44 protein-coding genes are annotated in these 57,543 nt (G+C 43.4%); 19 read left to right on the forward strand and 25 right to left on the reverse strand.

What is annotated here, in order from left to right:
• Positions 1 to 39: 39 nt before the first annotated feature.
• Positions 40 to 603: an SPOR domain-containing protein gene (locus AB6C75_RS01960; RefSeq protein ID WP_009845372.1), complete on the reverse strand. Its 564-nt coding sequence runs from the start codon at positions 601 to 603 to the stop codon at positions 40 to 42.
• A 216-nt stretch (positions 604 to 819) separates the two neighbouring features.
• Between AB6C75_RS01960 and AB6C75_RS01965 the strand changes: the two genes are divergently transcribed.
• Entirely contained in the window at positions 820 to 3,501 is a 2,682-nt protein-coding gene (locus AB6C75_RS01965) for a GNAT family N-acetyltransferase (protein ID WP_372106631.1), read from the forward strand.
• Here AB6C75_RS01965 and AB6C75_RS01970 read toward each other — a convergent pair.
• A complete protein-coding gene (locus tag AB6C75_RS01970; protein WP_372106633.1) occupies positions 3,493 to 4,380 on the reverse strand; it encodes a LysR family transcriptional regulator in 888 nt (295 codons plus the stop codon). The genes AB6C75_RS01965 and AB6C75_RS01970 overlap by 9 nt on opposite strands.
• 224 nt (positions 4,381 to 4,604) lie before the next feature.
• On the opposite strand from AB6C75_RS01970, the gene AB6C75_RS01975 reads away from it, so the two are divergent.
• The gene (locus tag AB6C75_RS01975) at positions 4,605 to 6,743 is read left to right on the forward strand and encodes a TonB-dependent hemoglobin/transferrin/lactoferrin family receptor (protein WP_372106635.1); all 2,139 of its coding nucleotides are present in this window, start codon (positions 4,605 to 4,607) and stop codon (positions 6,741 to 6,743) included.
• Between the two features lie 425 nt (positions 6,744 to 7,168).
• On the opposite strand, the gene galE is transcribed toward AB6C75_RS01975, so the two are convergent.
• Complete coding sequence (gene galE, locus AB6C75_RS01980; RefSeq protein WP_372106636.1) at positions 7,169 to 8,182, reverse strand: UDP-glucose 4-epimerase GalE; 1,014 nt, start codon at positions 8,180 to 8,182, stop codon at positions 7,169 to 7,171.
• 459 nt (positions 8,183 to 8,641) lie between these two features.
• On the opposite strand from galE, the gene AB6C75_RS01985 reads away from it, so the two are divergent.
• The 3 genes from AB6C75_RS01985 to AB6C75_RS01995 all read left to right on the forward strand — a co-directional run bounded on the left by AB6C75_RS01985 (position 8,642) and on the right by AB6C75_RS01995 (position 11,258).
• Complete coding sequence (locus tag AB6C75_RS01985; RefSeq protein ID WP_372106638.1) at positions 8,642 to 9,385, forward strand: 5-oxoprolinase subunit PxpA; 744 nt, start codon at positions 8,642 to 8,644, stop codon at positions 9,383 to 9,385.
• Positions 9,386 to 9,547: 162 nt separating this feature from the next.
• Positions 9,548 to 10,315 carry an allophanate hydrolase subunit 1 gene (locus AB6C75_RS01990; protein ID WP_372106639.1) on the forward strand — a complete coding sequence of 256 codons (768 nt, stop codon included), beginning with the start codon at positions 9,548 to 9,550 and terminating at the stop codon, positions 10,313 to 10,315.
• Positions 10,308 to 11,258 (forward strand): biotin-dependent carboxyltransferase family protein, encoded by a 951-nt coding sequence (locus tag AB6C75_RS01995; protein WP_372106641.1) that lies wholly within the window; start codon positions 10,308 to 10,310, stop codon positions 11,256 to 11,258. The genes AB6C75_RS01990 and AB6C75_RS01995 overlap by 8 nt, the downstream gene beginning before the upstream one ends.
• A gap of 168 nt (positions 11,259 to 11,426) precedes the next feature.
• Here the strand turns inward: AB6C75_RS01995 and AB6C75_RS02000 are convergent, their stop codons facing one another.
• The 3 genes from AB6C75_RS02000 to AB6C75_RS02010 all read right to left on the reverse strand — a co-directional run bounded on the left by AB6C75_RS02000 (position 11,427) and on the right by AB6C75_RS02010 (position 16,526).
• Positions 11,427 to 12,881 (reverse strand): FAD-dependent oxidoreductase, encoded by a 1,455-nt coding sequence (locus AB6C75_RS02000; RefSeq protein WP_372106643.1) that lies wholly within the window; start codon positions 12,879 to 12,881, stop codon positions 11,427 to 11,429.
• A gap of 530 nt (positions 12,882 to 13,411) precedes the next feature.
• The gene (locus AB6C75_RS02005; RefSeq protein ID WP_372106645.1) at positions 13,412 to 15,850 is read right to left on the reverse strand and encodes an ABC transporter permease; all 2,439 of its coding nucleotides are present in this window, start codon (positions 15,848 to 15,850) and stop codon (positions 13,412 to 13,414) included.
• Position 15,851: 1 nt separating this feature from the next.
• Complete coding sequence (locus AB6C75_RS02010; protein ID WP_009845334.1) at positions 15,852 to 16,526, reverse strand: ABC transporter ATP-binding protein; 675 nt, start codon at positions 16,524 to 16,526, stop codon at positions 15,852 to 15,854.
• Between AB6C75_RS02010 and AB6C75_RS02015 the strand changes: the two genes are divergently transcribed.
• The 5 genes from AB6C75_RS02015 to mrdA all read left to right on the forward strand — a co-directional run bounded on the left by AB6C75_RS02015 (position 16,525) and on the right by mrdA (position 24,443).
• Positions 16,525 to 17,142 (forward strand): arylesterase, encoded by a 618-nt coding sequence (locus AB6C75_RS02015; protein ID WP_372106648.1) that lies wholly within the window; start codon positions 16,525 to 16,527, stop codon positions 17,140 to 17,142. The two genes, AB6C75_RS02010 and AB6C75_RS02015, sit on opposite strands and share 2 nt — an antisense overlap.
• A gap of 81 nt (positions 17,143 to 17,223) precedes the next feature.
• On the forward strand, positions 17,224 to 18,423 hold the full coding sequence (fabV, locus tag AB6C75_RS02020) for an enoyl-ACP reductase FabV (protein WP_372106650.1): 1,200 nt from the start codon (positions 17,224 to 17,226) through the stop codon (positions 18,421 to 18,423).
• Between the two features lie 178 nt (positions 18,424 to 18,601).
• Complete coding sequence (locus AB6C75_RS02025; protein WP_372106652.1) at positions 18,602 to 20,509, forward strand: EAL domain-containing protein; 1,908 nt, start codon at positions 18,602 to 18,604, stop codon at positions 20,507 to 20,509.
• A 118-nt stretch (positions 20,510 to 20,627) separates the two neighbouring features.
• The gene (locus tag AB6C75_RS02030; RefSeq protein WP_372106654.1) at positions 20,628 to 22,301 is read left to right on the forward strand and encodes a P-loop domain-containing protein; all 1,674 of its coding nucleotides are present in this window, start codon (positions 20,628 to 20,630) and stop codon (positions 22,299 to 22,301) included.
• 243 nt (positions 22,302 to 22,544) lie between these two features.
• The gene (gene mrdA / locus AB6C75_RS02035; RefSeq protein WP_102250461.1) at positions 22,545 to 24,443 is read left to right on the forward strand and encodes a penicillin-binding protein 2; all 1,899 of its coding nucleotides are present in this window, start codon (positions 22,545 to 22,547) and stop codon (positions 24,441 to 24,443) included.
• A 183-nt stretch (positions 24,444 to 24,626) separates the two neighbouring features.
• On the opposite strand, the gene AB6C75_RS02040 is transcribed toward mrdA, so the two are convergent.
• Together AB6C75_RS02040 and AB6C75_RS02045 are read right to left on the reverse strand one after the other, a co-directional pair.
• Positions 24,627 to 25,247: a DNA-J related domain-containing protein gene (locus AB6C75_RS02040; protein WP_372106656.1), complete on the reverse strand. Its 621-nt coding sequence runs from the start codon at positions 25,245 to 25,247 to the stop codon at positions 24,627 to 24,629.
• A 289-nt stretch (positions 25,248 to 25,536) separates the two neighbouring features.
• Positions 25,537 to 26,376 (reverse strand): isopenicillin N synthase family oxygenase, encoded by an 840-nt coding sequence (locus AB6C75_RS02045; protein ID WP_009845327.1) that lies wholly within the window; start codon positions 26,374 to 26,376, stop codon positions 25,537 to 25,539.
• Positions 26,377 to 26,576: 200 nt separating this feature from the next.
• On the opposite strand from AB6C75_RS02045, the gene AB6C75_RS02050 reads away from it, so the two are divergent.
• Complete coding sequence (locus tag AB6C75_RS02050; protein ID WP_009845326.1) at positions 26,577 to 27,185, forward strand: DUF2238 domain-containing protein; 609 nt, start codon at positions 26,577 to 26,579, stop codon at positions 27,183 to 27,185.
• A gap of 79 nt (positions 27,186 to 27,264) precedes the next feature.
• On the opposite strand, the gene AB6C75_RS02055 is transcribed toward AB6C75_RS02050, so the two are convergent.
• The 5 genes from AB6C75_RS02055 to AB6C75_RS02075 form a co-directional block, all read right to left on the reverse strand.
• Complete coding sequence (locus AB6C75_RS02055; protein ID WP_009845325.1) at positions 27,265 to 27,516, reverse strand: hypothetical protein; 252 nt, start codon at positions 27,514 to 27,516, stop codon at positions 27,265 to 27,267.
• A 21-nt stretch (positions 27,517 to 27,537) separates the two neighbouring features.
• Positions 27,538 to 28,446: a DMT family transporter gene (locus AB6C75_RS02060; protein ID WP_372106659.1), complete on the reverse strand. Its 909-nt coding sequence runs from the start codon at positions 28,444 to 28,446 to the stop codon at positions 27,538 to 27,540.
• Between the two features lie 30 nt (positions 28,447 to 28,476).
• Positions 28,477 to 30,168 carry an SgrR family transcriptional regulator gene (locus AB6C75_RS02065; RefSeq protein WP_372106661.1) on the reverse strand — a complete coding sequence of 564 codons (1,692 nt, stop codon included), beginning with the start codon at positions 30,166 to 30,168 and terminating at the stop codon, positions 28,477 to 28,479.
• Between the two features lie 154 nt (positions 30,169 to 30,322).
• A complete protein-coding gene (locus AB6C75_RS02070; RefSeq protein WP_372106663.1) occupies positions 30,323 to 30,556 on the reverse strand; it encodes a DUF3389 domain-containing protein in 234 nt (77 codons plus the stop codon).
• A gap of 73 nt (positions 30,557 to 30,629) precedes the next feature.
• On the reverse strand, positions 30,630 to 31,055 hold the full coding sequence (locus tag AB6C75_RS02075) for a hotdog fold thioesterase (protein WP_009845321.1): 426 nt from the start codon (positions 31,053 to 31,055) through the stop codon (positions 30,630 to 30,632).
• A gap of 183 nt (positions 31,056 to 31,238) precedes the next feature.
• Here AB6C75_RS02075 and AB6C75_RS02080 point away from each other — a divergent pair, with 183 nt between their 5' ends.
• A complete protein-coding gene (locus tag AB6C75_RS02080; protein WP_012600658.1) occupies positions 31,239 to 32,027 on the forward strand; it encodes a M48 family metallopeptidase in 789 nt (262 codons plus the stop codon).
• Between the two features lie 83 nt (positions 32,028 to 32,110).
• Here AB6C75_RS02080 and AB6C75_RS02085 read toward each other — a convergent pair whose 3' ends face one another.
• A complete protein-coding gene (locus AB6C75_RS02085) occupies positions 32,111 to 33,193 on the reverse strand; it encodes a site-2 protease family protein (protein ID WP_065679001.1) in 1,083 nt (360 codons plus the stop codon).
• 357 nt (positions 33,194 to 33,550) lie between these two features.
• Between AB6C75_RS02085 and AB6C75_RS02090 the strand changes: the two genes are divergently transcribed.
• The 3 genes from AB6C75_RS02090 to AB6C75_RS02100 all read left to right on the forward strand — a co-directional run bounded on the left by AB6C75_RS02090 (position 33,551) and on the right by AB6C75_RS02100 (position 38,040).
• Complete coding sequence (locus AB6C75_RS02090; protein ID WP_017100538.1) at positions 33,551 to 34,810, forward strand: outer membrane protein transport protein; 1,260 nt, start codon at positions 33,551 to 33,553, stop codon at positions 34,808 to 34,810.
• 13 nt (positions 34,811 to 34,823) lie between these two features.
• On the forward strand, positions 34,824 to 37,262 hold the full coding sequence (locus tag AB6C75_RS02095) for a VolA/Pla-1 family phospholipase (protein ID WP_372106666.1): 2,439 nt from the start codon (positions 34,824 to 34,826) through the stop codon (positions 37,260 to 37,262).
• Between the two features lie 220 nt (positions 37,263 to 37,482).
• Positions 37,483 to 38,040, forward strand: coding sequence for a PhnA domain-containing protein (locus AB6C75_RS02100; protein WP_009845316.1), 558 nt, complete (start codon positions 37,483 to 37,485; stop codon positions 38,038 to 38,040).
• A gap of 77 nt (positions 38,041 to 38,117) precedes the next feature.
• Here AB6C75_RS02100 and AB6C75_RS02105 read toward each other — a convergent pair whose 3' ends face one another.
• From AB6C75_RS02105 to AB6C75_RS02125, 5 genes are all read right to left on the reverse strand, one after another.
• The gene (locus AB6C75_RS02105) at positions 38,118 to 39,404 is read right to left on the reverse strand and encodes a DEAD/DEAH box helicase (protein WP_372106668.1); all 1,287 of its coding nucleotides are present in this window, start codon (positions 39,402 to 39,404) and stop codon (positions 38,118 to 38,120) included.
• 142 nt (positions 39,405 to 39,546) lie between these two features.
• Positions 39,547 to 40,287 (reverse strand): DUF1223 domain-containing protein, encoded by a 741-nt coding sequence (locus AB6C75_RS02110; RefSeq protein WP_372106670.1) that lies wholly within the window; start codon positions 40,285 to 40,287, stop codon positions 39,547 to 39,549.
• Positions 40,288 to 40,498: 211 nt separating this feature from the next.
• Positions 40,499 to 40,687 carry a hypothetical protein gene (locus tag AB6C75_RS02115; protein WP_009845310.1) on the reverse strand — a complete coding sequence of 63 codons (189 nt, stop codon included), beginning with the start codon at positions 40,685 to 40,687 and terminating at the stop codon, positions 40,499 to 40,501.
• Positions 40,688 to 41,000: 313 nt separating this feature from the next.
• Positions 41,001 to 42,002 (reverse strand): TerC/Alx family metal homeostasis membrane protein, encoded by a 1,002-nt coding sequence (locus AB6C75_RS02120; protein ID WP_372106672.1) that lies wholly within the window; start codon positions 42,000 to 42,002, stop codon positions 41,001 to 41,003.
• Positions 42,003 to 42,611: 609 nt separating this feature from the next.
• Positions 42,612 to 44,351: a bifunctional UDP-sugar hydrolase/5'-nucleotidase gene (locus AB6C75_RS02125; protein WP_372047159.1), complete on the reverse strand. Its 1,740-nt coding sequence runs from the start codon at positions 44,349 to 44,351 to the stop codon at positions 42,612 to 42,614.
• A gap of 238 nt (positions 44,352 to 44,589) precedes the next feature.
• On the opposite strand from AB6C75_RS02125, the gene AB6C75_RS02130 reads away from it, so the two are divergent.
• The gene (locus AB6C75_RS02130) at positions 44,590 to 46,362 is read left to right on the forward strand and encodes a DUF2813 domain-containing protein (RefSeq protein ID WP_372106674.1); all 1,773 of its coding nucleotides are present in this window, start codon (positions 44,590 to 44,592) and stop codon (positions 46,360 to 46,362) included.
• A 191-nt stretch (positions 46,363 to 46,553) separates the two neighbouring features.
• Here the strand turns inward: AB6C75_RS02130 and AB6C75_RS02135 are convergent, their stop codons facing one another.
• Positions 46,554 to 47,048, reverse strand: coding sequence for a DUF1097 domain-containing protein (locus AB6C75_RS02135; RefSeq protein ID WP_372106676.1), 495 nt, complete (start codon positions 47,046 to 47,048; stop codon positions 46,554 to 46,556).
• A gap of 467 nt (positions 47,049 to 47,515) precedes the next feature.
• Entirely contained in the window at positions 47,516 to 48,421 is a 906-nt protein-coding gene (locus tag AB6C75_RS02140; protein WP_009845304.1) for a LysR substrate-binding domain-containing protein, read from the reverse strand.
• Positions 48,422 to 48,694: 273 nt separating this feature from the next.
• Here AB6C75_RS02140 and focA point away from each other — a divergent pair, with 273 nt between their 5' ends.
• The gene (focA, locus tag AB6C75_RS02145) at positions 48,695 to 50,146 is read left to right on the forward strand and encodes a formate transporter FocA (protein ID WP_009845303.1); all 1,452 of its coding nucleotides are present in this window, start codon (positions 48,695 to 48,697) and stop codon (positions 50,144 to 50,146) included.
• A gap of 351 nt (positions 50,147 to 50,497) precedes the next feature.
• Here the strand turns inward: focA and AB6C75_RS02150 are convergent, their stop codons facing one another.
• From AB6C75_RS02150 to AB6C75_RS02160, 3 genes are all read right to left on the reverse strand, one after another.
• Positions 50,498 to 51,067 carry a YceI family protein gene (locus tag AB6C75_RS02150; RefSeq protein ID WP_029222775.1) on the reverse strand — a complete coding sequence of 190 codons (570 nt, stop codon included), beginning with the start codon at positions 51,065 to 51,067 and terminating at the stop codon, positions 50,498 to 50,500.
• Positions 51,064 to 51,603 carry a cytochrome b gene (locus AB6C75_RS02155; protein ID WP_102250471.1) on the reverse strand — a complete coding sequence of 180 codons (540 nt, stop codon included), beginning with the start codon at positions 51,601 to 51,603 and terminating at the stop codon, positions 51,064 to 51,066. The genes AB6C75_RS02150 and AB6C75_RS02155 overlap by 4 nt, the downstream gene beginning before the upstream one ends.
• Positions 51,604 to 51,787: 184 nt before the next feature.
• Positions 51,788 to 52,033 carry a DUF2164 domain-containing protein gene (locus AB6C75_RS02160; RefSeq protein WP_017059821.1) on the reverse strand — a complete coding sequence of 82 codons (246 nt, stop codon included), beginning with the start codon at positions 52,031 to 52,033 and terminating at the stop codon, positions 51,788 to 51,790.
• Positions 52,034 to 52,322: 289 nt separating this feature from the next.
• On the opposite strand from AB6C75_RS02160, the gene AB6C75_RS02165 reads away from it, so the two are divergent.
• Together AB6C75_RS02165 and AB6C75_RS02170 are read left to right on the forward strand one after the other, a co-directional pair.
• The gene (locus AB6C75_RS02165) at positions 52,323 to 52,958 is read left to right on the forward strand and encodes a hypothetical protein (protein ID WP_009845296.1); all 636 of its coding nucleotides are present in this window, start codon (positions 52,323 to 52,325) and stop codon (positions 52,956 to 52,958) included.
• 570 nt (positions 52,959 to 53,528) lie between these two features.
• Positions 53,529 to 54,266, forward strand: coding sequence for an EAL domain-containing protein (locus AB6C75_RS02170; protein ID WP_372106679.1), 738 nt, complete (start codon positions 53,529 to 53,531; stop codon positions 54,264 to 54,266).
• A gap of 223 nt (positions 54,267 to 54,489) precedes the next feature.
• On the opposite strand, the gene AB6C75_RS02175 is transcribed toward AB6C75_RS02170, so the two are convergent.
• Entirely contained in the window at positions 54,490 to 57,519 is a 3,030-nt protein-coding gene (locus tag AB6C75_RS02175) for an efflux RND transporter permease subunit (RefSeq protein ID WP_372106688.1), read from the reverse strand.
• Between the last annotated feature and the right edge of the window lie 24 nt (positions 57,520 to 57,543).

Below are 57,543 nucleotides of genomic sequence, written 5' to 3' on the forward strand. Positions count from 1 at the left end.
AAAAGAAGGAGCATTTGCTCCTTCTTTATGATTTAAAACTTAGTTTAACTTGTTAAGCGTTGGGTATTCAGAGTTCTTGATATCATCAATGCTCTTAACGAATGGCTTTAAGTTTTGAAAACTGCTCGGCAAAGATGAAATCGCCTTTTTAGCGTCTAAGCGTGTCGCGTAGTCACCGTAAAGTACAGTGAACCACTTCGTGCCGTTAACCATTTTGTAGTTTTCCCAAATTGGCTGGGAAGTTGTTGGTAACATTTTTACAAAAGAATCGACTTTGGCTTGGCTGCCAACAGCAACAACTTGAACTGTGTAACCAAAGCGTTGGTTCATGTCTTGTTGCTTCTTGGTTGGAGCTGTAATTGTTGCAACCGGCTTAGCTCTAGTCGTGTGAGTGATTTTTTGTTCTACAGGTGTGGTTCTGACAACGTTGACCACGTTCTCTTCAACAACGGCAGTCTGCTCAGATTGAGATACAACTGGAGCTTCAACTTTAGCCGTTTTGAACTCTTCTTGATAGCTATCTGACGTTACATTGGTAACGTAGTTGTCAGATACACATGCAGCCAAGAGCAGTGGCAAAGTCACAATTGCAAGTTTTTTCATGGAAAGCTCTATATCCTTAATAATAATTACTATAAATCATGCCGATACGTCGGTTTAGAATCAAGTTAACTTTGAGATTATACACCATTACTGGGTGACCTATTTCACAAACTTTATGCAGTGTCTGCTTATTCATCTTAATTCGGTGAATTTGCCATCAACCCGTGAATGAAAAGTAAGTTACGATGAACTTACGTGCATTGCTAGGATATGTCTATGAATCATCTTGATCCCCTACTTAAACCCCGTTCAATCGCTGTTGTTGGTGCATCTCAACGAGAAACGCGTGCAGGATATATCGTCATGAACAATTTGTTGCACGGGGATTTTAAAGGTGCGGTGATGCCAGTAACACCAAAATACGATTCTGTCGCAGGCGTCCTCTCTTACAAAAACATCTTGTCGCTACCTATCGTGCCTGACCTTGCTATTTTGTGCACTAATGCGACACGCAATGTGGCTATTTTTGAAGAGTTGGCCGAGAAAGGCATCGCTTCCGTCATTGTGCTCTCCTCCGACATGCAACAGCAAAGTGATAGCGGTGAAACGTTTGATGAGAGATGTATTGCAATAGCCAAAGCAAACAATATTCGGGTACTTGGTTCCAATAGCTTGGGAGTTATTGTCCCGTGGTTAAATTTGAATGCCTCTTTCTCTCCGGTGACGGCACTGCCAGGTAAAATCGCCTTTGTTTCTCAATCCGCAGCAGTGTGTACAACGATTCTAGATTGGGCGAACGATAAAGAGATCGGCTTCTCGGCGTTTATCTCGATAGGTAATGGCAATGACATAGAATTCTCGGAGCTATTGGATTATCTGAGTACCGACTCTCACACCGAAGCAATATTGCTTTATGTCGATAGTATTAAAGATGCGAGGCGCTTTATCTCTGCTGCGCGTGCCGCGTCACGTAATAGACGAATTCTAGTGTTAAAAGGCGGACGAACCGCTAAAGGCCGGGCGGCGGCAATGCTACATACTGGCGGTGCCGATACGTTAGATATTATCTATGACTCAGCGATCCGACGCAGCGGCATGTTACGAGTTAAGAACTTACATGAACTGTTTGCAGCGGTAGAGACTCTGACTCATTCAGTGCCATTACGTGGAGAGCGCTTGGCTATTGTGACCAACGGCGGCGGCCCTGCGATCATGGCGGTGGATACCCTTTTTGACCGTGGTGGTAAGCTTGCCGAGTTTTCTGAAGATACGCTAGAGAAGCTCAATAAGGTTTTACCATTGAGTTGGTCTCAGAGTAATCCAATCGATATTGTTGGTGACGCCGGTGAGCAACGTTATATCGATACGATAAACATCTTGTTAGATGGTGATGAAGCGGATGCGATTCTTATCATGCACAGCCCTTCTGCGATCGCACATTCAGCTAAAACAGCTGAGCGAATTATTGAAGCCATTAAAAAGCATCCTCGCCACAAGCGATTTAACATCCTAACGAATTGGTCTGGCGAGCTAACAGCAAAGCCAGCACGAAAGTTGTTTACCGAAGCAGGGTTCCCAACCTATCGAACACCTGAAAGTTCAGTGGTCGCATTTATGCACTTGGTCGAATACAGACGTAACCAGCGTCAGTTAATGGAAACGCCAACCACAGCAGAAAAAGTCCATATTGAAGATCTAGCAGATGCAAAAAATTGGATAGAACGTCAACTACTGGATAAAGACACAGTCAGCCTTGATACGCATCAAAATAGCCAATTTTTCAAGCACTTCAACCTAGATGTATTACCAACTTGGATAGCTTCTGACCCAAGTGAAGCGGTACATATTGCCGAAACGATTGGTTACCCAGTCGCAGTTAAACTACGTTCGCCAGACATTGCACATAAGTCGGACGTGCAAGGTGTCATGCTTAATTTAAGAAACAGCAATGAAGTCGCCAATGCGGCTCAGGCGATTCTCGATCGCTCTCAACTGTCGTTCCCTACTGCGCATATTCATGGCTTGTTAATTCAAGGAATGGCCAAACTCGCCGGCGGGCAGGAGCTACGTGTAAAAGTGACAACGGACGAAACCTTTGGTCCTATCATTTTACTTGGTCAAGGAGGTTCTGAATGGGATGAATCCATTGACGCTGCTGCAGCCTTTCCACCTCTCAATATGACACTGGCGCGTTACTTGATCATTCGGGCGATAAAAAGTGGCAAGATTCGCCTGCAAAAACTACCTAACCCGATTGATATTGAAGGTCTCTCTGAATTGTTGGTGCGTATATCTCAGATGGTAGTGGATTGCCCTGAAATACATGATTTGGATATCCATCCAGTACTGGCCAATGGTGACAAGTTCACGATATTAGATGCCGATATCATCTTGAAAGCATACCAAGGCGATCCTCAAGAACGTCTTGCGATTCGCCCTTATCCAGTCGAATTGGAAGAGAATATCGTACTTAAGGACGGCACTGAGGTGTTGTTACGCCCGATCCTTCCTGAAGACGAGCCGCTTCATGCTGATTTTATTCATCGTGTATCCAAAGAAGACCTTTACAAGCGTTTCTTTAGTGATGTGGGTGAATTCAATCATGAGGCGTTGGCTAACTTTACTCAGATTGACTTTGATAGAGAAATTGCATTTGTGGTCGTTCGAAAGGAACAAGGCGTACCCGCGATTATTGGCGTATCGAGAGCGTTGATTAACCCAGAGAACACCGATGCAGAGTTCGCTATTCTGATACGTTCCGATCTGAAAGGCGTCGGATTAGGCCGCATTTTGATGACTAAGGTTATTGACTACTGTCGTACAAAGCAGACCAAGCAGATGTCGGGCATGACGATGCCGACCAACCGAGGGATGCTGACACTAGCCCAGAAGCTGGGCTTTGAGCTAGATATCAGTTTTGAAGACGGCACTGCAGATATGGTGTTGCCGTTACTTTAACGCCCATGTTTTTTTTAGGTGTTGAATACACCAAGACTTGGCGTCGCCCATTTTGTTACGTCGCCAAGCCATTACGATGTCGATAGGCTGTGGTTCGGTACCCGAAATTTGTTGTAGAACGCCAGATTCAATCAAAGGTTTAGCTACACTATTCGGTAAGGTGCCGATCCCTACCCCTGCAGTTAGAGCCTCTACCTTGGCTGGGAGGCTTGTTACGGTTAAACGTGGCTGCTTTTCTAGAATATTGATGCTTAATGCAGGTTGGTCACGCGCTGTATCTGCAATTGCGATAACCCTGTAACTTTCTCTCGCCTTTTGGTCGAAATCACCAGATCGCTTATGAACATAGTGATTCGATGCTGCAACCCATACCATTTCCATCTTACCGATAATGTCACTTTTCATATCGTTTGGTATGGTGTCAACCTTTGGGCACACCAATAAATCAGCTCGGCCGTCTGAAAGAGATTCCCAACATCCAGCTAGAATCTCTTCTTGTAATCGAACCCTAGTTTTACTTATTTTTCCGAGTTCATCGACTAATGGGAAGAAATTAGCAATCGGAATAATGCCATCAAAGGCAATCGTTAAATCCAACTCCCAGCCATTAGCAAGAATACTCGCGTCATTAACGAGCTGTTCAGTGGCACCAAGAATGATCCTTCCTTGCTCTAATATTAACTGCCCCGCTTCCGTGAAATTTGCACGGTGGCCTGAGCGATCAAAAATCATAATATCTAAGTCTTGTTCTAGCTTCTGGATTTGATAACTCAATGAAGAAGGTGCTCGGTCCATTTCATTAGCCGCTGCCGCAAAGCTTCCACGACGATCAATGGCATCTAATATGTGTAAGGCTTCAAGTGTTATTGGGCTATGCATAACTTTCCTACTTTGTAAGTGAGATCTAAATCACAAAAAGAGAAGCATTCACATGGTGAATGGAACTGAAAAACTCTTTTTAATACATGTGTTTAATAACGCTAATTATGAACTAGTTGATAATATTGAAAATTATTTAAATGCAAATAATAGTAATTATCATTTAGATCCAATATCATCTTTCGCAAATCAAGATGATATTATGGAACTAAGGTAACTATCAGATGTATAAGCAATCCCTACTCTCTGCTTCAATCGTTTTAGCGCTTTCATCAACATCAGCCTTTGCTGAAGATTATGCCCTATTTGACGAGGTTGTTGTATCAGCAACGCGTACCGAACAAAACAAAGAAGACGTTTCAAGCTCAATTGAGTCTGTATCTGCAAAAGACATAGATAATCAAATGTCTAGCGACATAAAGCAAGCTCTTCAATACACGCCAGGGGTAGAAGCTCAAGGCGGTGGCCGTTTTGGTATTTCAGGCTTTAACATCCGCGGTGTTGAAGGTGATCGCGTTAAACTTATGGTAGATGGAGTTCAACAACCTACACCATATAACCCTGGTGCTTCTGAGCAACGTAAATATTCGAATGCGATCGAAGTCGATACATTAAGTGTCATAGAGGTGAATAAAGGCCCTGCTTCTACGCTTTACGGTTCAGATGCCATTGGTGGTGCAGTACTGCTAAGAACTAAAAATCCAGAGGATATGCTTAGAACTGACGGGGATGAAAACCGTTTTGGCATCAAATCTACCTATACATCTGCAGATGAACAGTTCAAGAACACAGTTTCTTGGGCGATGCGTAAAGATAAGTTAGAAACGATCGTTATGGTGACATACGCTCAAGGCCACGAGACACAGACTCATTCATCAGGAAGCGAAGTTCAAGGTCCTGATCGTGGTGCAGAGAACCCGGCAGATACGGAATTAAGTAATATCCTAGCCAAAGCATTCTACAATGTATCAGATTCAAATAAGGTTGGTATTACGGTTGAGCATTACCAACATCAATATGATGAAGATGAGCTAAACTACAATGGCTATCAGCTTATGCCAGGCTTTGTATATACTGATAATTACAACAAAGACACCAACAAACGTTTTCGTGCAACATTGGAACAACAGCTTAAACTAAGCTCTTCAATTGCTGACTCTTTAGACTGGTCTCTAAGTTACCAAGACTCAAGTTCTCTGAATAAAAACTACGATACAACTCGCTTCAACGGACGTCGACTTCGTGAGCGTGATGCTTCTGATGTCAACATGCAAGTTGATACACAGCTTTCTAAGCTAGTGAATATTGATGGTGCGGATCACGAATTCACATATGGTTTCACATATCTGAAGAATGACTTTGAACTAGAAAACTACGACCATAAGTTTGACCGAGGCACTGTTACACCGGGTAGTACTGGTATCCCTGATGCAGAAATAACGCAATGGGGTGTGTTTGTTCAAGACCAAGCATTTTTCATGGAAGACAAGTTGATTGTAACTGGCGGTCTTCGTTATGACTCATTTGTTGCTGACCCATCAACGGATGAAGGCTACAAGACTCAATATGAGAAGAATAAAGATGACGCCGTCACAGCTAAGCTAGGTTCAGTTTACCACATCAATGACAACCTATCGGTATTTGGTCAAGTTGGGCAAGGGTTTAAAGCACCTTCAGTTTACGACCTCTACTACTTCTACACTCGAGGTGCCATCATTGAAGCTAACCCTAACTTGAAAGCGGAAAGAAGTATCTCTTACGAGCTTGGCCTTCGTGGCAATAATGAACATGCTCGCTTTGAACTAAGCACTTTCTACACAGATTACTCTGATTTCATTAACCAGACGAAATCGGGTAAACAAGGCGGTAAAGACGTATACACCAAAGAGAACTTAGATAAAGTAACTATCTATGGTGCAGAGCTTTCGTCAACGATTAATCTTGACACCCTGTTAGACGCACCATTTGGTACCTACACTCGTTTAGCTGTGGCTTATGCTGATGGTGAAGATAAATCTACAGGTAAATCCATTGATTCAGTAGCACCACTAACGGGTACGCTAGGTCTTGGTATCGAACGCGAGACTTTCGGTTCAGCTTTAAATATTAAAATGGTTGCTGCGAAAGATGAGTGGAACTCTGATGACAACGTAAACGTGGCTGGATACACAGTTGTTGATTTGACTGCTTATTACCGCCCTGTCACGGATTTAACCTTGCGAGCGGGTCTATTCAACGCATTAGACAAAAAATATTGGCTGTACAATGACATGTCAGGCCGTGGGCACGATTCTAAGTTCAACACCGATATTAAGTCTCAACCGGGTCGTAACTGGGGTATATCTGCAAACTACGAGTTCTAACTGGTTAGAAATCTAGTTCGTTGTAGAGCTAAGTTTATTAAAGGCCTAGGTCATTAAAGATCTAGGTCGTTCCAGAATAAAGCCATACAACAAAAATACTGTAGAAACTAAAAAGCCAGCTTACGATAAGCTGGCTTTTGTTATTTCACTAAAAGTTGTATCAAAAAGGGGTAAAGTGAAATTATTTCTCTGCCATTTCTTTCTTAACCATTACTGCTGCAGCAATGATGAAAGTGATGATTAGGCCTAGTTCCATGATTAACTCCAAAGAAAATTAACATTAAACATATAATTCGCGAGCATGATAACAACAACCGATACAGAATGATACTTTTTAACCACCAAATCACTTTTTATTCGATTTAGATCAAAAAAGATGCCCTAGAGCACCTTTTTGTACGTTAACTATTCATGAAGTCACTCAATCAACCAGGGAAACCATCAGGGTTTGTTGATTGCCAGCGCCATGTATCTTCAGTCATTTCAGCCAGTGTGCGTGTCGCATTCCACCCCAGTTCTTTCTGAGCTTTCGCTGGGTCGGCCCAACACTCTGCGATATCACCAGGACGACGCTCAACGAGTTTGTAAGGTATCGCTTGACCGCTCGCTTTCTCGAAGGCTTTAACCATATCTAATACACTTGAACCGTTGCCAGTACCCAGATTATAGATGTGAAGACCGTCTTTACGCCCTACTTTCTCAAGTGCTGCAATGTGTCCATCAGACAGATCCATAACGTGGATGTAATCACGAACACCAGTGCCATCCTTTGTTGGGTAGTCACTACCAAATACAGATAGGAATTCACGTCGGCCAACTGCAACTTGAGAGACAAATGGCATTAAGTTGTTTGGAATACCTTGCGGGTCTTCACCGAGTTCACCACTTGGGTGTGAACCTACGGGGTTAAAGTAACGTAATAACGTAATGCTCCAATCGGGGTTAGCCTTTTGGAAGTCAGTTAAGCACTCTTCAACCATGAGCTTACTACGACCGTAAGGATTGGTTGCGCTTGTGGGAAAGTCTTCTGTGATAGGAACACTAGCAGGATCGCCATAAACCGTTGCTGAAGAGCTGAATACTAATGTTTTTACGTCTGCGTCACGCATTGCATCGACAAGGACTAACGTGCCATTTACGTTGTTATCGTAGTATTCGAGAGGTTTGGCTACAGATTCACCAACCGCTTTCAGGCCCGCAAAATGAATAACAGCTTCAATATTGTGTTGCTTCATGGTTTCAGTTAAAAGCGCTTTATCACGAATATCACCTTCAATGAAATCAGGACGAACGCCAGATACTTTTTCGATACGTTCTAAAACGCTTGGTTTACTGTTATACAAGTTATCGAAAAGCACAGGTGTCATACCTGCGTTAATCATCTGAATACTGGTATGGCTACCTATGTAACCCATGCCACCTGTAACTAAAACATTCATGTTTAGCAGACCTTTTAATTAAAAACACTCAACCTACCGCTTATGATACAACAACTTAGGGTGGAGCGACAAACGGCTATGGCAGATACACCGCACGAGAGAACAAAAACTGACCTTTACCTTGAATTTCACTTGGCAGTTCACCTCACCGACAATCTTCAGAATTACATCAATGTCGCCATATGATTCATCACCTTACGTTTGCTCCCTAAACCGGAAACAAAATAGATGAAGGCTGTTTGTCGAACGCTTGTTTTTCAATTATCTTTAACCATAGTTTCTATACGTTATTGATGAAAGGAAGCATTTTTCACAATCCATTCTTTAGCGGGTTTGATACATGCCGTGACCTCATAGTAAATGCAGTTCTTGGTGTCGAAAATTTGAGTTAGGTCACTGTTTATTTATGGTATTTATAAGACCGTCATTACTCACCTCAACGTAAAGGGTAAGCACCACGTGACAACGAAGATTTTGCTTAATTGCGACATGGGAGAAAGTTTCGGCAATTGGAAGATGGGCGATGACGAGTCGGTCATGGAATGGGTCGATATGGCAAACATCGCTTGTGGTTTTCACGCGTCTGATCCGCACGTTATGTCTAAGACCATAAAACTGGCGCAGTACTATCACACCCAAATTGGTGCCCACCCTGGTTATCAAGATTTAGTCGGGTTTGGTCGCCGTTCTATTCCACATACCATGGACGAAATCAGTGAACTAGTGTGCTATCAAGTAGGTGCACTACAAGCGCTTTGCCACTATCACCACACCTCTGTTGGTTATGTGAAACCTCATGGTGCCCTTTACAACGATATGATGGCGAACATTGATGTGTTCAATGCCGTTGCCCAAGCCGTCGCTGAATTTAACATCCCCTTGATGATTCTCTCTTCATCAGACAATCAACAGTATCTAGATATTGCTGACGATCATGACTTACCCCTCTTGTTTGAAGCGTTTGCCGACCGTGCATACTTGAATAATGGGCAGTTATCGCCGCGAACTCAAAAAGACTCGGTTTACGTTAATCAGGACGATATCTACAACCAAGTCATGCAAATCATTAACTACGGTTCAGTCACGACCATTGAAGGCGAAAGACTGCCTATTGAAGCCGATACCATCTGCGTCCATGGTGATAACCCCCAATCCATCGCATTAATTAGAAAAATCAGACAAGACCTCAACGCTTTTAACTAGTATGAGCGTTTGATTTGTTATGACGCATGGCCTTATCGCTCGCCTTACGAGCACCTTACTAATTGCTTTGTATTGGTTTGGACGCGGAAGTTGGAAACGTTAAGCAGGTAAGCAGGTAAACAGGTAAACAGGTAAACAGGTAAACAAAAGTATGGAAACGAAATGACGACGAATCAAATTGAATTCAATATAGCGCCAGTCGCGGAATGCAGCGTTTTGGTCACCTTGACGCTATCGCCTTCAAATAGTCAATCTAACAGCGAATATGCGCAATACATGGCTCATCTTTCCAATGCCATTCGCCAAAACTTGGCATCTATATTGATGAATGTGACACCGGCTTACCACACCATTCTGGTTGACTACTTACCTTATCGAATTTCCGAAAAGCAACTCATCGAACAACTCAACACCTTATTGAGTCATGCTATTTCGTCCTTATCTAGTGTTAGTTACACTCGTGACACTATCGAGCTTCCCGCTTATTACTCACCAGAAACGGCTCTCGACTTAGGCCGATATCAAGACAAAGGCCTGTCGCTCGACGATATTATTCAATATCACACCTCACAGACATACAGCGTCAGTGCGATTGGATTTACGCCTGGCTTTGCGTTTATGTCTGATGTGGTCGATGAGCTTGCTTTGCCCCGTCATTCAACCCCACGTTTAAGTGTACCGAAAGGCAGTATCGCCATCGCAGATACGAAAACGGCGGTGTACCCTTCGGACTCACCGGGTGGCTGGAATATTATTGGCAATTGCCCGCTTCCGTTGTTCGATCACAGCCAATTGAAGAACGCTGATACCACGCAAACGCCGCTGTCTCTACTTAATGTCGGTGACACAGTCCGTTTCATCGCGATTTCAAAACAAGAATTTGTTGAACTTAGGTTTATGGAGATTAGTGGAGGTGTCGCTAATGGTTAAGACTAAAGCCAAACCAACGCTGACAGTCATTAAGCCCGGCCCGTTGAGTTTGATTCAAGACTTCGGACGATTTGGTGTCGCTCATCTTGGGTTGACACAAGGTGGCCCTGTTGATGATTACTCGTATAGCTGGGCCAATCACCTGCTCGGAAACCCAGTAAACCAAGCTGCGTTGGAAATCACGCTTGGGCAATGTGCGTTACGAATCGATTTTGATTGCGAAATGGCGTTATGTGGTGGCGATTTACAAGCGAAGCTCGATGGCAAACCACTGTCGAACTGGCATACTTTTCAAGCTTTTAAGGGGCAAGTTCTCTCATTTGGTTTACCTAAAAATGGACTAAGGGCGTATTTAGCCGTTAAGGGTGGCTTCGATGTTCCATCAACTCTTGATAGCTGTTCTACGGTGACTCGTGAAAAGATTGGTGGATTAACGCAAGATGGACAGCCATGCCAGCAAGGGCAACAAATTACTTTTACCCAACACCAACTCTCTCGCCCGTTTAAAGCGTTGAGTGTTACCTTTCGATACACGCCTAATTACAACCTAACAGTGAACCTGCGAGTGATTGAAGGCTATCAAAGCGAGCTGTTCACTGGTTCAGCAAAAGAGACTTTGTATAACGCACAGTATCACGTTGACCAAAATTCTAATCGCATGGGTTATCGACTGAGTGGTCAATCGGTTGATTCACCTGATATTTCGCTATTGTCAGAAGGCATTGCCTTAGGTGCGATTCAAATCCCCCAAGATGGGCAACCTATCGTGTTGCTTAATGACAGACAGACCATTGGTGGCTATCCGAAGATTGGATGTGTTGCCAGAATCGATTTACCGCGCTTAGCACAAGCCAAACCTGGACATAAAGTCTCGTTTAGTAAAGGCGATCGCTTAGGATTACAAGATGTATGGTGCCAGTGGGCTCAATTTTTCGGCTACTAGTTTTTGCGATGTGTTATGTGCTAATTGCTATGTAGCTAAGAATCATTAGCTAGAGAGATGTCATTCGGATAAGTTTCGGTATCTAAGCAGGCATTTGAATGAAGATTCGGCTTACCTATCGCGCAAGCCGAATTGAAGATGTTCAGCGTAGTAGATTATGACTGAGTATTAAGCGTGATCTTGGCCTGATACCTTTGCAAGGGCTTCTGGGTATCCGCGTTCTTGTGTCAAATCTATCGCTCTATTCTCAATATCACTTAGATTAAGTGACATTGTCACTGAGTGCGTGTTTTCAATCGATACCGCCTCTGATACATCAAACCAATGCTCAGCGACCTTTTGCGCAGCCTCTAGGGTTGAAGATGCTTTGACTACTTCAAGTCGAGCATAGCGATCACCACAGAATGAAACGTCTGAAGCTCTTAAGCTCGGATCGGTTCCCGGAATCTGCTGTGCACCGAACAGAGGCTTACCACCTACCAGTGCAGAGCTGAAACTTGGGATGAACTGAGACATATGCGTTATCGCAGCGCGAGTTCTTAATTCGAGCTGCTCTTCACTCCAACCTGATACGATTTTCTTAAGAAGCTTAGAAGGCAACTGAGGCTGTGATGAATCTGTTGATGATGAAACAAGCCCACCCTCAAACAGAGTAATCCCTTCTGTCATACCGTGAAGTTGGAATACACCATCAGCGTACGGTGTTAACTGAGCCATGCCTTGCGGTGTGCCTCTCGGGCCATGGAAGATAACCTCTGGCCACTCTTCCTTACATTCTTGCGAATACGGCCACTGCGTAACGTATGCGGCTTTGAACTCAACAAGCCTTTGTTGCTTAGAACCGACAAAGTCATCCACGATGCCCGTTTCAAAGCCACTTGCATTAATCAAGTAGTCGGTCGTTAGGTGACATCTTTGGTTCTCAGCGTCTGTATAAGTCAAAGACCAGCCTTGCGCTAACGATTCAACAGATTGTAATCGGCTGTTGGTTAACACGGTACAATTAGACTGTTGCCCCAAAGAGAGTTGAGCGGTTGCAGAAAGTCGGAATACACTCCAACCATACTCTTGAACCATAGCAACAGGATACTTAAGGGTTTCTAGATCCGTATGTTTAGCGAAAGGAATACACCATTCATCAAGCGATGTTGGTTTCAGAGGCTGAGTTTGAGCAGCAAGTGCTAGTAACTCTTCTTTACTATACAGCTTGTAATACTCTTCCGGATTACCAAGCACTTGGTTGCTTTTATCTTGACTAACAAGATCAGCATAAGCGTTCTTGATTATCTTTAGGCGCGGAAGAAGATCCAACGGCTCTCCACCATCACTGTGTGGAACAGCGATAATTGTCGGACGAATATTGATCGTATGGGGAAACAAGCGGACGGTATCAATTGACTGAGTGAGCAACTGAAGACACTGCTCTACAGAAATATCTCGATACAAATTGCCACCAGCATGCAGATGGCAAATTGGTGGACCATTAACCAAACTCGGTCCTTTTTCCAAAATAGTGACCTTATAACCCAACTCACTAAAATGAATTGCGCTCGTCGTTCCGGCAATACCACCACCAACAATGGCAATAGAAGGCTGATTTGTATCCGTTTTGTTGTGGTTCATCGTGTTCTGTAGAATATGATTAACTGCCGCTATTCTACTTTTGTTCTGCTACGAATTAAAACACATTTTTATCAAGGTCTTAGATAGGCAGTATTTAATATCTATGTAAAAAACCTAAATAATCTCTTGACTCAATAACTCCAGATTGAGTTTTAAAGGTTATTATAACCGTCACATTTGTCCTAAGTGACGCCACATAAAGGCTGCCTCAGTACTCTTTAAACATAGATGTTAACTTATCCCTAAAGTTATCCACCGTTTTTGTGGATAACTGTTGATAACGTTCTTGCTAAGTTGCGCAAACCCTTTGTTTACAGGGACTAACCGCTGTTCATTAAATCGGCATTATTGCGCAATTAGTTTTAAAAAATACTAAAAAACGGGAAATTAAGGTGCGATGTTCGTAACTTGTGCTACGCATTGGTCAAATAAAAAGCGGTCTAAAGAGACGTCTTATAAATAGTGAACGACTAAGTATAAGTAATGTCACTTTTAGACCGTTTTAAGCATTTGTGAGATCTCGCTAGCGACTAGCCAAAATCCTTGTTTACTGGTGCCAACAAACGTTTGATTAAGCTATTCACTACCGCGGCCAATGTGATAAACGTCAGCACGGGTAGCGCTATCCACAGTATTGGGTGGAGTGAAGGTTCTAACTCAAAGCCAAAGTTCATTACCCCTGCAACACTGAGTTCAGAACCTAGCGCAGCAATTGAGCCAGCTACTAACGCCATCACCCCGTATTCACACCAAATAGTGTTGAGAATACGCTTCTTACTCGCGCCTAAGGTTCGGTACAAGCGTATCTCTTGTTGTCTTTGAGATAAGCTCAGTCGCAACAGAGTGAAGATAAGCAATAGCCCCGCCACTACACCTAACGCGGCAAGTACGGTTATCGACCAAACAATCTGTTTGAGCAACTCTTGGATCTTGCTACCCATTTTACGAATGTCCATCAAACTCACGGTCGGGTGATTTCGAGATAATTCGTTGAGCATTTGGTTGTGTTGCTCTTCTAATCTGAAGCTCACCAACCAAGTAGAAGGAATAGCGCTCAAAACATCGGGAGTAAAAATGAAATAGAAGTTTGGCTTCATTTCACGCCATTCTACTTTTCGGATGCTGTTCACCTTGGCAGAGACGTTCTGGCTGTTGATTGTGAATGAAAGATCATCGCCAATTTTCAAACCAAGTTGCTCTGCGACATCGGATTCCACAGATACGCCCTGCTCTTGTGTCCAGCTGCCTTCTAATACTTCATTGTACTCAGGCAGGCTATCTCCCCAAGTGAAGTTGATCTCGCGACTTAGTGCATCTGTTTCTTCTGAGGTCTCGCTGTATTTCGCCGCCTCAACGCCGTTAATGGTTGTGAGCCTTCCTCGTATAATTGGAAACGCTTGAGTACGCTCTACTTCGTTTGCATCAATCGTCTCGAGATAACTGTCTTTCTCATAGCTCGCAATATTCAGCGCAAACGCATTAGGTGCGTTCTCGGGCAAAGTTTGCTGCCAATCTGACAACAAGTCACTTCTCACTAGCCATATGACCGATAACAGCATCAAAGACAGCGCTAAAGAACCAAATTGAATCCCTGTTGCTAATGGTGTGCGATTAATTCGGCTCAATGCCAAGCGCATAGATGTCGACGTCGGCAGTTGACCCACCAAACGCAGAACAAACGTACTGACAATCGCGAGTACTAAGAACAGGCAAGCGATACCCGCTAGAACTATCCATACCAACAGATTGTCACCGTACATCAGCATCATTGGAATAATAGGTACTAGCAACAACAGGTATTTCTTGTAGCTTTCATTAGACTGGTGACTTGATTGAATCACGCTGATTGCCGAAGTGCTTACCAAGCCAATTAACGGAATACCAAGAGCAGGCACACCAATGAGAATGCTTGATAAAATCGCCAAAATGACAGGTTCAATACCATAGCTAGGAAGTGGTGTTGGTAATAAGTCGCCCAGAGGTATACGAAGCAAAAATTCTAAGCCGATACCGATGGTAATTCCCAGTACTGCACCAATAACCACCAACAGAGACACCTGTACAGACAACCATTTAACGATCCACTGCTTGCTCGCACCTAAACTCTTAAGCATCGCAATGGTTTTACGACGACTCGCAACATAATGTTGGCAAGTGAGTACCAAAGTGGTCGCAGCCATGATCACAACGATAGCAACCGTTAGCGATAAGTATTGAGTCGTACTTTCGAACATCTCGTTGGTACGACTGGCTGAGTCTTGTGTACGCCAGCGATCACTTGGTGTCAGTTCGATACTGTCTTGTGCTGCTTTGAGTTTCGATTCATCACCATTTAAAAACAATCTAAAGCTAACGCGGCTACCTGGTTGGATTGCGCCTGTCGCTTCAACATCATTATTGTGAATCAGAACAGCAGGCATTTGTTGGAAAGGGTTAAAACTCAGGCCCGGTTCTTGTGCAATGTGCCCTGTGATTGTTAAATCGGCGTCGCCTATCGTGACATTGTCACCTATCTCAACTTCTAGCTGAGCAAATATACGCTCATCAAGCCACAATTCACCCGGTTCAACATGATTGCTTATCGCGTTATCCGCGCCTTCTAGTATCATTTCACCGCGTAAAGGGTAATTGCTCTCTACCGCTTTAACAGTAACCAACTGCATCGAGTTATCACTGAATGCCATGGTTGAGAAGCGAGTCAACTGAGAGCTTTCTAACTGTTCAACCTGAGTCAGGTCTAATAAAGGTTGGGGGATTGGGTTTGCCGATACAAATACACTGTCGGCGGTTAACGCATCTTTGCCCTGCTTTACGATCACTTGTTCCATACGCTCAGCTAAAGCTGAAAGCGCGAACACACAAGCTATAATGAGCGTTAGAGCGATGGATACCGGCCATAGCTGACCATGTCGAATCTCTTCGATGCTCCATGAAAACAGTCGTTTGTTCAGTCCGTGTGATGAATTCAATTTACACTTCCTCTATGTGACCGACATGCATTTTCAAGGTTCGCTGGCAACGCTGTGCGAGTTTAGGGTCGTGCGTGACGAGAACAAGCGTGGTGCCGTGCGATGAATTAAGTTCGAACAACAGCTCGACGATTTTCGCTGCCGTTTGTTGGTCTAGGTTGCCCGTTGGTTCATCGGCGAACAAAATTTTAGGCTTAATCATAAACGCACGAGCCAATGCTACCCTTTGTTGTTCACCACCGGACAGTTGAGACGGCAAGTGATCAAGCCTGTCTTTCAAGCCGACTGATTCAAGCAAAGCCGTCGCACGTTCGATGTCTTCGTCTTCACCTTTCAACAAACAAGGCAGCGTGACGTTTTGCAGGGCAGAAAGGCTTGGGATCAATAAGAAGCTTTGGAAAACAAACCCAACGGATTCACTGCGGATTTTGGCTCTCGCTTCGTCATCAAGCTGTGATAGAGGTTGGCCTAACAAACTGATTTCGCCAGAAGTTGGCACATCGAGCCCTGCAAGCAGTGTCATTAACGTGGATTTACCCGCACCTGAAGTACCGACAATCGCAACCGTTTCACCCTCACGAATATCGATATCAACATGCTCTAAGATTGTTAAATGTTCTTGATTAGTAGACACTGTCTTGGAAACAGCTTCTGCTTTTATGATGGATGTATGCATGACTCGACTAATTTCCTTTTTATTCTTAATTATATTTTCAACCGCTTCTTTGGCTCAAGATACCGAGTTAGATTCTAAGTTACTGGTGCTTGGTGATAGCCTGAGTGCTGGTTATAACATGGACATCAAACAGAGTTGGCCAAGCCTGTTACCAGACGCGTTAGCAAAGCATGACAAAACGGTAACCGTGGTCAACGGAAGTATTTCTGGTGACACAACTGGCAATGGCTTAGCTCGTTTACCACAATTGCTTGAAGAACACGCCCCAGACACTGTTCTTATCGAACTCGGTGCGAATGATGGTCTTCGTGGATTCCCACCTAAGCTGATGTCTGCGAATCTTGATCAAATCATTAAGCAGATAAAAGCTGCGGGCGCGAAGCCTATTATGATGAAGATTAAAATCCCACCGAATTACAGTAAGCGTTACAACCAGCAGTTTGAATACGTCTTTGCAGCGCTTGCTGATCAACAAAGCGTGCCACTTTTACCGTTTTTTCTAGAGCATATCATCCTCAAACCGGAGTGGATGATGAACGATGGACTGCATCCAAAACCAGAAGCTCAGCCTTGGATTGCTGAATTTGTCGCCAAAGAATTATATCAGTATCTTTAGGTTTTAATGGTCTAGCTCAATAAATTTTACACAGCTTTACGTTAGCCTGAGTGCATATCACCGTTAACTGTAAGGTTATTTATGCTGATCGAACCTATTATCAAGGGTGTGGTAGCCAAAAGCGCTCACCCTCTAGGCTGTCAAGAAGCCGTAAAGCAACAAATCAAGTTTGTTAAGAGTGCGCCGCAGATCAAAGATGGCCCTAAGCGAGTACTGATTATCGGTGCTTCCTCTGGCTTTGGCCTTGCCGCTCGCATTGCCCTTACCTTTGGCGGTGCAAAAGCTGACACCATCGGTGTCTCATTCGAGCGCGGTCCTAACGAAAAATCCCTAGGCAGTGCTGGTTGGTACAACAACATCTATTTCAAGAAAGAAGCCGAACGAGAGCAACGCACTACTATCAACATTGTTGGCGACGCATTTTCACAAGAAACACGTTCACAAGTTGTCGAAGCCATTGAAACCTACTTCGAAGGTGAAGTGGATCTAATTATCTATAGCTTAGCCGCTGGCGTAAGACCCAAACCAAATACCGAAGAATTCTGGCGCTCTGCCATTAAGCCAATCGGTGAAAGCGTGACTGGTGCGACTATCTCACTAGAGCACGACAACTGGGTGACCAACACACTTGATGCTGCAACGGAAGAAGAAGCCGAAAGCACACTCAAAGTCATGGGCGGCGAAGATTGGGAACAGTGGATAGATGAGCTGATCAATGCTGAATCTATTGCCCCAGGTTGCAAAACCATTGCTTTTTCTTACGTTGGTCCAGAAGTCACGCACCCTATCTACTTAGACGGTACTTTGGGCCGCGCTAAAATAGACCTTCATCAAACAAGTCACGCACTTAACCTTGAACTAGCTAACTTTGGCGGTAATGCTTACGCGACCGTGTGTAAGGCATTAGTCACCAAGGCGAGCGTATTCATTCCGGGGCTAAGCCCTTACCTACTCGCTTTATATAGAGTGATGAAAGAAAAAGAGACCCACGAAGGCTGTATCCAACAAATGCAACGCTTATTCAGCAGTAAGCTGTATGGACAAACCAAAGTACCACTTGATGGCGAGCGCCTAATTCGGATGGATGAATGGGAACTCGACCCAGAAACCCAAGCTCATGTGACTGAACTACTTGAAGCTATGGATGAAAACAACTTCCAATCAATCGGTGACTATCAAGGTTTTAAAGAAGAGTTTTTACAGTTGAACGGTTTTGCTCAACCATCGGTAGACTATAAAGAGAAACTTAACACTGATGATTTTATAAAGTTAAAGCCTTAATCGAAACTTATCTCATTACTGAGACCCAGATTCACATTTGAAAACCTCCGCAAAATTGCGGAGGTTTTTTTGTGCAACATTTCTTATACTTAGTTAATGTAATATTCACAGTTTATTTGGTTCATCTTAATTAACACAGGATGTGTTGATGCATTTAGCATAATTGACTCGGAGTCATATGAAGAAGATAAAAACGATAGACTTAAATATCCCTGACGATATGGCTTCTAGCTGGCAGAATATTGTCGACCTCTTGGCTCAAATCACTCAAGTGCCTGCTGCACTTATCATGCGTGTTCATACCAACTACATTGAAGTTTTCTCTACCAGCCACGGTCAGGATAACCCTTATAACAAAGGCGATTCTGAAACATTAGGAAATGGGCTTTACTGCGAAACGGTGATGGAGTCTCAGCAACAGCTTTTGGTACCCAATGCGCTTGCAGATGTTGATTGGAAAAATAACCCCGACACAAAGCTTGGCTTAATCTCTTATTGTGGCATTCCGCTATGTTGGCCTAACGGCGAATTGTTCGGCACCATTTGTATCTTGGACTCGAAAGAAAATCACTACACGCCTACCTATATTAAGCTATTAGAAAGCTTTCGCACCTCGATAGAATCTCAATTAAAAACCTTGTTTCAACACGCTAAGCTCACTCAAATGAATCGTGGCTTAAAAAGCCGAGTTGCGACTCGCACTAAAGATCTCGCGAGTCTTAATTATTCATTAAACCAAGAGATTGATAAGCGCAGAGCGGCAGAACAAGAGATCAATTTCCAAAAAAATCACGATCTCGGCACGGGTTTTTTGAACCGAAGTGCTTTTGAGTCGCGCTTAGATCAGAAGTTGTTGTCACAACAAAGGTTTACTGGTGGCTCACTCGCAGTAATCCATATTGGATTTACTAATGGCAGGCGCATTCAAGCTCGATATGGCTACAACGCGTTAGACCAAGTGCTTGTTGAATACCGACAACGCATCGACAGTATCTCTGATGTCGAGGTATTAACTGCGCGCCCTACTTCGGTTGACCTTGTGTTGGCGTTCAGTGTTAAAGATTTGCACCAACGTATCGAAGAACTATGCCAGACATTGGTAAAAGTCGGTCATTCAGAATTTGACATTGGTAGTGACAAAGTTCATCTGCATGCCTTTATAGGGATTGCGATTACTGAGCACGACGATGGTGCTGACAGTATTATCCAAAAATCTTCAGAAGCGATGTTGGCATGTAAAGATTCCGGACAGAAGTTCGCTTACTATTCTCAGTCTCATGCTGAAGAACAAAGTCATATTAATAAGATTGAAGGTTATTTACTCCAAGCGGTTCGTAATGATGACCTTATGCTCTATTTTCAGCCTAAAGTATGCCCGTTGACTCATCGCTGGGTTGGTGCAGAGGCTCTACTACGTTGGCGACACCCCGTTCTGGGAGACATATCTAACGAAACCTTAATACACATGGCCGAGCAAAACGGGTTAATTTTCGAAGTAGGAAATTTTGCTCTGCGCAACGCGATTGAGCAAGCGAAAGAGTGGTCCGAATACGTTGAAGATTTCAAAATAGCCGTAAACGTATCTGCTATTCAATTAAAGAATGTTGATTTCGCAGACCAAATTATTCACCTGTTGGAAACCTATCACCTAGAACCTCATTTCTTAGAACTTGAAGTCACGGAAAGTTGCCTCATTGCAGATGAAGTCGTCGCGAAAAATACATTGGAATCGTTACACAACATTGGCGTTACATTGTCACTGGACGACTTTGGGACGGGCTATGCCTCATTTAGTTACCTTAAGAAATTCCCATTCGATACGATTAAAATTGATAAGAGCTTCATCGACCAAATGCTCAACTCACAGGAAGACTCAGAGATCGTTCGGTCCATAGTCCAAATCGCGAAAAAGCTCGACTTAAAAGTCACGATTGAAGGCATTGAATCGGAGGTTCAGGAGCAATTTATCATCAATGAAGGCTGTGATGTGGGACAAGGTTACCTTTATGGCAAGCCAATGCCGAGCCAAGAATTCGAACACAGCTTAATCAATCAAAACTATTTGGGGACAACTCGTTACGCTTAACGCGAAAAAGAGCACTTTGTTTTGGATTTAGGCCTACTTTCTCTTTACTCTATAGGTGGTGATTTTTATAATCGCCGCCTTTCTGTTTTATCTTCCCTTTATATAGGCATTCCTCGTTATGGATCAGTTGACTGCAAAGCTTAAAAAGCTCGAAAAACAAAACTTCCGCGCATATCAACAAATTAAAGGTCAATACGACTTTGCTGATTTCGAATTACACATCGACCACGTTCAAGGTGATCCGTACGCATCTTCTTCGCGTTTTCGCGCAACACGCGCTTGGTCGTTAACAGGGTTAGGTTGGCTGAAAGAAAAGTCTTACGAATACCAAGTAGCAGCGCGTGATTTTATTGCACGTAGCTTCTCTGAATTTGCTAAGCAAGAAGCGACAGTGTCTATCGCACTAACCGGCCAAACTGTTTTGGATAACACATCTGTGGTTTTCACCGAGCACGGTATCGAAATTCGTTTTCGTATCAACCTACCCGCTGATGGTCGTAGTATTCTTGCAAAGAAAGCAATCAACATCATTACATTTTATTTGCCTAAGTTTATTCGTCGCGCAACGCTTGAACGCGAACTCAACATCGAAGCGATGATTAAGCATTGTGAAGCTGTTGAAGACCAAGACGCATTGCGTGCTCAATTGGAAGAAAACAACCTAGCAGCATTCGTTGCAAATGGCAGTGTATTACCTCGTATTGCAGGTAACTGCGACCTGCCAATGAAAGGCGCGGTTCCTTTCCTAGCACCAGAGTCTTTAAGTGTGACGCTAAACGCGCCAAACCAAGGTGATGTGACTGGCCTAGGTATTCCTAAAGGCATCACGCTGATCGTTGGTGGTGGTTTCCATGGTAAATCTACGCTATTGAACGCCGTTGAACGTTCTATCTATAACCATATTCCTGGTGATGGCCGTGAAGGTATCGTGACTGCGACCGATACGATGAAGATCCGTGCTGAAGATGGCCGATGTGTACACAACTTAAATCTTTCAAACTACATCAACCATTTACCAATGCAGAAAGACACGTCTAATTTCAGCACACAAGATGCATCAGGTTCTACATCGCAAGCGGCTTGGCTACAAGAATCGATTGAAGCAGGCGTTCAAACGCTCCTTATCGATGAAGATACGTCAGCGACTAACTTCATGATTCGTGACGAACGTATGCAAGCTCTAGTATCAAAAGGGGCTGAGCCAATCACTCCACTTGTTGACCGTATTGGCCAACTACGTGAAGAGATGGATATCTCTACCATTGTTGTAATGGGTGGTTCTGGTGATTACCTAGACGTGGCTGACACTGTGATTCAAATGCACGACTACCAAGCGGTAGACGTAACTGATAAAGCACAAGAAGTCATCGCTCAACACCCTACTCAGCGAACTAACGAATGTGAGACCGCATTAGAAACGTTTGTTCCTCGTTCGTTAAACCGCGCAGCATTGATGAACATTCTTACTGACGGAAAATTCCGAGTTAACGCGAAAGGCAAAGAGTCACTGCGTTTTGGTAAGGAATTCGCGGACCTTTCTGCATTAGAGCAGTTAGAATCAACGTCAGAAGTGAACGCGATTGGTTGGGCATGGTTCCAGTTTGCACAAACTCCAGGTTGGTCAAACAACCCTGCTAAAGAGTTTAGCGCTATCTTAAGCGATGAGTGGCACGTGAACATGCCAAACTACGGTGACTTAGCGAAACCAAGAGTATTGGATGTAATGGCCGCACTAAACCGTATGCGTAAGTCTCAGTTCAAACCTTCGAACTCGAACTCCAACTCGAACTAATATGTCGCGTTAAGTTAACCTTATCTCGTATTACGGCTCTCATTTATGAGAGCCGTTTTTTTGCGTTCAATTCCTATATTTCTATCTGATTCGGCCACTCTTTACGTGACTACATTGTTGGTCAGCGCTTTAATCATAGAAATCCCAAAAATCATGACACAGCTTTTACAAAACTATGGCGATATTCAGATAAAGTTCCGACTCGATAGGTGTAACTAAATGTAACAGACTCTTGAGGCTTCAATGAATCATAAACGCGTTAAGATGCGTGACCATAAAATCGAAGTAAACCTATTCAAAAACCGTGTAATCGTGGCGTTTTGTGGGATCTTACTGTTCACTCTCGTCTTAGTCGCCAACCTGTACCGACTTCAAGTCGACAATTTTGAAAGCTATCAAACTCGTGCTGATGGCAACAGAATCAAAGTATTGCCTATCGCGCCTACTCGCGGGCTAATTTACGATCGTAATGGTGTGTTGCTTGCCGAGAACAAGCTTGTGTTTAATCTGACGATGATTCCCGAGCAAACAGATGATGTCGATACCATGCTCGCCAAGCTAGACAAATACATCCCGCGTGATGTTGAGCAGATCGCTCGATTCAAAAAACGTTATCACAACACGCGCCGTTTCAAATCTGTCACTATATTAGAGAACCTAAGTGAAGAAGAGATTGCTAAGTTCTCGGTGCACCAGTACCAATTCCCCGGCTTATCGATTGATACGAACTTAAAGCGCTTTTACCCAAATGGAGAGGTGCTGACCCATGTCTTAGGGTATGTGGCACACATCAATGATAGTGACCTAAAGAAGCTAGAAGAAAAAGGCATCGAAGCGAATTATCAAGCGACTACTATTATTGGTAAGCTCGGTGTCGAACGCTATTACGAAGATATCCTACACGGAACCAAAGGCTATCAAGAAGTTGAAGTAAACAGCCGTGGCCGTGTTGTTCGGACTATTGAGTACGTGCCGCCAGTTGCAGGCAAAGACATAGTATTAAATATTGACCTTGAACTGCAAAAATACGTATTTGAACAACTTGATCACCGAACCGGAAGTGCGGTTATCCTCGATCCAAAAGACAACAGTGTACTGGCGATGGCATCTAGCCCAAGTTATGACCCTAATCTATTTGTCGACGGCATTTCGAGTAAGAACTACCAACGTCTATTGAATGACCCTGCTCACCCGTTGGTGAATCGCACCACACTGGGCGTTTACCCTCCAGCATCCACCATAAAACCATTTATGGCCGTTGCTGGATTACAAGAGCATGTTATATCAGAAAACACCATTCGTGATGATCACGGTTCATGGCAAATTCCCGGTTCCAAACGCAACTCTAAATCATGGCGAGACTGGAAACGCTGGGGTCACGGTCCTGTTGACGTAACTCAAGCGATTGAAGAGTCGGTGGATTCATTCTTCTATCAAACCGCCTTTGATTTAGGTATCGACCGCATCTCAAGTTGGATGAATCGCTTTGGTTTTGGTGAACCTACGGGCATCGATATCTATGAAGAAAGTACCGCCAACATGCCAACTCGAGAGTGGAAGATGATGCGTTATCGTACCCCTTGGTATCAAGGTGACACCGTCCCTATTGGTATTGGTCAAGGGTATTGGACATCCACGCCAATGCAACTTGCCAAAGCAACCTCGGTACTAGTTAATCATGGGAAGGTAATGCCACCTCATATCTTGAGAGCTACCTTAGATCACGGTGAAGATTTTGATACGCAAAAACTGGTTGAACCTGAGCCGATGCTGTCGATCACTGAAGTACCAGACGAGATATGGGATGTACCTATTAATGCGATGCGACTCGTAAACCACGGCAGTCGAGGTAGCGGCAGACGTGCATTTAAAGGAACTGACTACACTAGCGGCGGTAAATCGGGAACAGCCCAAGTATTTGATCTTGCAAAAGATCAGGTCTACAACTCCAAGAAACTGGCTCGGCATTTACTCGACCACGCGCTTTACACGGCATTCGCACCTTACGAACACCCTGAATATGTTGCGACTGTGGTCATCGAGCACGGTAATGGTGGTTCCAAGGTCGGTGCTCCTTATATCCGTAAAGTACTCGACTATGCATTCGAACATAAGAGTGGCGAAAGCAAAGATCACTCATAGCATAATAAATGAAGTAGGAACGACGCTTAACCTAGTTACAACGCATAGCCTAGTAACAATACAAGCGTAATGACGACAAAGCCCCACTTGTGTAACTCACAACATGGGGCTTTTCAGTTTTATATATAGGGCTTAAATTTCACTCTAAAGAGTCAATAAACAGCGCAGTAAGAGTTACGTCGATCATGAACTTCGTAATACATGCCACGCTTCACAAAGCGTCTGGAATTTTGCCGTATTGCCCTCGTCTCTATCGGGATGCCACCGCAACGCCAGCTGTCGCCAACGCTTTCTTATTTCCTTATGCGTTGCGTCTACAGGGAGATCAAATAACTTCAATGCACGGTTTTTATCTAAATTGAGCGTATCAGCGCCAACAAACTTTCTGTACCGAGTCCAAAACTCGTTCAGCAGCCTTTTGACTTCACCTTCATCCGCTTCATAGTTAGTCCAATTAGTGTAGTAGTCTCGAAGAGGGTCTTGGTGATCAATGCTGTGGCTATTTCCATGATAGCTTCCATTCATCAATTCAATATCCATTGCTTGAACTTGAAGCCAACCATCAGGGTGCAACGTTTCTTGAAGCTGATACAGCGCATTCATAATGAGAAAGTTCTTCTTAAATAACTCCTTCTCGGGTGATGCATCTAATACAGGCATAAACCCAAGGTCGTTTAGATGAGCCGCCAGTGTGTGTACTTTCCATCCGCTTGGTTTTCGCTTAAGCACTTCCATAATGGGCCAGAGCAAAGGGTTCTCCATATGGCTATGAAAGCTCGCTCTCACACCTTGATTATTCGACATAGTTGGCTCATTTGCGTTATTAAGTTGTTAGCTTGTTAGGCATGATGAATTGCCCTAGGTCAGTGGGCTGACTTCTCTTAATTGAAAGCGATTTTCTACGATTTGTCGAGCTTAATGGAACACCACATTCAATTGCTTGGCTCAAGAGCCCGTTATCCATCAAAATTACGCAGCTAAGGTGACCAGTAATTGGCTATGATTGGTTTAGCTCTTTGGAAAAACAAAAAAAGGCCAGCAATTTTGCTGACCTCTGATATCTATACCAATTTTAGCACAAGGAACTAGTTAATTAGATAACACCAAGCTCTCTTAGACGTTCCATTAGGTATTCATTTGCGGTGTACTTCTCAGACAGTACAACTTCCGGTTTTGGGTGAAGGAATAGTGGCAAAGAGATACGAGATTTCTCTTGGCGTTCACCTGATGGATTAATTACACGGTGAGTTGTCGATGGGAAGTAACCACCTGATGCTTCTTGAAGCATGTCACCAATATTTATGATCATATTACCGAAGTCACATGGAACATCTAACCACTCGTCATTCTGAGCTTTAACTTGAAGGCCCGGTTCATTTGCTGCAGGAAGAACAGTCAGTAAGTTGATGTCTTCGTGAGCGGCTGCGCGGATAGCACCTGGCTCTTCATCGCCTTGCATTGGTGGGTAATGAAGAACGCGAAGCAGTGTTTGTTCGCTGCCATTAATCATTTCAGAAAGCGCGATTGAGAACTTCTCTTGTACTTCTTGAGGCGCATGTGCTTCAACCCAACCTAATAGTTCTTGAGCAAAAGCATTAGCACGTTGGTAGTAATCTAGAATCTGTTCTTTTAACTGTTCAGGAATCTGACCCCAAGGGTATACGTGAAAGTATTCTTTGATGTCTTTTACAGTGTGGCCCTTAGCAACTTCAGAAACTGAAGGTGGAAAATATCCATCTTGTGTTTCAACATTGAAGTGGAAGTTCTCTTTCTCTTCAGAAATGAAGAATTGGTACCAGTTCTCGTAAATTGACTCAACAAGCTCTTTTGGGATGGGGTGATTCTTAAGAACACCAAAACCCGTTTCACGTAGAGATCGAACAAATTGTTCTGCTGCGTCGTCAGCAAGGTAATCGACAGTTTCCAGTTTCATGACTTTTCTTTCTTGTTATGTAGTAATGCAATGATTTTAAAGATCGCTTTGTTGTAAATCAAACTTTTGTGAAACTCCGCCAACCGTTTGTCTAGATACTGGGCGATAACACTACTTTTCAACAAATCTAGTGATTAGAACGCAATTGAACACTGTTCATTATTATGTAACTATACAAAAAACTTATAAAGGATCTGATGATGACAATTACGCCACTTGCTCAAAATAGACCTCTACTCTCACTAACTGCTGTCTATCTTGTTATCTTTCTCTTTTCAGCCTTTGCGCCATCTTCAAGAGCCGTTTGGATCGCTGAGATCGTCCCTGCTCTCGGTATTCTTATCGGGATATGGTGGCTATCCACCAAGCTCACCTTTTCTAAGACAGCTTATGCTCTGATGTTTATCTGGCTTATTTTGCACACGATAGGCGCAAAATATACCTTCTCAGAAGTTCCATTTGACTGGTTCAATAACCTTATCGGCTCTGAGCGCAATAACTTTGACCGAGTAGCCCATTTCTCTATTGGTCTTTATGCCTATCCACTCGCAGAGTATTTGATTCGTAAGAAATTGGCTCAGCCGATACTAGCCTGTTTCTTTGCCCTATTTGCGATCATGAGTGTAGCAGCTGGCTACGAGATTATAGAATGGTGGTATGCAGAGATTGCAGGTGGTGATGAAGGTATCGCGTTCCTTGGCTCACAAGGTGATATTTGGGATGCACAGAAAGACATGCTGTGTGATACAACGGGTGCCATTGTCTCGCTATTACTGTTGCAACTTCAAGGACGAGTTAGAGCTCATTAAGCTCTAACCTTTCTTCTGAATATAAAAAACAATGTGAAATGCCACACGCATGATGTGCTGCGGCATTTATTCTTCTCAACTACTTCATAGTTACCTTGCCACCCACAAATTTGTAGGCAGGCGTACCTCGAACCAAAGTATCTCGCGCAAATTCAATTCCGCATTCAGGGCACACACAAGGGTCTTTTGTGAAATCTTCAACGATCCGTTCCTTGAAACACTTTACGAGCGCTCCTTTGCCGCCTTTTCGATACTTGAAAAGTTGTGTCTTACATTTAGCGCAGAATATCTGAACCGTTTTGGTCGGTTGTTTTTTGTTTGGTTTAGCCATAGAAGTTAATGATTGAACCCTTTATTTCTTAAGTTTAGGTGCGACAAGAACCAAGCTTATCCCAAGTAAGATAACAGTCGATGAGATAATAAATTGCATAGTAACAGGTTCAGATAACAACAAAACGCCACCAAGTGTCGCGATAACGGGAACAGAAAGCTGTGCAATGGATGCGACCACTGTATCCAGTTTTTTCACCACGTAATACCACAAGCTATAACCCACACCAGAAGCCACTGAGCCCGACAATATTGCGTAAATCAAGCCTTGTTCTGTGATGGATATTTGCGATGCCACATTAGGGATGACAAGTAACAGGCTTACTAACACAAGGATCACTAACGAGCTAAATCCAAAGTTGGCAGTAGTGGATTGCAACGCGTTCGTGGATTTCTTACCCGCAAGTGTATAAATCCCCCAACCTACTCCAGCCAGAGCCATCAATATGATGGCGGTTATATCGGGCGAACTTGTCGAATCCGTCGGCATGAGTAAGTAAACGAGCCCAGAAACTGACAACAAACAACCACACCACTCTAACAATGACATTCTATTGCCAGCTAACAGGTGTGCGGCAATCATCGTAAATTGAACCGCGACAAACAGAACCAAAGCACCGAGACCTGCACCAAGCTCTAAGTAAGCAAACGAGAAACCAAACATATAAACGAGGAGTGACAATATTGATGTGAATTGAAACGGTAATTTGAGCTTTGTCTCTACCGACGTGTCGTTGTTTACTAGCTCCTCTCTAGACTTACAGTGGGAAGACAAAGTTAATAAAATCAGAAGTGTAAGCGCACCCGATATGATACGAACGATCGAGAAACTCAAAGGATCAATCGTTTGATCCATCAAAGCCCAACGACACAACACTGAATTGGCAGCAAACGCCACCAGCGTTATAAATGTGATCATCACCGTTTGCATCGTGTTGTCCTAATCAAGTTATCTCTGGTCTTAGTCAACGTCCGGTTTTACCCAAACTTGGCTAAAGTCAAACCAACCGAGTGCATTGCACTTGGCGTTTTGCAGCGTACCGCATTGATCTTTGTTAACGCCTAACCAACAGTGGAACATTGGAATCAATTGATTGCTTTGCACCAATTGTTTACCTAACTGTCGTGCTGGGAATTGCTCAAACTCGCCAGAGCGCCAACGATCGATCATGTGACACCATTGATCGAAGTCTTCTGCCGGGCTAGATTCATCGAGAAAGCTGTAATCCATCAACCAGCCCGCTAACGCGTCATCTCTATTGTTGGCGATACCCATTGGATTGATCCAAATATCGACATTATCGGCGTGTGGAGGATCGGTTTCGTAACCATAAAGTTCAACGTCGACGTCATATTGCTTCAACACTGTAACAATAGCCTTCGCAAGAGTTGGAAACATTGGGTGTTGGCATTGGTAAGCCAATCTAATGGTTGGTTTCGCATTCGCTGGTGGACAAACCGGCGTGTTCAACTTGATGTCATACCAACCGGGCTTTATCCCATAAGCGTGTAACACTCCCAAATCGATAACAGTTTCTTTCGGAATGTGTACAAACAGATCGGCCGCATTCAAAGTATTAGATAGAAATTGCGCCCATGCAGGATCTTGTGCGATGCCCTTTTTTCGATTCAACAGTAGATAGGTACAGCCGGGATCAAGTTCGACTTCGTCACTATCGCCGCGATCCGCCATTACAGGCTTAGAAAGACTTGGGTAAACCATTGAAGAGTAAGCCTCATCAACAACCCAAACCTCAACACGATCAATCAATGGCCTAAAACCAAAATATCCGTTGAAAGCCGTTAATACGAGTTGTTTATCATCATTCTTTTCAATGCGATACGGGCCGGTACCAATCGGTCGAATATCGTAGTCTTCACCACGTAAAATCATCGGTAAGGTGACTTTGGCAACGGATTCAGTCAGAGCGAGTGGGAAGTGTTTATCTGGTCGCGTTAAAAAGACATCAACCACACAGTTTGCCGGAGAAGAGACGTCTTTTATATGTGAGAACATATTGAGAGGTTCGAGTGCTAGCAGCGTATCCACAACATGATTGGTTAACAAAGGCTCTCCGTTATGAAAACGGACTCCGGGTCTCAAGAAGAATCGCCATTGATAATCGCTGATTTTTTGCCATGAATGAGCAAGATCGGGCTGTAATTGATCGTTCTCATCCAAACGTGTTAACCCACTGAATACCTGACAGGTAATATGCTGCTCAGATCGTCGCATCGACTTTGTCGGGTTAAGCATAGAAAGCGGTCGGTAATAAGGCAAACGAATAACCTGCTCACCTTCCTGGTATTGCACACCCAAGTAATTTTGAATAACTTGAGTCAGCTTGGCTGCATTGCGATCAAGCACTGACAGCGCTTGTCCAATTTTCCCTTCTTGTAAGTAGCGTCTTGCTAAGTTTTCACTGACATCGCAACGATTCTGCTTAAATATAAGTTGAGATAACTTGCCTCGCCCAGCCGCAGGTAACCACTCAACCCATCCTTCTTCTTCAAGCTTATTGAGTACCATCCGGGCATTACGACGGGTACAACAAAGCACATCCGTGATGTCGTCGAGCTGAACATCAGAATCTTTACCATCGAAGTATTCAAACAGGGTTTCAAATTGAACGCGAAGTCTTGGGCTGCTCATAAAGAGGAAAACTTATTCAAAGGACATTGAATTCAGTTTCCCTATTTTAAGACTTAAAATCAATCTTACTGATGTGATTTTCTTGCGATTTATTAGGTATGGTGTCCTAATGTTTGATTCAAATAGAAGGTCTAAGTACTTTTGCAGTATACGATTACATCACATCGCAGCCGATTTCATTGGCAATATCTCGGAGCTGCTGTTCGTTGTCTAATTTAATCGACCACTTGCATTCAGAACCATTGGCTGAAATGACATTTGCCCCTTTTCCTATCAGTTGGATTGCATCAACTTGAGCTTGTAGCGTGACTCTGTGCTCACCATCCAAACGAACGACAAGCTCATATGCGGTTGCGATGATTTTCCCACTTTTAAACGTTATGACCATGGATTTCTCGGACTATTTTTAAATACAGATTACTTCTTATAAATACAAACACAGCTAACTAATGCTTAGCCTATTATCGCTTATGTTTCTTCACAGCAATAGTTAAACGACTTGTACAGACTAAGCGTTGACGCTCATCAGTGATGTTTATCTGCCATACTTGGGTAGACACACCCAAGTGAATAGGCTCAGCAGTACCGACAACATGGCCATCGCGCATTGATCTAACGTGGTTTGCGTTGATATCTAGCCCAACGCAATAGTAGCCTTCTGGAACGCAAAAATTAGCAGCCAATGAGCCAAGCGTTTCTGCTAATACAACCGATGCGCCGCCATGGAGCATACCTAAAGGTTGGTGGGTAAAATGACAAACCGGCATGGTTGCCACCAAAGAGTTGTCGTTGACCTCGGTGTATACAATATTGAGGTGTTCAATTAAGGTATTTTTTGAGGTCGCGTTGAAGATCTCTAGGTCAACGGGCTTTTTCCAAATACTCATGTAGGGTCCTTAATTATTGGCTTTGTTACGCGTGTGCAGTTTTATCATCGTTAATAGGTTGATAAAACCAATAACGTTAGCATTACTGCTGGGATTATTACCGAAATAGTTATCTTACTGCTACTAGCTATTACACAAGTTGATGTTAACATGCATAAAAACCGAATACACAGAGGATATTGTATGACGTCATGGATGAAGTTTGCCTCGCTTCTTACACTCGCTGGGCTAAGTGCATGCAGCGCTTCCCCAACAGGCAGAAACCAATTACTGCTTTTTTCAGATAAAGATATGTCTCAGCTTGGAGCACAGTCTTTTGAACAAATGAAGAAAGAACAACCCATCAGCAAAGATGCAAAAACGAACGCTTATGTACAGTGCGTTGCAAACAGCATCACGCAATACATTCCTAAACAAGGTTTTAGTGAATGGGAAGTTGTTGTCTTTGACAGTGACCAAGTAAACGCATTCGCCCTACCAGGCGGAAAAATTGGCGTATATACCGGGTTACTTAAGGTAGCGGTTAATCAAGACCAACTCGCGACAGTTATCGGGCACGAAGTGGCGCACGTTTTAGCAGACCACAGTAACGAGCGCCTATCTCAGTCTCAAATCGCTAACACTGGTTTATCGGTTACTAGCATCGCATTAGGCGCATCAGAATACAGCCAATATCAAGGTATGACGATGGCTGCTTTAGGTTTAGGCGTTCAGTATGGCGTTATTCTACCGTATGGGCGAACTCAAGAGTCTGAAGCCGATGTTGTTGGCCTAGAGTATATGGCTAGAGCTGGATTCGATCCTAACCAAAGTGTCGACCTATGGCAAAACATGGCGAAGGCATCGGGTGGTAATCAGCCCCCAGAACTGCTTTCTACACACCCTTCGCACAGTACGCGTATCAAAGATCTGCAAGCGACGATCAAAACGCTTCCCCAATCGGGTTCTCCAAGACCAAATTGCAAAGCGTAATTTACATTTGTCTAGACGCTAAACTTCGAATACAAAAATGCCCTATCCATATTGGCTAGGGCATTTTTTTGTTTTGATTCTTGTTAAGTACCAAGAATTTGCAATGGTAGGCTTAATAGCTGATCACCAGTAGATGCAAAATACCAGATAACACCAATCAAACTACTCACTAAACCCACATACCAAACAAACGACACGACTTGACCGTATTTGTCTAATGGTAACAAGTGACTGTGGTGACGCCCTTTCCATTCGAACAGTATTTCCACACTACCCATAATCAATAAGAAACCAAACAAGGTAAGATTCAACTGATAACTCAGTACCACACCAGCAACAGCTGCTGCGATACACAATACAATACCAAGCACGCTGTTCATTGAGAAACTGATACTTTTCAGTACATGTCCGCCATCGAGAGGCAAAATTGGCAATAGATTAAACAAGTTCAATAGCGCGTTGAATACCGCAAGCCCAGCAAAGAACATCTCGCCAGTGATCCAGTACAACACCATAAACACCAAAGACAATATCAATCCGAACAATGGCCCCATGATTGAGATAACTACATCTTGCCAGCGCGTATTGATCTTCTCATCGGATAACGCTAAACCACCAAGGAACGGTATCAAATAGATGCCTTTGGTCTTCATACCAAAGTATTTCATCGCTCTAATATGGCCGTATTCATGGAACATAAGGCAAGCGATTAGAGCTAAAGCAAATTGAATTGAAAACAGCCATGAATACGCAGCCAAGCTCGCTGAGGCAAGTACGACTTTGATTAGCTTGGCACTTTTTAATGCTTTCATACCAAGCGACACTAATCCAATTAAGCTAAAACGCTTCTCAGGTTTAGGTGCTACAACGGGAGTTTGTTGCTCGATGTCTTTAGTGTCTCGGTTACCTTCGGCAATCGTTTGACCATTGACGGAGGCTTTGTAGTACATCTCAAATGGCTGCCATTGAACTGACGCCTCGACGTGACACTGCAACGTATCTTCGCCAGATTGCAACATGAATGAGTGAGTTCGAGCATTATCTTGCTCTGAGGTCGCATCCAGTTGAGACACAAGTGTATTATCCCAGAACAGTTGTTGCCAACCAGCCATTGAACCTTCTAAACGAAGCGGTTTTCCAAGAAACTCTATCGCGAGTAATTCCAAACTTAAATTCCAATTTAATGCCATCGTAAATGAAACCGTATTATGCCGATTTAGCGATTAACGGTAAACACAAACGAAGTTGTTACATATTTAAGCAATTGAACACTATTTATTCCGATAATGCGCATATACATTCTGGTCACACCTCCAACCACAAATAAAGCATTGATTGTATGCATATTATAAATGTTAAAGTCCCGCCCCGTAAAATTATAACTTCACAAAATGATAACTCATTCTTTGACTTTACATGAAACATGAATTTAACATGTCATTTACATTGGAGCATCACAAATAAGAATGCTCAGTGTGTTTTCAACAATAAGAATGAGATTTGATGCCCTAGGAGGGTCAAGGATGAAAACAATACAACGCTCTCTCGTTTCGCTTTCTGTGCTATTTGCATGTAATTCACTTGCGGCTGGTTTCCAAGTTGCTGAGCATTCTGCCTCAGGCCTTGGACGCGCATTTTCAGGTGAAGGTGCAGTTGCCGACAACGCGAGTGTACTTGCGAGAAACCCCGCTGCAATGACCCTATTTGATACAGCCCAATTTTCAGGCTCGGTTTCTGTCGTTGATCCAGAAGTAGACATTACTCAAAACAATGTTCCAGGTTCTGGCGGGCAAAGTCAGACATCTAAAGACGTCGCTCCCCTTCAGATTGTACCTGGTGCTTACTACATTAGCCCAATCAATGAGCAATGGGCTTGGGGCATTGGTATGTTTTCCAACTACGGTGTTGCTACCGATTACCCAGATGATATCTACGCGGGTGATCTAGCTGGTGATACATCACTAATGTCTGTCAATTTAAACCCAAACGTAGCGTATAGAATCGACGACCAATTCAGCATTGGTGCTGGCGTAAACCTTGTTTATGCAGAAGCTGAACTCAACCGACACCAAGGTGCTATTTCAAATGTTACTGGTGATCCTTCGTCGACGAAGTTAATCAGTATGACTGGCGAAACATTCGCATTTGGTTGGAATGTGGGTGGCTTATATGAATTGAATGAAAACAATCGATTTTCTATCGCTTATCGTTCGGAAGTTGACCTTGATTTTGACGATGGTGATTTCAAAGATTACACCGGTGGAATCGTACAAGGTAGCGCAACTGCAACGACTGGCCGCTTAAAAATTACCTTACCTTCAATTATTGAAATATCGGCTTTCCACCAACTGACCGATCAGTGGGCTATCCACTACGGTTGGCAACAAACGGGTTGGAGCAGTTTTAAAGAACTTAAAGCAACCAGTCCAGATTGTACAAATGGTGAGTGTTTCAAAAAGACGGAACACTACGAGGATAACAACCGCTACTCGTTGGGTGCGACTTATCAGTTGAATAAAGAGTGGACTCTAAGAGCGGGTCTTGCTTATGACGAACAAGCAGGCCAAACGACTTTAAGTATCCCAGACAGCGATCGTTACTGGTACAGCACAGGTTTGACTTACCAGTACAGCCCAGATCTTTCTATTGATGCTGGTTTTGCCCTTGTACAAAGCAAAGGTGGTGACTTCACTGAGACCAATAAATTGGGTCAAAAGCTTGAATTTTCAGGTGATGCAGTAGCTTACTTATCTGCAATTCAATTGAACTACACCTTTAACTAAACGGAATTCAAACATGAAAAAGTTATTTAGTGTTTCGCTGCTTGCTTCGGCGATATTTCTTGCAGGTTGTGGTGATGACTCTTCGAGTTCAGGTGCCTCAACTGCCGTTAAATATGAGCAGTACATTCAAGATTCACTGGCTCGCACAACGAGTATTAAGTTTCATCTAAGTGGTGCGAACAAAGCGGTTCCACTGCCAAGCTTTGCTTTGATGGACACGACGGATGGCACTCTCGGGTTACCAACGGGTGGTAAAGATTCGTTAACGAATCCAATTGCGGCAATGAACACAATGGATGGCTGGTCTACTTCGATGCCAATCGTTATGAATTTCGAAGGTACCGGTCTTGCCGACGGTGTCGCGACCGGCGGCGTTTACATTCTAAAACTTAGCAGTTCACTCACATCCACAACACCACCAACGGTTACAGGCGTGTTGACTCTAGGTACGCACTTTAATGTGGTATCTAGCGCAGCAACGGATGCCTTTACTATTGTATTTAAAGATTCACTCGATGCTTCAAGCGAATATGTGTTGGCACTGTCGAATGAACTGGCCGATGTTAATGGCGACCCGGTAGGTATGTCGTCAAGCTACGCGGCTCTGAAATCAAGTTCAGTAACGTATACTGACGGCAGCTTAGCTCAAGCTCAGAAAGTAACTCAGGGTGTAGAGCAAATCTTTGCAGGGGCGAATGCCGCCGGCAAGGTTAGCCTTGATACCAAAGACATCATCTACTCGACGTGGTTTACCACCGAGTCGGTTGGCGGTTCGCTTTTCGCGACAAAAGCAGCAACAGCGACTGGGTTGGCTTCTGCGAACCTAAATGGTGTATGGAAAGGCAGTGCAAACCCTAATTCGGTTGACCTAAAAGCCGCTTACACTATGTCATTTCTTCCTGCAGTAACATTCAAAACAGCATTAGCCAATGACACTGATTTTGATAAATACATTGGTGGCGGCGACTCGACTAAGATTGCTAAAGCCAAATTTGCTATTGGGGCGATGTACGATGCATCAAGTGCAGATGTCAATGTAAGTCAAGGGTCGGTTAAGTTACCTCACTACTTAGAAACAAGCAGCAGCAAATGGAATACTCAGCCGTTTGAATCCGCTATGCCTAGCCTAGCTAAGGTTTCAAATGCTCTAAGTAATAGTGCAGAAAAGGCGAACATGGCCGCTCAGCTTATTGCTGCTGGTATTGATGCAAGTATATTAGCGACAAGTCAAACAGAGCAGCTTAAACTCATTGGTTTAAATTTGACTCTTAAAGATGGTTCAGCACTTGATAGCGAGCGAGTCATCACCAAATACTCACCTGTTCCTCAAGTTAAATCATTAGAAGACGTCGAACTCTTACTGTTTACGCCAAATGGTTCTGATCCTACTAATGTTGTGATCTACCAACACGGTATCACCTCAGCGAAAGAAAACGCTTATGCTTTCGCTTACAACCTTGCAAAAGCAGGTGTAGCTGTATTGGCGATTGACTTACCGCTCCATGGTACACGTAGTTTAGATGATACTCGTTCGGCAAACGCTGACGTGTTAGCTTATCTGAACTTGGCGAACTTACCCGTCGCTCGCGATAACGTGCGTCAAAGTGCGCTTGATGTTATGGGCTTACGCGCATCTTTAGCCGTTTCATTAAAAGCTGGGGCACTCACAACGTCTCCATTGAAGGCATTTAATCTAACTACTGGCTCACAAGTGAAGTTCTTAGGCCACTCGCTAGGTGGTATTGTTGGAACAACAGCAGTTGCAGCCTCTAACCGTACTCTCGGTAGTGTCGCAGCTAATTCGCTTTACTCATTCAGTTCAGCAGCAATTGAAAACTCAGGGGGACAAATATCTAACCTTCTGCTTGGTTCTACAGAGTTTGGCCCTCAAGTTAAGCACAGCGTTGCATTGAGCGCTTCAACTGAGTACGCAGGCTTCGCAACCGCTAACTGTGGAAGTCTTACTAGCAAACAGTGCTACACAACGTTTGAAGCAAACGCGACCGCTGCGCAAAAAGCTACCATGACGGCCGCTTTTCAGCAGTTCGCTTATGCTGCACAAACTGTGTTGGATACTGTGGATCCGTTTACCAATGCTTCTTACCTAGTTGCTTCTGGTTCACCTCTTTTGCCTATTTATATGGCTCAAGTGCAAGGTGACGATACAGTACCAAACTCTGTCGCAAACGCTCCGTTCGCGGGAACGACACCGTTAGCAACTAAGTTAGGCCTCAAGGTGGTTGATTCGAGTAACACAAGCCCTGATGGTGCGAAGGACTTTGTTAAGTTCAGCGATGTTGCTGCGCACAGTACGTTTGTAGTTCCGCAAGATAAGACGACACCGACACCTTTGGATGCAGATCATCATGTCAGTATGCAGGCACAAGCTGTAGATTTCCTAATTGACAACGCGCTAACTTCAGCATCAATAACAGGTTCCTTCTTAGAATAAAAAACGTTGCTACTAAACAAATGCCAGCCTAACCGCTGGCATTTTTGTTTCTGCGGCCAATCAACCTTCTCTAGCTAACCGTTTGCATACAACGTTAAAACACAAATGGTTGATCTCGGCTAAAATTAATCAAGACAGAATACCGTACGACCTCTTTCTTTATTGAAAATAAAGTGGATAATAGCCCCCGTAATTAATACCTAATAAATGTGAGTCCATTATGTCTTCTGAAGCTACTATGCTAGAACGCTGCCAATCTAAATGTGAACTATGTGGTTCTGATTCTTCTCTTACTGCGTACGCGGTACCGCCACACAGCCACGTAACAGTGGATCACGGCATTATGGTATGTGACAAATGCCTTGGTGAGATTGACGAGCCTAAAGATATCAACCACTGGCGCTGCCTAAGCGACAGCATGTGGAGTCAAGAGGCACCAGTTCAAGTAACGGCATGGCGTCAACTTACTCGTCTGAACACTGAAAGCTGGGCTCAAGACGCACTAGACATGATGTACCTTGAAGAAGAAACATCAGTTTGGGCACAAATCGGCATGTCTGCTGATGATAAGCCTCTTGATGTGAACGGCGTTGAACTTAAGAAAGGTGACGACGTAACAGTAATCAAAGACCTGCCAATCAAAGGGACTAACCAAGTGATTAAGCAAGGTACTGTTATCCGTGGCATCAGCGTTGGTGACGATCCTAAGCTTGTTTCTGGTAAAACAAATGGCGGTCAATCAATGTACGTAATCGCTGAGTTCTGCCGTAAGAAGTAATGACTTTTTACTCGTAGAATTAAGAAAGGCGCTCAATTGAGCGCCTTTCTTGTATCTACAATCTAACCATTCTTAATTTAGTTATTTCTCAACCAAACATCTTGGTTTTTAGGTGCTTTCTTCTTTTTCTTCTTGCCAGTTCCTGCTGGTGGCGCAACCGGTTTTAATGCAGCAACAAGTGCAGCGGTTGCTTCTTCATCCACTTCAAAGCCTTCGATTTGCTCACGCTCAAGACGAATTTTGTTCTTCTTCTCGATGATTGTGAAGTGATGGTAGTCTTCGTGATCGATCAATGATAATGCTAAACCAACCTCTCCTGCACGACCGCTTCGGCCAATACGGTGCATGTAGTCTGATGGGCTACGCGGTAAGTCAAAGTTGATTACTACAGGAAGCTTTTCAATATCCAGACCACGAGCTGCGATGTCTGTCGCGATCAGAACGTCAATCTCGCCAGATTTAAAATCTTCTAGGATACGAGTACGTGAACCCTGACCTTTATCACCGTGGAATACTTCCGCAATGATACCGCGCTTGTATAGCTTGTCTGCCAAATGTTCACAGCTGTTCTTCGCATTCACGAAGATCAGAGCTTGGCGCCATTCGTGTTGCTGAATCAGGTGCGCTAACAAAGCTGTCTTACGACCTTTCTCTACTTCGAATACTCGCTGAACTAGCGTGCTCGCATTGGCACTTTGAAGTTGGACTTCAATTGGGTCGTTCAGTAATTCGTGAGTCAACGTTTTAACTTGCTCAGGGAAAGTCGCAGAGAACAACAGAGTTTGCTTCTTGCTAGGTAGAAGTTTCAAGATCGCATCAAGTTCTTCTGTAAAGCCAAGGCTCAACATACGGTCTGCTTCATCAAGCACTAACGTTTTTACTTTATCGAGTTTGATAGCGTTGCTTGAGATCAGATCAAGCAAACGACCCGGTGTTGCCACCAAGATATCTGTACCGCCACGCAGCGCTTGCATCTGAGTGTTCACCGATACACCACCGAATACACAAACGGTTTTAATTGCACCGTTGAAATGCACTGCGTAAGACTTAACGCTATCAGCCACTTGCTTAGCAAGCTCACGTGTAGGAACCAAGATAAGGCCAGAAACATAGTTACCTTTGCCTGAACGACGGTCCAGAGGTGCATCTTCATGAATCTTTTGTAACAGTGGAAGTGCAAATGCTGCAGTTTTACCTGAACCTGTATTTGCGCCTGCAATTAGGTCGCGTCCTGCTAACACACTTGGAATAACTTTCGCTTGGATAGGCGTTGGCTGTTGGTATTCAAGCTCGGTAAGACGAGCCATCAAAGGAGAGATTAAGCCAAGATCAGAGAAGTTGGTTGGTGTTGTGGTGTTAGTCATTAATTGCAGGAACTCAAAGCTAAAATAATAGCGCGCTATATTAACGTATTTCAGCAGTATTACGTAACTAAATCGCCCCTTTCTCTCGTGTTTTAGCAATGAGCCCCCACTACAACACATCCAGTATCAAGTTATCGCAAGTTTAATTCAGCCATCCTGCTACCGTTTGTTCCGGTGTATACGAGTTAGGTTCGGTTAACCACACGGCTACTGCGTCTGGTGTGGCGACTAAAGGAGAGAAATCGATATTGAATTGCCATTCAGACTCACCACGTCGATAGCCGTCATAAACCACGATAAAATCGTGCTCAAGTTTCTTACCTCTGTTCTCGCCCGCTTCAACGCTGGTGACTTCGTTCATCGCCAACAAGGCAATATGAGCGACATAATCACCTTTGCCTTCGTAGTGCACGCTGAACGTATCGCCTTTATGATTGACGGTTAGCTTAGGGTTACTTTGTTGTTGGAGCGATGGCAAGGTTCTGTCTAGCCAATTAAAGTAACCGCGCCACTCTTTTCCATCGACGACAAAGCCCGGAGTATAAACGCCACTTGTTACTCCATAAGCTTTGTACAAGCGTTGCTTTTGACTGAATGCCTTGCTAGCGAACTTGTCTCCCCACCCTAGGTAATCCCAGTAATCGACGTGATAGGCGAGCGGAATGACTTGTGTCCAAAGATTAGGGTGGTCTTCAAAAGTACTAAGGTAGGCATCAGCAGGCGGACAACTTGAACAACCTTCAGAGGTGAACAGTTCGATAACCTGCGCAGGTTGACCTTCATTACTCCAGGTTTGTGCCATCGACACAGAAGAGTAAAAGCCGATCGGTAAGGCAAGTAAACAGAGTTTAATCAATGATGAGTTGCGGCTGGCGTGTGACATACCGTGATCCTTGTACGAAGCGAATTTACTGGCGCTCAAATACAGACCGTTATGCCTAAGTATTTCTTTCAGGTGATGAGTTTTCAGGTGCTTAGTTTATTTCAAATGCTTAGTTTCTTTGAGATACACAGCTTATTGCAGATACAAACAAGCCAGCTTCAGAAGCTGGCTTTTTCTTAAAATTCTATATTTTTACATGTTAACGCAGAGATTAACGGTTGATACCGATATCGCGTTGCATGTGACCAGATAGGTCGCTTGAGTAGTAACTACGTGGAGAGTTGTCTACAAAAAGAATATCGAAAATGTGTGCAATCAATCCTTTGAAGTTAACCGAGTAGGTCTTCTTATCCATAGAGTTAGGAACAGCGATAGTATTCATTTGCATTGCTTGAGCCATGATTGCCTCTCTATAAATTTGTTTAAGTGGTTCGTTCTGATGACAAGAATAATAGGTGATTTTTTACACGTTAAAAAATGACTAAATTTGAATATTAAGATTAGTTTTTCTAATAAAACAAACCATTAACAATACATGGGAATACATATTCACAAATGGTGACTATAAATTCACAATGGCGTTAAAATCATGCATTTAGTACAAATACCCTTCAAATCACAGTGGCCAATGTCACAGAAATTTTACATAAATAAATTTTCCACTTCATCGACCACGTACCGATTATAAACTTTTCGATAAGTTATATTTGTTTCTAATTCACTTGTTCAATGTCTGGCTTCTTCGCATAAATCGACGCTATAACCGCAATCGTCATAGTAGAAATCAGCACCGCTAACGACCAATACGTTGGGATAGCCCATTCGCTGTCGACCAGTAGCATTTTCACACCAATGAAGACCATGATGAACGCCAATGCTGGCTTCAAGTAGATGAACTTATCCATCATGCCTTGCAGAACAAAGTACAAAGAGCGAAGGCCAAGTAGCGCAAATACGTTTGCAGCAAGTACCAGGAACGGTTCTTGCGTCACAGCAAAGATAGCTGGGATAGAATCCAGTGCAAACATCACATCCATGACTGCAATCGCACCGATCACCAACATCATTGGAGTGAATGCCCATTTAACGCCTTGTTTAACCATTAATGCAGGACCATGAAAATCCTCTGTTACCGGCATCACTTTACGAAGTAACTTCTCTGGTAATGTATTTACACTTTCCTCTTCGCCCTTGTCTAACGCCAGCTTAATACCAGTACCAATCAAGAACGCAGCAAACACGTAAAGTACCCAGTGGTATTCAGCCAACAGCTGTGCGCCTAGTGCAATCATAATTGCACGAAGTACCAATGCACCAATTACGCCCCAAAGAAGCGCACGTGGTCTTAGATGATCAGGAACTTGGTATTGAGCAAAGATCATCGCGAAAACAAACAGGTTGTCTACACTGAGTGATTTTTCTAGCAAGTAACCCGTAATGAATGACACGGTTGCTTTTTGCGCTGTGTAGTCACTATTTGGCGCATAAATGTCCCAGAATAAGTAAATAGAACCAGCAAACAAAAATGCAAGTACAAACCAAAAAACGCTCCAGATTGCCGCTTTTTTAATTGTGACGTTCCCACCACGAGTCTGATAGATATCAATTGAGACGAGAATCACTGTTAGCAGGAAAAAACCCGCATAAGTCGTCATGATTGGCGATGAAAAAAAGGATTCACTATTTGTAGATAATAGAGATTGAGTTGAGTTCATTATTCCTCCGGGCGGAAGAACTTTATAAAGACCTTCCGCAAACAAAACATATCAAGTTCCACGACGGATCTTGATTGTGATTGCGTTGGTCTCGTTGAAGTGAAATATGGGATTTCACCTTTACATACCGGATAGGCTCTTAGCCTAACGAGATGACGACATGTAAACTTGCGCTAACTACTCCCCAAACGCGTGGATAATATTCCCCTATTTGTGTTTCGTCTATTAAAATTTGCACTAGAAATACAAAAAAGGAGCAAATGCTCCTTTCTTATTGATGCCACCCTGTCAAATAGACACTCGAATTGATTCTAAGAATAAATCCGCTAACCAAATTCACGATGGCACTGCGTAGTTACACTGCAAAACGATCAAGTAATAATTCTGCGCAAATTACTATCTTGCGTAAATTACAATCCTGCAGTCGGTATCAAATAAACTAACGCGGACCAAACCGATACCCAACCAACCACCGCTACTGCATCTAACCAATCTTTCTTATCCATGCTTATCTCCACAAGAAGTGTGACCTGCAGGAATAAAGCATAAACAATGCCAAATTTATAAACAGCTAGAACTAATAATGTTAAGTGCAAGCATTGACGCTGGCTATCTAAAACACTCCATGCAATTCAGCGGTTCATTGTGTTTAAGAGATTCTGGGTATTCTTGTAGAAACTCGATAAAACAGTCTGCCATAGAATCGGTCGTCACCACGCCATCACCTATCATATCTAAGACGGCGTTATAGCCCTCTTTTCCTTTCATGGTGTAGGCTGACGACGCGCCTCGGTAAATTCGGTCACGAGAAACTGGCTGCCAACCGGATGTTTCAGAGTGTATTTCTAAATGGTGAATCCTATGCCCTATAGGCGCTTCTTTGTGGTAACAGAACCTTAGATTATGAGTATAAGGAAAGCTGCCGGAACCTGTGCCCACGACACCATTATCGATCGCGTTATTGATTGCACCTTCAAGCATGCCAGCGATCGTTTCACCTTTTACTTCATACACACCAATGGGTACGGCAAACGGTAGTAGTTTTCCGGCAATATCGGCAACGGATACATCACCACTATTGAGTGAATTTCGCACTCCACCAGAGTTGTGAATCGCAAATTCAACCTGATGCCCTTTTTTGTTCATTAGGTAGTGAAATGATTGAGCAACCAAGGGCGCAAGCTGACTTGGACCTTTCTCATCCGGGATCCGAATATGGCGCAGTGTTGTGTCTGCATGAGCAATCACTTGTTGCTGAAGCTTTCGAACTCTCGGCTGGTATTTATCCGTCAAAATACTCTGCAGCTCAGGATCTTTTTTACACACTGCAATATTAGGGTGATTATTCAAAAACTCACACGCCATATCATGAGCGTCGTCTTGCCCGACTTCACTTAGCTTTGCATCTATAAACAGTCGACGGCCTAACAGCAGTTCGTTCTTACCGTTGAAGTGAGTCACTTTGCCTTCAGTATCGAACTCGATTTCGCAGTGTCCTAGGCTCATGGCGTGGAAACCCGCTTGCACAACATAGGTGTCACCGACTTTCACACCGTAGTCATCGTCTTTGACTAAGCCGATATCAGAGAAGTCGCCCTGCAAGCGGTGGCTATGCCCTCCCACAATGACACCAATACCTGTTACGCTGGCTGCTAACTCTAAATCAGCTTCGTAACCAAGATGACTAAGTAACACAATCTTGTTGATGCCAGCTTTACGAATCTGCTCAATGGTCGCTTTTGCGGTTTCTAAAGCGTTTTCAAACGGAGTATCGATATCTGGATTAGCAATGCCTGCCATCTTGTCGATGCTTAAGCCGAATATTGCAACCTTCTCGCCATCAAATTCTTTCGTTATAAAAGAGGCACTTCGTGTTTCAGTCAGATAAGGCTTAACAATTTCGTTGTCCGCTAAGGTATGAGTTTTATTGATATCCTCATTCGATAGATTCCAGTTACCGGCCAACAGTGGGAATTTGATTCTTTTCGCGAAAATCGCAACGGGCTCATTACCCATGTCTAGCTCGTGATTGCCGAGCGTCATGGCATCTATATTAAGGGCGTTCAACAAATCGGCGTTGGCTTTTCCCTTGAATAAAGAAAAGTACAAAGTGCCCTGGAAGCAGTCACCAGCATGCAGGAACAGGGTTCCAACCTTCTGACGCTGGGCATCTTGTTCTATTTGTTTAAAGCGTGTTGAAATTCGAGCAAAACCACCAGCACTCACATAAGGTTCAATGATGTGGTTGTTCATTTTAAGTGATAGCTGTAACGAGGTTGGTTCAAAGTATGAGTGGGTGTCGTTGATGTGTGCCAACACTATTTTTGTCGGCTTATTCTTTTTAGTCATATTTTCTTCTCTCTTTGTCCCTTCATACTAGGTCGAGAATCATGACAGAATCGTGAATTTTATGAAACTGCACTGCAAAAAAATACTCGAGATAGATCGAAAATCTCATTTTGCACCGTATAAATAAACAACGGGTTTTGTGACAGGTGAGCATACCAGATTTGTGTTTTTCGATTATGATTAAAGATATCTGTTAGCTTTCAAACAATTAGCAGAGCCTTCCGTTAGGAGTAAGCCTATGCAACTAGAAAGAATCGAGATTTCTGGCTTTCGAGGTATTAAGCGCATGTCTCTTGCGTTTGATGAGCTAACCACGCTTATTGGTGAAAATACTTGGGGTAAGTCTTCATTATTGGATGCCCTTTCCGTCGTTCTCCCTTCAGACGGAGTTCCATATCACTTCGAAATGACCGATTTCCATGTCGATTACTCAGTTTCACATCCACAGTCTCAACACCTTCAAATTGTTCTCGCATTAAAAGCCAACGATAAAAGTGAGCTAAATGTAGGACGTTATCGCAAACTCAAACCGGTGTGGGTTCAAGACGAGTTTGGTGTTTTTCGTATCTATTATCGAATCAGTGCCACGTTAGAGCAATATGAAACGACCACACACTATGCATTTTTGGGGTTGGACGGAAACCCTCTCAAGCTTCATCACTCAGAAAAGCTCGCTCAAGAATTAATGACGTTACACCCTGTAATTCGTTTGAGAGACGCAAGGCACTTCGATCGCCCTTTCAACGGCAATTCACTTAACCACAATGCTCATCTACCGGGTAATGTTCACACTAACACCGTTCATGCTAGTAACGGGCACGCTAATAATGTGAGTGGAAATGGTAACGGCCAGAGTCAAACAACCAATGGTAATGGCAGCAATGGAAACGGAAATGGGCGTCAGGCAAGGATAGAAAAACGCATCGACAACACCTGCCGTCGCCTTATGGCGATACCCGGACATGTTAATAAAGGTGAAATGCGCAGTAGTCTTGAGTCGATGCAAAGCTTAATAGAACACTACTTCTCATTTAAGAGTGTCTCACGTAAAAATCCGAGAAAACCGCGTGATGGGTTACTTTACTCAGCTGGTGCGAACGACAAGAGCATTCATCAATTGGTCGAAGAGACCAAAAACAAACAAACTCGCTTATTATTCATGGGGTTACTTAATGCCTATTTGCAAGCAAAAGGGCCAAATGACTTAAGAAGATGTGCTCGCCCTCTTTTGATCCTTGAAGATCCAGAAGGTCGATTGCACCCAACGCACTTAGCAAGGGCTTGGAGCTTGATGCAAAAGCTGCCCATGCAAAAAATCCTGACCACCAACAGTGGCGATCTACTTGCTGCTGTGCCGCTTCAATCGATTCGTCGTTTGGTACGTCAGTCAGATAAAACCATAGCCAACCAGCTCAATGTGAACCACTTCAGCAAAGATGAACTTCGTCGAATTGGTTTTCATATTCGTTTTCACCGGTCCGGCGCTCTGTATGCTCGCTGTTGGTTGTTGGTAGAAGGTGAAACCGAAGTCTGGTTGTTTAACGAGTTAGCCAACCAATGTGGGTATAACCTTGCTGCGGAAGGCGTTCAAATTATTGAGTTCGCGCAGTCTGGTCTTAAAGCGCTCATTAAAGTAGCGCAAGAGTTTGGTATCGATTGGCATGTAGTAACTGATGGTGATGCAGCCGGAAAAAAATATGCGGCGACTGTGCTTTCTAAGCTTGGTAATGATCAGGAAAGACACCGCCTTACTGAACTGCCCGATAAGGATATCGAACATTACTTGTATATGAATGGCTTCGAAAACTTTTTCAGAGACATGGTTAAGATTCCTTATGATCACCCTATTCCAGCGAAAAAAGTTGTGGCTAAAGTTCTCAAGAAACACGCAAAACCAGACCTGGCTTTAGCGATCGTGTCTCATTGTGAGAATCAAGGACAAGACTGTATTCCATTGTTGTTGAGATGGACTTTGAAACGCGTGACCACCATGGCAAACGGAAATACCTAGCTTCTTGCTTATCTGATAAGTGCTATTAGTTCTTCTGTTGATAATTTCTTGAATTGATTAAGAAACCAAAAAAGGCACACCAAGTGGAGTGCCTGTATAAATCGATATACAAATTAATTGGGGGTTATCTTGCAAGAGTTCACAGTGACTAAACTAAGGTTAGGTTAACGAATTAAGGCTAGGTTAACGAATTAAGCCTTGGCTTGCTTAGCGTGTTGTTCAACCGCTTCCGAAGATTGAGTCGATTTTTCGTGAAGCCAAAGCCCCGTTGCTTTCATCAAGTATCCAAAGACACCACCAAGCAGTAAAGATGGCACGACAAGTTGCCAATCGCCGCCTGCTGCAAACGTCGCGCAGCAACCAATAAAGGTCCCTGGGATATAACCTAGCCACGCTTGTTTGGCTTGAATACACATAAAGAAAGCGACAATAGCGGTAATCATATAGCCTAAAATCTCTAACCCTGCTAAGGTCGAGCTTTCGATAATCACCATTGCCCAGAATACACCTGTCATGTTGGTCAGTAAGCTGCCTGCTAGTCCTTTAACACCGCCCGTTGGCGAAGCAAAATAACTGGTGCAACCTAAGAAACCGGCCCATGACAATAAGCCGAAAGAGATAGCAATCCATCCCCATAGACCTGACAAAATACCTGTTGTTAATGAAATCGCGACTAATGTACTCATACTATTTCTAAAGCCTAATTACGAAATTCATCGCACCGGATTTAGCCTCACTTAAAATCAAGTAAGCATATTATGGGAAGAACGCCTTCTTTTAGCCGATCATGATCACATTAATAATGTACGCGAATATGCATTTATCACCAGATAGAGACCGGAATCGCTTATTCAACACATTGGGTTATAAGGGGCTGTTAACCTTTCGAGCTTTATTTTGCAGCTCTTGTGGGAAATTTATACAAGGCAGAGGCTTTGATGTGTAGTTAGCCTACATGAAAAGGCGATAACGCAGTAGAAATGAACCACAAGGACTGCCCGAAGGGTTCGGTTAAAATCGCTTTATGCTTTGTTGAAGAATATTTGCTTAAAATGACTAGGCTACATACTCTTCGCCGCGCCTAAAACGATTTTACCTCGAACAAAACTTAACCACGAAAGGTCAACAGCCCCTAGCCTTTATCAAATTACCGTTATAGAACCGACGGCTTACCTTTCATCATGCGCTTGCCTTCTCGCTTAATACATTCAGCAAGTGGGTTTTCTGCCATATCCGCACGCCAAATAAACGAAAGCGTACGTTCCATTTCAAGCTCAGGAACATTCAAAGTAACGAGCTGGCCAGATTCAACAAACTGCTCGACATCGAGATAAGGTAAACACGTTAAATATGGGCCGTTTGCTACCAAACTTCTTAAAACAGGAACGTGTTCATATTCTCGCCAAACATCAAGATCACCAATTAAATGATGAATAGAGCTATCAAAAACTTTGCGAGTACCTGAGCCATGTTCACGCAATACCCACTTCGCTTGTTCTAGTTGCGCCAAACTGACACGTTCACGCTTTGCAAATGGGTGATGAGCCGATGCAACCACCGTTAAATGGTCGGTACACCACACTTCTTGATGAACTCGGTTATCGTCACAGCGACCTTCGATAACGCCAAGGTCATATTGGTAATCTAATACGCCATCTATAACCGCATCGGTACTTTGTACACCAAGCGAGATTCGCATCTCAGGAAAGTCGTTATCAATAATACTGATGAGGTCTGGAACCAGGTGTTCTGCCGGGGTTTGGCTCGCACCGAGTTTGAGCTCTCCACTCAATAAATGCTGCTCGTAAAAGCCCATTTCAATTTGCTGTGCATCTTGCAGTAAACGCTTCGCTTTTGGCCTAAGCCACATGCCCCAATGAGTGAGCGCCATTTGCTTGCCCTGCCTTTCAAACAAAGGCCTGCCGAGCATTTTTTCCAACTGTGCAAGAGACATACTTGTCGCCGACTGAGTCAATGCAAGCCTATCAGCTGCCTGACTTACGCTTCCCGAATCTGCTACCGCGTCAAAGACGGCGAGTTGCTTTAATGAATAACGCAAAATCTATCCTTAATTCTTTTAATAACTTATGTCCTGCTGCTCGTTTTTTGTTAAGCCGATGAGCAATCAATTTCATTCTACGCCTAACCAAATCTATATCAATATTTTTGATGTGGTTTCTAAAAATTATCAATTTTACCTCTACCCCCCAACACCCTAATCTGGAATGGCAGGACACAACGAGCCCTGCAAAACATTACTGATTAACCATTACGGATTAACCAAGTCATTAACACTAGGAATTACACATGACGGATTGTTCAAGGGGGGGATATGGCAACCAGCACTTCTGAAAATCAGCAACTGTTCTCGCCAACAGAAATGATGGCGGAAGCCGAGAAATTTGCATTAAGCAAAGCAAATAAAACCAGCAGCATGACATTGAGTTTGGCAATCATGGCTGGCGCATTCATCGGGCTTGCTTTTTTATTCTACATCACGGTGACCACAGGTAGCGCTGATGCAGGATGGGGATTAAGTCGCTTAGCCGGTGGGCTTGCATTCAGCATGGGGTTAATCCTGATTGTGATTTGTGGTGGCGAGCTGTTTACCAGTTCGGTGTTATCAAGCATTTCATGGGCTAATAAGCAGATAACCTTCACCAAGATGCTGTCTATCTGGGGCAAGGTATATGTAGGCAACTTTATCGGTGCCATGTTCCTACTGGCTTTGGTAAGCGCAGCAGGCTTATATCAACTGGATGGCGGGCAATGGGGCTTAAACGCTCTAAACATTGCTCAACACAAGCTACACCACAGCCCTGTTCAAGCTTTCGCTTTGGGTGTGCTTTGTAACTTACTAGTGTGTTTAGCAATTTGGTTAACGTTCAGCTCAGCTAACGCCATGACTAAAGCAATGATGACCGTATTACCCGTTGCAATGTTCGTTAGCTCAGGCTTTGAACACTGTGTGGCGAATATGTTTATGGTTCCATTAGGCATCACAATTCAAGCATTCGCACCAGAGAGTTTTTGGATGCAAATTGGCGCAACATCAGCCCAGTATGCAGACCTGAACATCATGAAATTTGTCACTGCAAACTTAATACCAGTGACATTCGGCAACATTGTAGGTGGTGCGGTATTGGTCGGCTTAGCCAATTGGAGTATCTACCGTCGCCCGCAGCTTAAAGCGGCAAAAATTACAGCAATAACTCAAACAACAGAAATTACGTCAGTTAAGGAAACCACTATGAACACTACAACTACTATCAAGCAAATCATGAACACTCAACCAATTACACTGAGCGTAGAAATGCCTACTTCAGTGGCGATTGATTCACTTTTAGATGCTCAACTTGTTAGCGCTCCTGTTTGCGATGTTGAAGGCCGCCTAGTAGGTATCCTCTCTGTTCACGACGTAATGGTTGACCTTTGGTGCCAAGACTACATTCCGACTAAAGGTCAGAAAGTGGTAGACCTAATGAGCCGTGACGTAGTGGCCATTGATGCAAACGACAAACTGGTCGATGTTGCTGAGTTCCTATGTATCGATAAAGAACAACTGTACCCGACAACAAGCATGGGCTATGCCACTCGCCTGACCTCTCTTTCTTTAGAAGAGCGTGCAAAAGCGATGAAAGTAAGCCAACCACATATGCTTCCAGTGCTAGAAAATGGCGTAATGGTCGGTGTGATGACTCGTACTGAAGTTATGCAAGCACTACGTCCAATCTATGGCGACCGCCTAAACGTGGTTCCGAAGGCTGAACTAGAAACGGCTTAACTAGAGACTGTTTACAAAGCAAGCGTTTCATTAGAAACAAAGTAACGAATCGTAGGCTGAACTATTAGGGATTAGTCGTTCAGCTAGATAACTCAGTCATTGCAACGTTGACTGGCAGAGGTAAATGGTGGCTTAAGACGCAGTAAAAGGTTTGACACAAAACAGACCTAAACGCGTGGCCATTTACCTCAATAAAAAAGGCGCAAAGTGAAAACTTTGCGCCTTTCTCTATATTCTAGCTGCTTTGCTACTTTCCATATTACTATATAACTGGCTAACAGCCGCCCTATCTCGTATCGACTAGGTTTTTGATCTTTCTAAATATGTTGATAGCGATTATGGATAGCTAGATTACTTCTTTACACCTTCAACATGCAGATCCATGTCTACATAGCTTGAAGCGCCCATTACTGGGATATTGAAGTCAGCAAGCTCTAGACGAGTTGTACCAACGAAACCAGCACGCTCACCACCCCATGGGTCTTGACCAGCACCGATGAATTCAGCTTCGATAACGATAGGCTTAGTTACACCGTGAAGTTTAAGGTCACCCATAACTTCAAGTTTGCCGTCGCCTTTATCAACCACTTTTGTGCTGTTGAATGTCGCATCAGAAAACTTACCAGCATTGATGAAATCACCGCTACGGATGTGCTTATCACGCTCTGCGTGGTTTGAGTCAAGGCTAGTTGTATCAACCGTTACGTTGATTTTAGACGCTTCAACGTTGCTCTCATCAAATGAGAAGTCACCTGAGAATGTGTTAAAACGACCTTGGATAAAGCTGTAACCTAGGTGGCTAACTTTGAAGTTAACTGAAGCATGCGCACCTTTTGTATCAATCACGTAATCAGCGGCGTTCGCAGCGAAAGGCATTGCCATAGCAAATGCTAATCCTGTAGCGATAATTGACTTTTTCATTTTGAAGCTCCTATCATTTTTCGTAGCGTATCGTCTTTGTCGATAACGTGGTGTTTTATCGCCGCTAAGGCGTGTACTGATGCCATAATGATCAGTACCCATGCAGCATAGTAGTGAACCGTTCCTGCGAGATCAGATTGGTTTGCAAATAGTTCACCCATACTTGGTACAGTGAACCAATTGAATACCTCGATCCCACGGCCATCTGATGTCGAAATCAAATAACCTGAAATAAATAAAACCGCTAAGTTAATGTACATAAATCCATGAGCGATCTTCGCCGCTACAACTTCATAGCTTTTACCTTCCACATTAGGTGACGCGGTAACTAGCTTCCAAAGCAAGCGGATAATGGTAACGGCAGCCAAAAGAATGCCTACCGAACGGTGGTAGTCTGGTGCTGTTTTGTACCACTCACTGTAGTAAGAAAGATCAACCATCCATAGGCCTACACCAAATAGGCCAAATATTGCGAGTGCTGAGATCCAATGCATTGCTCTTGCTAAAGGATTGTAATTTTTGACGTTGTTGTTCATGCATCTCTTCCGAATGTTAACGTGTCGTGTAGTTTTGAAAAGCGTACCCTACACCAAGTTTGCGTAACATATTATTTACCAAGTTTTACATTAGTTACATCATTTCAAATTAAACGAGTTATTCAAAAATTTTGAACAAGTTGCTTTATGGACAAATTTCTTTGTCGAACAATCGCTTGCTGAGTTATATTTCAACGATTTGTTCAATTTCATAGAGCTCATCTGATATGTCTAACATCTTACGTTCCATCACTTTTTGAGCGTCTTCTATCCCCTTGTTGTAATACACGGCTCCAAACTTTTTACTGATGAAGTCGACTAAGAATTCAGTGTCGAACTGACCAAGCTCTACATCGAGCTCATCTTGTAGGTACTTTTGAAGTGTATGAGTGAGTTCGGATTTTTGCTTTGAATCTAATTGAATGGTCATGGGTGTTTCCAAATAAAGAGTATGTAGAACAATTGTGATTAGCCGACTAAGCTATAATTTCGTTAGCTCACTGCAACTCTGCCAATCAGTTCAAGTTTTCTAACTAGCTATAATTCCTCATAATTTAGTTTACAGACCTGTAGAGTGCCAGTGCTATCCATAAAATCGCTCAGTAATGGTTAATTTTGATAGAGGGATCAAGAACTCGCACTTTGGCGATAGGTAATGGCGCCAAAATTACCGTACTATTGCCCATCAATAAGATAGCAACTGTGTATAAGAGGCTTCATTGTTATTAGATCTGGTGATTAAAAGCGTCAATCAGTTTCAAGACGATTGCTTGAAACTTTGTGAACGTCATTACCCTACCGTACACAATCAAGGGATCAGTGAACATCACATAGGCAAAGCGTTTGCGAGACGAATGGAGCACACTTTCGTTAGCTTCAATCATGCAAGCAACGTAAGCCCACTAGAAATGCTCTCTTCTGGTGAAACGCCACGACATTTCCGAATCTCTTCTGAAATTGGTACCGTTTGGATGATTAGCCACCATATGGTGAGCGCAGGAAAGACTTGTCGTAAAAAGTTGATGTTGGACATTCACAACTGGCAGCAAGAGTACGGATTTGCCATTCAACCCAATGACCTATTGATCATTGTCTCCGACCATTGGATAAGTCGAAGCAAAAACAGTGGTGAACTCTTGCATTGGTGGATGGGGGAACTCCCAGACCAGATTAGCGACTACAGCCTACAAGGTATCACGCTAAGAGAGAGTGATACTCAATTCGCAGATGATTTAAATAGTAACTTCAAAATCAGTCCGTGTTTTATCCGATTCGCTCACCCGCTAAAACGCTCTGGAAATCAACAACTAGTTCGTAAATACCTGCAACTTTATGCGGTAATACAATGGCAGTAAAATACAAGACAATTTTCAATTTGATATATAACGTAAATAATTATACCTATACTTTTATTTTATAAAATAACACCTATATTCCACTCATTTATTATCCGAATTATCCAGTTTACTAATTAATAACTTAACAACCTCAATATTAATTTTGAGAGACAGACATCATTTTTATGTAACCACAAAGATCTATTTATTTTATTATTTTGATACTCCCCCAGAATGTAAGCCTTTAACCATATTTATTTTAGGTGTATACGTGTTAAGGCTTTATATTGATAGGGTTGATATGATATAGGTTACTCAGACATCAAATTCACTGAACCTATTAAACAAGCTAAGCAATATATACCCTTGATACATAATGACCTTTATCATCCTGATTTTTCGCTGACTTTAATTATTTATATGTTACCGTGACAAATTAATTTTTATTAATTGACAATTTATCAACACCTGTCAATATTATGACAACTGTGACGTATATTCTCGTCACTGAATAAACACCTTTTATTAGCGATTATGATTTTATCAGACAGAAGTGAATTTATTAGTTGTATATCTGTGGATGCCGATATGCAGTTTATTGCGAAATACCAAGACTTAACACTTACAAGTGTCTACCAACCTATATTTGATTCTTCTTTGACTCAGATAGGTGTAGAGGCTTTGGTTCGTATTTCCAATTGTAAAGGTGATGTCGTTCGCCCAGATCACTTCTTCCATTCAGACGAAACCTCATACACAGACAAAATCAACGTAGAGAGACTGAGCCGAGCCATTCACATCCGTAACTTCGCACAATCGACGGTCCGTCACTTGAACCTTTTTTTGAACGTTCTTCCAAACGTTGGTGAGTTGTTTGCATCAGAAAAAGTAAAAGACACTCTGTTAGCTAAACGTCTTCACGAGCTTAACTTATCGTGCGAACAAATCGTCATGGAGTTGGTCGAACTTAATGTAGAAAGTGAAGAACGTTTAAAAAACGCGGCCCACTCACTTGCAGATAATGGTTTTCAAATTGCGGTTGATGACTTTGGAGCACAGGCGTCAACAGAGCAACGTGTTCGCCATATCACTCCTCATATCATCAAAATCGATCGCTCTGTGATGTTGGATTTTGAAAACGGCGATACTCGAAAAATGGAGCTAGTAGTTAAGCTTGCCAACCAAATCGGTGCGAAGACGGTCATCGAAGGGATAGAAACCCAACAGCAACTGACTGCGATGCAAAGTTTAGGCTTCGATATGTATCAAGGCTATCACTTAGCCATGCCAAAGCCGATTGAGTTGGATATCCGCCTAGCAATCTAGAGTCTGGCCCCTATTCTCTAATATACCGGAAGCCGCTTTACCATTGCCTAACGACTTTTGTAATACCTATCTTTTAAAACGCTCCTTGTTAAGGCACGCATTGCTATCGCAACGTCCTCTTAGTTCGGCCCTATCTTCGTCTTGTTTTATCAAACCATATCCGTAAAAAAGCCCAGTCAAAATAGACTGGGCTGGCTTAAAAGAATCTGTTTTATATCAATCCCTAATAACCCGCAGTGGACGGTTTGATTCTATATAGAATGGCGAACATCACTGGTACTACTAGCGTTAGTACTGTAGCAAAGCCTAAGCCTGCCATGATGGTAATCGCCATCGAGCCGAAAAATGCATCGAATACCAAGGGAATCATGCCCAAGATAGTCGTTAGAGCTGCCATAGATACAGGTCGTACACGACTGATCGCGCTGTCGATAACCGCTAAGTATGGGTCTTTGCCTGTTGAGAGTTCAGTGTTTATCTGGTCAAGCAGGACGATACCATTTTTCAAAATCATGCCGCTTAAGCTCAGTAAGCCTAGGAAAGCCGTGAAACTGAATGGCATATTGGTACCTAATAGACCAATCGAAACACCAATAATAGAAAGTGGTACCGTAAACCAAATCACAAGCGGCTTACGAACCGAGTTAAACAAAAGCATGGTAATAATAAACATCAGCAAGTAACCCATTGGTAGTGAACCAAATAGAGATTCTTGTGCATCTTTAGAGCTTTCGTATTCGCCGCCCCAACTGATGCTGTAACCTTCTGGTAGAGCCAATGCTTCTACTTGTGGTTTCACACGAGCAAACAAACTCGCGGGTGTTTCATCACCCAATACATCGTGGTCAGCCAATACGGTTAGCGTACGCTTTCTATCACGACGTTGAATCAGTGGCTCAGACCATTGAAGTTCAACCCCATCGATCACTTGCTCAACTGGAATGTAAGTTTGTAGCGATGGGCTCCAAATCTTCACATTATTCAGTGATTCAAAGTCAAAACGCTCTTCTTCAGGCAGGCGTGCCACGATAGGTAACATGTGCGTACCATCGCGCAGTAAACCGATGTTGTAGCCACCAAACGCCATCTGTAGTGTCTCAGACAGATCCGTCTTTGATATACCAAGGCGACGTGCCTTTGATTCGTTAAACAGTGGCACGAGCTCTTTGGTGCGTTCACGCCAGTCGTGACGCACATTTCGAGAACCAGGATCCGCCAACAAGATATCTTCTACCTCAACAGCTATGCTGCGAAGGATCTGCGGGTCTGCACCGCTAATACGAGCTTCGATTTTTGACGCTGGCGACGGGCCAAACTCAATCAATTTAAATTGGAACGTAGGTTGTTCAAATTTATTGGCCAAGTCCTTGTCTAGCCCTTCTAGGACTTTAAACATGGTGTCTCGGTCAGTCGTTCGTACCTGCAGTTGACTGTACGCTTCGTAACTTTTCTCGGGTTGGTATGTCAGCGCAAAACGTTGCATGCCTTGGCCAACTGTTGTAGTTACAAACTCAACGTCATCTTGCTGGCGAATGTAGCTTTCAACTTTTTCTGCCTGCTTAATCGTTTCACGTACATCGGTACCTTCCGGCCTCCACATATCGACGTAAAACATTGGCGTATTTGATGGCGGGAAGAACTGCTGCTTCACCATACCAAAACCAACCACAGAAACTGCTAATAGCGCGACCATACTTACTACGGTAAGCCACCTAAATCGAAGTGCTACTTTCAGACACGCGCCGAATACAACGAACAGAATACCTTTGTATGGGTCTTCGTTCTCATCGACCTTGTCTTCTTCTTTCAGCATCATTTCTGCAAGGAACGGAGTCAGCGTTAGCGCTGTAACCCAGCTCAAGAACAATGAAAAACACAAAACCCAGAACAGTGAGCCCATGAATTCACCTGTCGCGTCTTTCGACAAACCGATTGGTGCAAAGGCCGTGATAGCAATAATGGTCGCACCCAATAGTGGCCATTGTGTTTGTGTCACGATGTCTTTCGCTGCTTGAAGCTTGGTTTTGCCTTTCTTCAAGCCAACCAAAATACCTTCAACGACAACAATCGCGTTATCCACCAGCATACCCAATGCGATGATCAAAGCACCCAGTGAGATACGGTGCAGTTCGACATCGTTGTAGTCCATAAGAATGAACGTACCGAATACGGTCAATAGAAGCACTAGACCGATGATCAAACCACTGCGTAAACCCATTGCAAAAAGCAGTACGATGATAACAATAGCAACGGCTTCTACTAGGCTGATTAAAAAGTCAGCCACTGATTTGTCTACTTCTTGCGCTTGGTTGTAGAAGTAGTTCAGCTCTACACCGGCAGGCTTAATGCTTTCTAAACGATCCAGTTCGGCATCTAACGCGTTACCAATTTCGACGACGTTTACGCCTGAAGAGAACGCAATACCAAGGTTGATTGCTGGTTTGCCGTTGTACGTTAATACATTGCCCGGTTTTTCTTGGATACCGCGAGTAACCTCAGCGACATCTTTCAAGCGAATCAAATTGCCTGTGTCACGACCATGAATGATCAGGTTTTCTAGCTCTTCAACCGTGCTCAATGTTCCGTTAGGTTTGATTGTTAGGCTTTGGCCATTCAACATTACCTCGCCTGCCGATACCACACTGTTTTGTTGTGCTAACAGTGACGTTACCATCGACATATCTAGGTTTAGCGCCGCTAAACGCTCAAGTGACATCTCAACAAACAATTGCTCTTGTTGGTCACCCGCAATACTTACTTTGCCAACACCGTCAACCAATTCGATTTCACGCGTTAGGTAATCTGCGTACTGTTTTAGCTCGACATAATCGTAACCATCACCGGTCAGCATGATCATCACACCAAATACGTCACCAAAATCATCAATAATCTGAACTGAATTAACACCACTGGGCAGTATTGGCTGTAGATCGTTGATTTTACTACGCATTTCATCCCAGATTTGCGGTAGCTCGTCTGGACCGTAGTCCATCTTCATGCTGACCATAATTTGAGACATACCATTCGACGACGTTGAAGTGATCTTGTAGATATAAGGCAGTTGTCGTATCTCTTTTTCAAGTGGATACGTTAACTCTTCTTCAACTTCCATAGACGTAGCGCCAGGGTAAGTTGAAATAATCATTGCATCTTTAATGGTAAAAGCTGGGTCTTCTAAACGGGATAGGTTGCCAAAAGACGACACACCGCCAATGGCCAAAATGACTAGGGCGTGTTGATCTTTGCTGTACATTTCGCGTTCAACAATACATCGGTA

The organism is Vibrio sp. 10N.237.312.B06, from assembly GCF_041464685.1.
GTDB classification, from domain to species: Bacteria; Pseudomonadota; Gammaproteobacteria; order Enterobacterales; family Vibrionaceae; genus Vibrio; species Vibrio tasmaniensis_A.

What these genes read in the sequence shown, in the direction of transcription:
- AB6C75_RS01960 (WP_009845372.1), bottom strand. Translation starts at nt 603, where the DNA reads ATGAAAAAACTTGCAATTGTGACTTTGCCACTGCTCTTGGCTGCATGT.
- AB6C75_RS01965 (WP_372106631.1), top strand. Translation starts at nt 820, where the DNA reads ATGAATCATCTTGATCCCCTACTTAAACCCCGTTCAATCGCTGTTGTT.
- AB6C75_RS01970 (WP_372106633.1), bottom strand. Translation starts at nt 4,380, where the DNA reads ATGCATAGCCCAATAACACTTGAAGCCTTACACATATTAGATGCCATT.
- AB6C75_RS01975 (WP_372106635.1), top strand. Translation starts at nt 4,605, where the DNA reads ATGTATAAGCAATCCCTACTCTCTGCTTCAATCGTTTTAGCGCTTTCA.
- galE (WP_372106636.1), bottom strand. Translation starts at nt 8,182, where the DNA reads ATGAATGTTTTAGTTACAGGTGGCATGGGTTACATAGGTAGCCATACC.
- AB6C75_RS01990 (WP_372106639.1), top strand. Translation starts at nt 9,548, where the DNA reads ATGACGACGAATCAAATTGAATTCAATATAGCGCCAGTCGCGGAATGC.
- AB6C75_RS01995 (WP_372106641.1), top strand. Translation starts at nt 10,308, where the DNA reads ATGGTTAAGACTAAAGCCAAACCAACGCTGACAGTCATTAAGCCCGGC.
- AB6C75_RS02000 (WP_372106643.1), bottom strand. Translation starts at nt 12,881, where the DNA reads ATGAACCACAACAAAACGGATACAAATCAGCCTTCTATTGCCATTGTT.
- AB6C75_RS02015 (WP_372106648.1), top strand. Translation starts at nt 16,525, where the DNA reads ATGACTCGACTAATTTCCTTTTTATTCTTAATTATATTTTCAACCGCT.
- AB6C75_RS02010 (WP_009845334.1), bottom strand. Translation starts at nt 16,526, where the DNA reads ATGCATACATCCATCATAAAAGCAGAAGCTGTTTCCAAGACAGTGTCT.
- fabV (WP_372106650.1), top strand. Translation starts at nt 17,224, where the DNA reads ATGCTGATCGAACCTATTATCAAGGGTGTGGTAGCCAAAAGCGCTCAC.
- AB6C75_RS02025 (WP_372106652.1), top strand. Translation starts at nt 18,602, where the DNA reads ATGAAGAAGATAAAAACGATAGACTTAAATATCCCTGACGATATGGCT.
- AB6C75_RS02030 (WP_372106654.1), top strand. Translation starts at nt 20,628, where the DNA reads ATGGATCAGTTGACTGCAAAGCTTAAAAAGCTCGAAAAACAAAACTTC.
- mrdA (WP_102250461.1), top strand. Translation starts at nt 22,545, where the DNA reads ATGAATCATAAACGCGTTAAGATGCGTGACCATAAAATCGAAGTAAAC.
- AB6C75_RS02040 (WP_372106656.1), bottom strand. Translation starts at nt 25,247, where the DNA reads ATGTCGAATAATCAAGGTGTGAGAGCGAGCTTTCATAGCCATATGGAG.
- AB6C75_RS02045 (WP_009845327.1), bottom strand. Translation starts at nt 26,376, where the DNA reads ATGAAACTGGAAACTGTCGATTACCTTGCTGACGACGCAGCAGAACAA.
- AB6C75_RS02050 (WP_009845326.1), top strand. Translation starts at nt 26,577, where the DNA reads ATGACAATTACGCCACTTGCTCAAAATAGACCTCTACTCTCACTAACT.
- AB6C75_RS02055 (WP_009845325.1), bottom strand. Translation starts at nt 27,516, where the DNA reads ATGGCTAAACCAAACAAAAAACAACCGACCAAAACGGTTCAGATATTC.
- AB6C75_RS02060 (WP_372106659.1), bottom strand. Translation starts at nt 28,446, where the DNA reads ATGCAAACGGTGATGATCACATTTATAACGCTGGTGGCGTTTGCTGCC.
- AB6C75_RS02065 (WP_372106661.1), bottom strand. Translation starts at nt 30,168, where the DNA reads ATGAGCAGCCCAAGACTTCGCGTTCAATTTGAAACCCTGTTTGAATAC.
- AB6C75_RS02070 (WP_372106663.1), bottom strand. Translation starts at nt 30,556, where the DNA reads ATGGTCATAACGTTTAAAAGTGGGAAAATCATCGCAACCGCATATGAG.
- AB6C75_RS02075 (WP_009845321.1), bottom strand. Translation starts at nt 31,055, where the DNA reads ATGAGTATTTGGAAAAAGCCCGTTGACCTAGAGATCTTCAACGCGACC.
- AB6C75_RS02080 (WP_012600658.1), top strand. Translation starts at nt 31,239, where the DNA reads ATGACGTCATGGATGAAGTTTGCCTCGCTTCTTACACTCGCTGGGCTA.
- AB6C75_RS02090 (WP_017100538.1), top strand. Translation starts at nt 33,551, where the DNA reads ATGAAAACAATACAACGCTCTCTCGTTTCGCTTTCTGTGCTATTTGCA.
- AB6C75_RS02095 (WP_372106666.1), top strand. Translation starts at nt 34,824, where the DNA reads ATGAAAAAGTTATTTAGTGTTTCGCTGCTTGCTTCGGCGATATTTCTT.
- AB6C75_RS02100 (WP_009845316.1), top strand. Translation starts at nt 37,483, where the DNA reads ATGTCTTCTGAAGCTACTATGCTAGAACGCTGCCAATCTAAATGTGAA.
- AB6C75_RS02105 (WP_372106668.1), bottom strand. Translation starts at nt 39,404, where the DNA reads ATGACTAACACCACAACACCAACCAACTTCTCTGATCTTGGCTTAATC.
- AB6C75_RS02110 (WP_372106670.1), bottom strand. Translation starts at nt 40,287, where the DNA reads ATGTCACACGCCAGCCGCAACTCATCATTGATTAAACTCTGTTTACTT.
- AB6C75_RS02115 (WP_009845310.1), bottom strand. Translation starts at nt 40,687, where the DNA reads ATGGCTCAAGCAATGCAAATGAATACTATCGCTGTTCCTAACTCTATG.
- AB6C75_RS02120 (WP_372106672.1), bottom strand. Translation starts at nt 42,002, where the DNA reads ATGAACTCAACTCAATCTCTATTATCTACAAATAGTGAATCCTTTTTT.
- AB6C75_RS02125 (WP_372047159.1), bottom strand. Translation starts at nt 44,351, where the DNA reads ATGACTAAAAAGAATAAGCCGACAAAAATAGTGTTGGCACACATCAAC.
- AB6C75_RS02130 (WP_372106674.1), top strand. Translation starts at nt 44,590, where the DNA reads ATGCAACTAGAAAGAATCGAGATTTCTGGCTTTCGAGGTATTAAGCGC.
- AB6C75_RS02135 (WP_372106676.1), bottom strand. Translation starts at nt 47,048, where the DNA reads ATGAGTACATTAGTCGCGATTTCATTAACAACAGGTATTTTGTCAGGT.
- focA (WP_009845303.1), top strand. Translation starts at nt 48,695, where the DNA reads ATGGCAACCAGCACTTCTGAAAATCAGCAACTGTTCTCGCCAACAGAA.
- AB6C75_RS02150 (WP_029222775.1), bottom strand. Translation starts at nt 51,067, where the DNA reads ATGAAAAAGTCAATTATCGCTACAGGATTAGCATTTGCTATGGCAATG.
- AB6C75_RS02155 (WP_102250471.1), bottom strand. Translation starts at nt 51,603, where the DNA reads ATGAACAACAACGTCAAAAATTACAATCCTTTAGCAAGAGCAATGCAT.
- AB6C75_RS02160 (WP_017059821.1), bottom strand. Translation starts at nt 52,033, where the DNA reads ATGACCATTCAATTAGATTCAAAGCAAAAATCCGAACTCACTCATACA.
- AB6C75_RS02170 (WP_372106679.1), top strand. Translation starts at nt 53,529, where the DNA reads ATGCAGTTTATTGCGAAATACCAAGACTTAACACTTACAAGTGTCTAC.
- AB6C75_RS02175 (WP_372106688.1), bottom strand. Translation starts at nt 57,519, where the DNA reads ATGTACAGCAAAGATCAACACGCCCTAGTCATTTTGGCCATTGGCGGT.